Origin of the sequence: Cryobacterium sp. TMS1-20-1, from assembly GCF_004402355.1 — a bacterium.
GTDB lineage: Bacteria > Actinomycetota > Actinomycetes > Actinomycetales > Microbacteriaceae > Cryobacterium > Cryobacterium levicorallinum.
Genome location: NZ_SOGF01000055.1, coordinates 113,682 through 156,797 on the forward strand (window position 1 = coordinate 113,682; position 43,116 = coordinate 156,797).

Annotated in this window: 35 protein-coding genes (1 of these 35 cut by a window edge); 18 read left to right on the forward strand and 17 right to left on the reverse strand. The window is 64.0% G+C overall.

The genetic code is table 11. The features are described from left to right. Nucleotides 1-1,169, forward strand: the 3' portion of a protein-coding gene (locus E3O45_RS14085; RefSeq protein ID WP_166789504.1) for a protein kinase. 730 nt of this gene lie to the left of the window's left edge; the window shows 1,169 of its 1,899 coding nt (coding positions 731-1,899); its start codon lies off the left edge, out of view; the stop codon is at nt 1,167-1,169. Nucleotides 1,170-1,197: 28 nt separating this feature from the next. Here E3O45_RS14085 and E3O45_RS14090 read toward each other — a convergent pair whose 3' ends face one another. The 3 genes from E3O45_RS14090 to E3O45_RS14100 all read right to left on the reverse strand — a co-directional run bounded on the left by E3O45_RS14090 (nt 1,198) and on the right by E3O45_RS14100 (nt 5,657). Continuing rightward, nucleotides 1,198-2,634, reverse strand: coding sequence for a 2-oxo acid dehydrogenase subunit E2 (locus E3O45_RS14090; protein ID WP_134443938.1), 1,437 nt, complete (start codon nt 2,632-2,634; stop codon nt 1,198-1,200). 60 nt (nt 2,635-2,694) lie between these two features. Further along, complete coding sequence (gene lpdA, locus E3O45_RS14095; protein ID WP_134443939.1) at nt 2,695-4,068, reverse strand: dihydrolipoyl dehydrogenase; 1,374 nt, start codon at nt 4,066-4,068, stop codon at nt 2,695-2,697. Nucleotides 4,069-4,169: 101 nt separating this feature from the next. After that, on the reverse strand, nt 4,170-5,657 hold the full coding sequence (locus E3O45_RS14100) for a leucyl aminopeptidase (protein ID WP_134443940.1): 1,488 nt from the start codon (nt 5,655-5,657) through the stop codon (nt 4,170-4,172). Nucleotides 5,658-5,779: 122 nt separating this feature from the next. Between E3O45_RS14100 and E3O45_RS14105 the strand changes: the two genes are divergently transcribed. The 5 genes from E3O45_RS14105 (at nt 5,780) to E3O45_RS14125 (ending at nt 11,659) form a co-directional block, all read left to right on the forward strand. After that, nucleotides 5,780-6,703 carry a proteasome assembly chaperone family protein gene (locus E3O45_RS14105; RefSeq protein WP_134443941.1) on the forward strand — a complete coding sequence of 308 codons (924 nt, stop codon included), beginning with the start codon at nt 5,780-5,782 and terminating at the stop codon, nt 6,701-6,703. Between the two features lie 62 nt (nt 6,704-6,765). Further along, the gene (locus E3O45_RS14110; RefSeq protein WP_134443942.1) at nt 6,766-8,100 is read left to right on the forward strand and encodes a nitrate/nitrite transporter; all 1,335 of its coding nucleotides are present in this window, start codon (nt 6,766-6,768) and stop codon (nt 8,098-8,100) included. 194 nt (nt 8,101-8,294) lie between these two features. After that, the gene (locus E3O45_RS14115) at nt 8,295-9,572 is read left to right on the forward strand and encodes an RNA polymerase sigma factor (RefSeq protein ID WP_134443943.1); all 1,278 of its coding nucleotides are present in this window, start codon (nt 8,295-8,297) and stop codon (nt 9,570-9,572) included. A gap of 44 nt (nt 9,573-9,616) precedes the next feature. Continuing rightward, the gene (locus E3O45_RS14120; protein WP_134443944.1) at nt 9,617-10,897 is read left to right on the forward strand and encodes a MurT ligase domain-containing protein; all 1,281 of its coding nucleotides are present in this window, start codon (nt 9,617-9,619) and stop codon (nt 10,895-10,897) included. After that, nucleotides 10,898-11,659 carry a type 1 glutamine amidotransferase gene (locus E3O45_RS14125; RefSeq protein WP_134443945.1) on the forward strand — a complete coding sequence of 254 codons (762 nt, stop codon included), beginning with the start codon at nt 10,898-10,900 and terminating at the stop codon, nt 11,657-11,659. It abuts the gene before it with no gap. Nucleotides 11,660-11,768: 109 nt separating this feature from the next. Here E3O45_RS14125 and E3O45_RS14130 read toward each other — a convergent pair whose 3' ends face one another. Then, nucleotides 11,769-12,020: a hypothetical protein gene (locus E3O45_RS14130; protein ID WP_166787589.1), complete on the reverse strand. Its 252-nt coding sequence runs from the start codon at nt 12,018-12,020 to the stop codon at nt 11,769-11,771. A 193-nt stretch (nt 12,021-12,213) separates the two neighbouring features. On the opposite strand from E3O45_RS14130, the gene E3O45_RS14135 reads away from it, so the two are divergent. Next, nucleotides 12,214-14,292 carry a type IIA DNA topoisomerase subunit B gene (locus E3O45_RS14135; RefSeq protein ID WP_134443946.1) on the forward strand — a complete coding sequence of 693 codons (2,079 nt, stop codon included), beginning with the start codon at nt 12,214-12,216 and terminating at the stop codon, nt 14,290-14,292. Between the two features lie 78 nt (nt 14,293-14,370). Here the strand turns inward: E3O45_RS14135 and E3O45_RS14140 are convergent, their stop codons facing one another. Continuing rightward, complete coding sequence (locus E3O45_RS14140) at nt 14,371-16,860, reverse strand: DNA topoisomerase (ATP-hydrolyzing) subunit A (protein WP_134443947.1); 2,490 nt, start codon at nt 16,858-16,860, stop codon at nt 14,371-14,373. A 122-nt stretch (nt 16,861-16,982) separates the two neighbouring features. Between E3O45_RS14140 and E3O45_RS14145 the strand changes: the two genes are divergently transcribed. Then, nucleotides 16,983-18,128 carry an alkaline phosphatase family protein gene (locus E3O45_RS14145; protein ID WP_241985367.1) on the forward strand — a complete coding sequence of 382 codons (1,146 nt, stop codon included), beginning with the start codon at nt 16,983-16,985 and terminating at the stop codon, nt 18,126-18,128. A 39-nt stretch (nt 18,129-18,167) separates the two neighbouring features. On the opposite strand, the gene E3O45_RS14150 is transcribed toward E3O45_RS14145, so the two are convergent. Further along, nucleotides 18,168-18,761: a DUF3043 domain-containing protein gene (locus tag E3O45_RS14150; protein ID WP_134443948.1), complete on the reverse strand. Its 594-nt coding sequence runs from the start codon at nt 18,759-18,761 to the stop codon at nt 18,168-18,170. Nucleotides 18,762-18,799: 38 nt separating this feature from the next. Here E3O45_RS14150 and E3O45_RS14155 point away from each other — a divergent pair, with 38 nt between their 5' ends. The 5 genes from E3O45_RS14155 to E3O45_RS14175 all read left to right on the forward strand — a co-directional run bounded on the left by E3O45_RS14155 (nt 18,800) and on the right by E3O45_RS14175 (nt 24,067). Further along, nucleotides 18,800-20,248, forward strand: a complete 1,449-nt coding sequence (locus E3O45_RS14155; protein WP_134443949.1) for a dipeptidase — start codon at nt 18,800-18,802, stop codon at nt 20,246-20,248. A gap of 130 nt (nt 20,249-20,378) precedes the next feature. Further along, complete coding sequence (erpA, locus tag E3O45_RS14160; protein ID WP_134443950.1) at nt 20,379-20,762, forward strand: iron-sulfur cluster insertion protein ErpA; 384 nt, start codon at nt 20,379-20,381, stop codon at nt 20,760-20,762. A 257-nt stretch (nt 20,763-21,019) separates the two neighbouring features. Further along, nucleotides 21,020-21,910, forward strand: a complete 891-nt coding sequence (gene coxB / locus E3O45_RS14165; RefSeq protein ID WP_134443951.1) for a cytochrome c oxidase subunit II — start codon at nt 21,020-21,022, stop codon at nt 21,908-21,910. 3 nt (nt 21,911-21,913) lie between these two features. Further along, nucleotides 21,914-23,644: a cytochrome c oxidase subunit I gene (gene ctaD, locus E3O45_RS14170; RefSeq protein WP_092448624.1), complete on the forward strand. Its 1,731-nt coding sequence runs from the start codon at nt 21,914-21,916 to the stop codon at nt 23,642-23,644. After that, on the forward strand, nt 23,645-24,067 hold the full coding sequence (locus E3O45_RS14175) for a cytochrome c oxidase subunit 4 (RefSeq protein WP_134443952.1): 423 nt from the start codon (nt 23,645-23,647) through the stop codon (nt 24,065-24,067). A gap of 174 nt (nt 24,068-24,241) precedes the next feature. Here the strand turns inward: E3O45_RS14175 and E3O45_RS14180 are convergent, their stop codons facing one another. The 5 genes from E3O45_RS14180 to E3O45_RS14200 form a co-directional block, all read right to left on the reverse strand. Further along, entirely contained in the window at nt 24,242-25,081 is an 840-nt protein-coding gene (locus tag E3O45_RS14180) for a methyltransferase domain-containing protein (RefSeq protein WP_134443953.1), read from the reverse strand. 33 nt (nt 25,082-25,114) lie between these two features. After that, the gene (locus E3O45_RS14185; RefSeq protein WP_134443954.1) at nt 25,115-26,764 is read right to left on the reverse strand and encodes a ubiquinol-cytochrome c reductase cytochrome b subunit; all 1,650 of its coding nucleotides are present in this window, start codon (nt 26,762-26,764) and stop codon (nt 25,115-25,117) included. After that, nucleotides 26,761-27,834 carry a ubiquinol-cytochrome c reductase iron-sulfur subunit gene (locus E3O45_RS14190; protein ID WP_134443955.1) on the reverse strand — a complete coding sequence of 358 codons (1,074 nt, stop codon included), beginning with the start codon at nt 27,832-27,834 and terminating at the stop codon, nt 26,761-26,763. The genes E3O45_RS14185 and E3O45_RS14190 overlap by 4 nt, the downstream gene beginning before the upstream one ends. A 95-nt stretch (nt 27,835-27,929) precedes the next feature. Further along, nucleotides 27,930-28,745, reverse strand: coding sequence for a cytochrome c (locus tag E3O45_RS14195; protein ID WP_134443956.1), 816 nt, complete (start codon nt 28,743-28,745; stop codon nt 27,930-27,932). A 37-nt stretch (nt 28,746-28,782) separates the two neighbouring features. Then, a complete protein-coding gene (locus E3O45_RS14200) occupies nt 28,783-29,412 on the reverse strand; it encodes a heme-copper oxidase subunit III (protein WP_241978832.1) in 630 nt (209 codons plus the stop codon). A 143-nt stretch (nt 29,413-29,555) separates the two neighbouring features. Here E3O45_RS14200 and trpD point away from each other — a divergent pair, with 143 nt between their 5' ends. Then, nucleotides 29,556-30,608 carry an anthranilate phosphoribosyltransferase gene (gene trpD / locus E3O45_RS14205; protein ID WP_134443957.1) on the forward strand — a complete coding sequence of 351 codons (1,053 nt, stop codon included), beginning with the start codon at nt 29,556-29,558 and terminating at the stop codon, nt 30,606-30,608. A 28-nt stretch (nt 30,609-30,636) separates the two neighbouring features. Here the strand turns inward: trpD and glpK are convergent, their stop codons facing one another. Together glpK and E3O45_RS14215 are read right to left on the reverse strand one after the other, a co-directional pair. After that, complete coding sequence (glpK, locus tag E3O45_RS14210) at nt 30,637-32,151, reverse strand: glycerol kinase GlpK (RefSeq protein WP_134443958.1); 1,515 nt, start codon at nt 32,149-32,151, stop codon at nt 30,637-30,639. A gap of 93 nt (nt 32,152-32,244) precedes the next feature. Beyond that, nucleotides 32,245-32,991 (reverse strand): MIP/aquaporin family protein, encoded by a 747-nt coding sequence (locus E3O45_RS14215; protein WP_092448616.1) that lies wholly within the window; start codon nt 32,989-32,991, stop codon nt 32,245-32,247. Nucleotides 32,992-33,229: 238 nt separating this feature from the next. Here E3O45_RS14215 and dhaK point away from each other — a divergent pair, with 238 nt between their 5' ends. From dhaK to E3O45_RS17585, 4 genes are all read left to right on the forward strand, one after another. After that, complete coding sequence (gene dhaK, locus E3O45_RS14220; RefSeq protein ID WP_134443975.1) at nt 33,230-34,231, forward strand: dihydroxyacetone kinase subunit DhaK; 1,002 nt, start codon at nt 33,230-33,232, stop codon at nt 34,229-34,231. Between the two features lie 12 nt (nt 34,232-34,243). Then, entirely contained in the window at nt 34,244-34,909 is a 666-nt protein-coding gene (dhaL, locus tag E3O45_RS14225) for a dihydroxyacetone kinase subunit DhaL (RefSeq protein WP_134443959.1), read from the forward strand. Between the two features lie 2 nt (nt 34,910-34,911). After that, the gene (dhaM, locus tag E3O45_RS14230) at nt 34,912-35,637 is read left to right on the forward strand and encodes a dihydroxyacetone kinase phosphoryl donor subunit DhaM (protein WP_241985368.1); all 726 of its coding nucleotides are present in this window, start codon (nt 34,912-34,914) and stop codon (nt 35,635-35,637) included. Nucleotides 35,638-35,702: 65 nt separating this feature from the next. Further along, nucleotides 35,703-35,924, forward strand: coding sequence for a hypothetical protein (locus tag E3O45_RS17585; protein WP_134495584.1), 222 nt, complete (start codon nt 35,703-35,705; stop codon nt 35,922-35,924). Nucleotides 35,925-35,964: 40 nt separating this feature from the next. Here the strand turns inward: E3O45_RS17585 and E3O45_RS14235 are convergent, their stop codons facing one another. The 4 genes from E3O45_RS14235 to E3O45_RS14250 form a co-directional block, all read right to left on the reverse strand. Further along, complete coding sequence (locus E3O45_RS14235; protein ID WP_134443961.1) at nt 35,965-36,306, reverse strand: hypothetical protein; 342 nt, start codon at nt 36,304-36,306, stop codon at nt 35,965-35,967. A 462-nt stretch (nt 36,307-36,768) separates the two neighbouring features. After that, nucleotides 36,769-39,243, reverse strand: a complete 2,475-nt coding sequence (locus E3O45_RS14240) for an AMP-binding protein (protein ID WP_241985373.1) — start codon at nt 39,241-39,243, stop codon at nt 36,769-36,771. A gap of 497 nt (nt 39,244-39,740) precedes the next feature. Further along, nucleotides 39,741-42,125, reverse strand: a complete 2,385-nt coding sequence (locus E3O45_RS14245; RefSeq protein ID WP_134443963.1) for an excinuclease ABC subunit UvrA — start codon at nt 42,123-42,125, stop codon at nt 39,741-39,743. A gap of 1 nt (nt 42,126) precedes the next feature. After that, the gene (locus E3O45_RS14250) at nt 42,127-42,891 is read right to left on the reverse strand and encodes an SDR family oxidoreductase (protein WP_134443964.1); all 765 of its coding nucleotides are present in this window, start codon (nt 42,889-42,891) and stop codon (nt 42,127-42,129) included. Nucleotides 42,892-43,116: the final 225 nt, after the last annotated feature.

Genomic DNA, 43,116 nt, shown 5'->3' on the forward strand with positions numbered 1-43,116 from the left:
TCCGGCGGTTCCACGAGGCGGTGGATCCGAGCGACGGTGCGGGTCGGTACGGTGCTGGTCAATCCAGTGTTGGGCCGTACGATGTTGGCCGGTACGGCGCAGAACCTGGAGCGTTCCTCGCAGTGGAACCGACGGAATCGATCCTGGCGGATCTGGAACGCGCCCTGTTCGACTGGGCCGACGCGGAACCACTGCGGGGCTTTCGACTCGTCACCGAACCGGATCCCGGCAGCGCCGGGTCGGCTGACCCGTCGATCGGTGGCCAGGAGGTTGCGGAGCCCGCTCGGCGAATCGGAAACCTGCAGATCCGAGGCACGTTCAGCGAACGCGGCCACGCCACCGAACGGACTGCGCCGGGCCCGTACGCCCCGGAACACGACAACCCCGTTCTGCACGACCCCGACCCGTGTCCTTCTGCTCCGAATCCTTCTGCTGTCAATGCGGGCCTGAGACCGCCCTCCCGGGCCCTCGGTAACCTGGTGGCGAGGGTCGCCGGGTTACGGCAACTCCTCAGCAGGCCGCTCAACAGACTGCTCAATAGCCTGGTTGATGCACGTCCGGTCGAGGCACTCGGACATGGCCTGCGTAAACGACTGCACGGTCGTCGAAGGCCTATCCTGGTGGCGGGTCTGGTCGGTGTCAGCGTGCTCGTGCTGGCACTGACGTTGTTTCCGCTCTCCGGTCATTCCGGGCGCTCCGGTCCGGCGGCCGACGCTGTGACGGCCGGACCGCCCGCAACGTCCGCGACACCGGATAATGGCGGCCATTCTTCAGACCACAGCCAGGCCGGTGGTGCCGTCTCCGACCTTGAAACGCCGGATGCGGCTGCGATTGCGGGGGATGATCCGATTGCGGCCGTGGTGGCGCTGCTCGCCGGCCGGGCCGCCTGCCTCGCTGCGGCGTCCCTAGTCTGTCTGGTAGGCGTCGACCAGACCGGGTCGGCCGTGCTGGCTCTGGACAGCTACGACGCGCGTCAGCGGCAACAGGGCGGGTCAGGGCCGCAACTGCCGGACTACGTTGGCTACCTGCCGACCCTCGCGGAGCGAACCGGCAACCTGGCCGTTGTCGCGCTCGCCCCGGGCGCCGGGAACGAAAAAGGCCAGCCGGCCTCGGTCCTTGTGGTCAAGGGCGAGGGCGGCTGGCGTCTTCGTGAGATTTTCGACTACTGATTTGCTCAGCGTCCGCAGATCCTGGAGCTTAGATGCCGAGGTTGCCCTCGAACGCTCCAGCTTCCAGACGTGCCTTCATCGTGATGAGGAAGCGGGCAGCATCCGCTCCGTCGATGATGCGGTGATCGTAGGACAGCGCGAGGTACACGCTCGAACGAATCGCGATCGCGTCGAGGCCGTCGGTCGTGACGACGAGCGGCTTCTTGTACACGATGCCGGTGCCCAGGATGGCGCTCTGCGGCAGGAACACCACGGGAGTGTCGAACAGGGCCCCGCGCGAACCGGTGTTGGTCAGCGTGAACGTTCCGCCGCTGAGCTCGTCGGGCTTGAGCTTGTTGTCCCGGGTGCGGGCAGCGAGGTCCGCGATCTGGGCGGCAAAGCCGGCCAGATCGAGTTCGCCGGCGTTGCGCACGACCGGAGTCAGCAAGCCACGTTCTGTATCGACCGCGATGCTGATGTTTTCCTGGGCCGGGTAGACAATCGTGTCGCCCTCGATCGTGGCGTTCACGATCGGGATGGCACGAAGCGCCTCGGCTGCGGCCAGGGCGAAGAACGGCAGGAACGAGAGCTTGTTGCCGGTCTTCTCGGCGAACGCACCCTTGACCCGGTCGCGCAGCATGGCCACCCGGGTGACATCCACCTCGACCACGGTCGTGAGCTGAGCGGATGACTGCATCGAGATGACAGCACGCTCGGCGACGACCTTGCGCAGGCGCGACATCGGCTGGGTAGTTCCGCGCAGCGGTGAGACCTCCACGACCGGGGCGGCCGCGGCCGGCCGCGCTGACGAAGCCTGCACGATGTCTTCCTTGCGGATTCGTCCGCCCACCCCGGTGCCGCTGATGGTCGACAGGTCGACACCGGCCTCGTTGGCGAGCTTGCGCACGATCGGGGTGACGTACCCGCTGGTCCCGGCGTGCGAACCGCGAGCGACCGGGGCGTCCACAACCGCAGCGGGTGCTGCGGCAACGGGGGCGGGTGCTGCAACCGGTGCCGCAGCGGCAACCGGTGCGGGCGCTGCAACCGGTGCGGCTGCGACAACCGGTGCCGGAGCGGCAACCGGTGCGGGCGCTGCAACCGGTGCGGCTGCGACAACCGGTGCGGCTGCGGCAACCGGTGCGGGCGCTGCGACCGGCTCGGGGGCGGCAACAGGAGCTGCAACCGGCTCTGCCACGGGGGCTGCGGTTGCCTCGACCGGTGCCTCGGCTGCCGGAGCGGCAGCACCGGACCCGTCGCCGATCGTCACGAGGGGTGTTCCGACCTCGACGGTCTCGTCTTCCTGCACCAGGATGGCTTCAATAATGCCGGCGACCGGGGACGGAATTTCCGTGTCCACCTTGTCGGTCGATACCTCGAGCAGCGGCTCGTCGACCTCCACGCGGTCGCCCACGTTCTTGAGCCAGCGGGTGACCGTGCCCTCTGTAACACTCTCTCCGAGTGCCGGGAGGCTGACGGATTCGCTCATGCGCATGTCTCCTTCAAAACCGTTTGATTGTCTAAAAATGGGATAAGAATAGGATTCCGACTACATCGCGTGAAGCGGTTTGCCGGCGAGAGCCAGGAAGGCCTCACCCATGGCTTCATTCTGCGTCGGGTGGGCGTGCAGGAACGGAGCAATGTCCTCCGGGTACGCTTCCCAGTTCACAACGAGCTGGCCTTCGCCGATGAGTTCGCCGACGCGGGCACCGATCATGTGGATGCCCACGATGGGGCCGTCCTTGACTCGAACGAGCTTGACCGACCCAGCGGTACCGAGAATCGAGCTCTTGCCGTTTCCGCCGAGGTTGTACTCGTAGGTCGAAATCTGGTCGGCACCGAACTTGTCGGCAGCCTTCGCTTCGCTGTAGCCGACGGATGCAACCTCGGGGTCGCAGTAGGTGACCTTGGGAATGTTGATGTCTTCGACGATGATCGGATTCAGTCCGGCGATTTCTTCGGCGACGAAGATGCCCTGCTGGAAACCGCGGTGGGCCAGCTGCAGGCCGGGAACGATGTCGCCGACGGCGTAGACGCCGGGAATGTTCGTGGCGAGACGCTCATCGGTGATAACGAAGCCACGATCCATGGTGACGCCGACCTCGTCGAAGCCGAGTCCAGCCGTGACCGGGCCGCGGCCGACAGCGACGAGCAGAAGGTCGGCCTCAACCGTTGCCCCGTTTTCCAGGGTGACGACGACGCCAGAGTCGCTCTGCGTGACACTCTGAAAGCGGATGCCGAGGGAGTACTCGATGCCGCGCTTGCGGAATGCACGTTCCAGCTGCTTGGAGATGGACTCTTCCTCGTTCGGAACGAGGTGCGGGAGCGCTTCGATGATCGTGACGTCGGCGCCGAAGGACCTCCAGACGCTCGCGAACTCGGCACCGATGACGCCGCCGCCGAGCACGGCGACCTTCTTGGGCACGTAGTCCAGGGCGAGCGCGGTCTCGCTCGTGATGACGCGGCCGCCGATCTCGAGGCCGGGCAGCGAACGGGCGTAGGAGCCGGTCGCGAGAATGACGTTCTTGCCGACGATCGTGTCCTCACCGACCTGAACGGTTGTGGGGGAGACCAGGTGGCCTTCACCCTCGATCACGGTGATGCCGCGAGCCTTGACCAAGCCTTGGAGGCCCTTGTACTTGCTCGCGACGATGCCCTCGCGGAACGCGGTGACCGCTGCCATGTCAATGCCCTCAAACGCGGTCTTGACACCGTATTTGGCCGCTTCGCGGCTTACATCGGCGACCTCAGCCGAGTGCAGGAGAGCCTTGGTCGGAATGCAGCCGACGTGCAAGCAGGTGCCGCCGAGTTTGCCCTTCTCGATCAGACCAACGGTGAATCCCAGCTGCACGGCGCGCAGCGCTGCTGCGTATCCACCGCTTCCGCCACCGAGAACGACAATGTCAAAATTCTGTTCCGACACTCAGCTACTCCCTCGCGCTTAACGCTTTGTCACGACGGCCGATGAAATTGTGCTGATCGGCCACGTGGTTTGACAAGCTTTTTCTTGCCCCTACGACTGTACTACGGGCGTGAAAAGTCCTCGGCCAGTCGGAGCAGGGCCCGGACGGATACTCCGGTCGGTCCGGCCGCGGTGAATCCCCACCCCGCTCCCGAGTTCTGCGCAGGCCCGGCGATGTCGAGGTGAGCCCAGGGGATCGTCGTACCGCTCACATCCGTTCCGATGAATTCCCGCAGAAACACGCCGGCCAGCAGCATGCCGCCGGCGGTGCTGCCGATCTTGGCGTTGGCGATGTCAGCCACATCGGAGTTGAGGGTGGCGCGCAGCTCCTCGGGAAACGGCATCGGCCAGGCTGCCTCACCGACGGCAGCGCTGGCAGCGAGAACCCGCTGCACCAGGGCATCATCACCCATTGTTCCGAAATACCGGGTGCCGAGAGCGACGACGGCGGCTCCGGTGAGGGTGGCGACGTCGATGATCGCGTCTGGCTGTTCTTCGGCAGCGGCGACCAGCCCGTCGGCAAGTACGAGGCGACCCTCGGCATCGGTGTTGAGCACCTCGACGGTGCGTCCGCCGCGCATGCGCAGCACATCGTTGGGTCGGATGGCCGAACCAGAGGGCATGTTCTCGGCGATGCACATCCAAGCCGTAATGCGGACCGGTAGTTCCAGCCGCGCCGCGGCCAGCACAACGGCAAGCACGGTGGCCGCACCGGTCATGTCGTATTTCATGCCGACCATGGATGCCGGCGGCTTGAGCGAGAGTCCGCCGGTGTCAAAGGTGATGCCCTTGCCCACGAGGGCGAGGTGTTTGTCGGCTCCGGCCGGTGTGTAGCTGAGCTTGACCAGGCGCGGCGGGCGAGTGGACCCAGCACCGACGCCGGCGATACCGCCGAAGCCGTCGGCCGCGAGCTGCTGCTCGTCCCAGACCGTCACATCGATCGGCAGACCGGTGGCGGCCTCAACCGCTGCGTCGGCGAGCGAGGCGGGGTAGAGGTCGAGGGGGGGCATGTTCACGAGGTCCTTCACCAGGCGGATCGCCTCGGCGCTCGCGCTGGCCCGCGCAATGGCGTTGGGTGCCGCGACCCCGGTGTGCACGACCACACTCGACGCCGGCAGCTTGGCCGCGGCGAGCGAGCTGTGTCGGTACGCGGTGTAGGAGTAGCCGCCGAGAGCTGCGCCCTCGAGCACGGCCTCGACCTGATCGGCATCGGTCAACGAAATGGCGAAGGCGACGGCACCGACGCCGGTCAGCTGACGAACCGCGGAACCGGCAGCGTGCCGTAACGCATCGGTATCGACGGTACGTCCGAGGCCGACGATCGCGATCGCGCGCGGCGAACCGTCATCAGTGACCAGCCGCACGACCTCATCGCGGGCGCCGGTCACGCCGAGCCACGGAAGCTGGGCCGTGATCGCGGCCGTCAGCGTGTCGCTTCCGGTTTCGATGAGGCGCGCACCGTCATCCGTTTGTTGGGCAGCGACGATGAGAATCGCGGCGGGAGAGTCGACGGCGGACTTGGTGGACAGGGACAGGGTGGGAACGGTCATACTTCGATGGTAGCCACCGGGTGCAGGATCGCCGGTGGCCGGCAGCGCCAGCGCGCGAGGTGTTCGCTCTCGGCACTCCGTCAGAAGCCCCCAAAAACGGCAGTGCGGATTAGAGTTAAGGAATGTTAGACCCTGCTGAGCTGTACGAACTGACCTCTGACGCCGATGGCGTTCCAGAGGGATTACACCTGGTCGCGGGGCTGACCGGCTTCGCGGATGCCGGTGGTGCGGTCGCGCAATTCACTGACTATCTCCTCACCACCCTCGAGCACACCGTTGTCGCGTCGTTCGACACCGACGCTCTGCTGGATTACCGAGCGCGACGCCCGATCATCTATTTCGATCAAGACCACCTGACCAACTATCAGCCGCCGTCACTGCGCCTGTATCTGGCTCGTGACGAAATCGGGCAGCCATTCCTGTTCCTGGCCGGGTTCGAGCCCGACTTTCGCTGGGAACAATTCACGGCCGCCGTGATGCAGCTGGTGGACCGGTTCACCGTTACTTCGACCACCTGGGTACACGCCATCCCGATGCCGGTTCCGCACACCCGTCCGATCGGCGTCACGGTGAGCGGCAATCGCTCCGACCTCATCGAGAATCGGTCGGTGTGGCGGCCGCACACGCAGGTCGCGGCCAACGTGCTGCACCTGCTTGAATTTCGGCTGCAGGAGCGCGGTGCCGGGGCGGTCGGCTATGTTTTGCTGGTGCCGCACTACCTGGGCGACGCCGAGTTTCCCGCCGCAGCACTGAGCGCGTTGGAGAGCACGAGCGCGTCGACCGGGTTGATCTTCCCCACCGATCGTCTGCGCGAAGCCAACCGTGAATTCGTCGCCCGCATCGACGACCAGGTTCGGGATAACCCCGAACTGGCCAAGCTCGTTGGCACCCTGGAGCAACGCTATGACGCCTACATGGAGGGCAGCACATTACGGTCGCCGCTGACCGATGAAGACGGCGAACTGCCCTCGGCCGACGAAATCGCCGCCGAACTGGAGAATTTCCTGGCTCTGCGTCGCAGCCGCGACGACGGCCCGTCGGCTTAACGACAAGTACCGGCGGGGCGTTCCGAAACCGGGGCAGGCGCAAGCGCGGTAAGTTGGGACAAGTGAACTCCCGTCGATCCACCCTGATCTTTGTCATCGGATCGTTCGCGTATCTGTCCGCCGTGTTGCAGCGCACCTCGATGGGCATTGCGGGGGTGGCAGCGACTGAGCGTTTCGGCGGCTCAGCTGCCGTGCTCTCGAGCCTCGCCGTTGTGCAACTCCTGGTCTATGCCGCGGCGCAGATCCCGGTCGGCGTTCTGATTGATCGTTTTGGGCCGCGGGTGCTCATGATCACCGGTACGGCACTCATGGTGATCGGGCAGATCACCCTCGCGCTCGCACCGGACATCACCCTTGCCGTCGTGGGGCGTATTCTCGTGGGCGCGGGCGATGCGACCATCTTCATCTCCATGATTCGCCTGATCAGCTCGTGGTTCAGCGGACGCATCGTTCCGCTGCTGTCCCAATGGATGGGCAATATCGGCCAGCTCGGCCAGGTTCTATCCGCGGTCCCCTTGGCCTGGCTGCTGCACACGAGCGGATGGGTGCCGGCTTTTCTCTCGGCCGCCTCCGTCGCCGTCATCGCCCTGATCGTGGTCGTCATCTTTGTGCGGGACCGCCCCAGCGACCTGACCGAGCAGGTCAGGACGAACAGCCTGGCCATCGCGCTGACCCAGCTGCGGCACAGTTTCAAACGTCCAGGCACCCAGCTCGGCTTCTGGTCGCACTATGTGACGCAGTCCGCCGGCACCGTGTTCAGCCTGCTTTGGGGCTATCCGTTCATGGTTTTCGGCCTCGGCTACGAACCGGCCTTCGCTGCCGCCATGCTGACAGTGCTGGTCGGCGCCGGGCTCGTGTTCGGGCCGATTCTCGGCTTGCTGACGGCACGTCATCCCCTGCGCCGCAGCAATATCGTGCTGGGAATAGTTGCGGGCATAGCCGCCGCCTGGGCGCTCGTTCTACTCTGGCCGGGTGTTCCGCCACTCTGGACTATTGTGCTTTTGCTCGTGGTGCTCGGCATCGGCGGGCCAGGTTCGCTTATCGGCTTTGATTTTGCCCGCACCTTCAACCCGCAACGCAGTCTCGGTTCGGCAAACGGTGTGGTCAACGTCGGCGGGTTTACCGCGAGTTTCGTCACGATGTATCTGGTGGGGCTCCTGCTCGACCTGCAAAACGGATGGAAGGTCGCCGGGGGAGCGGCCAGCGACCTGTACGCCCTCGATGCCTTCCGGGTGGCGTTCTCGGTGCAATACCTCGTGGTTGGCATCGGAGTCGTATTTCTGCTGCACGCCCGCCGCCGCACCCGTCGCCAGCTCTCCCTCGATGAGGGAATAGAGGTGGCGCCCATCTGGGTTGCACTATCACGCGCCTGGAAACGACGTAACGAAACATCGTAGTGCGTGGCGTGGCTTGTCGTCCAGACAAACCGTGCAATAATTGTTTTAGGACCCGTTCTGGTCCGGGGCATCTCTACACCGTGTGGTACTTACAGTGTTGGTTTGGGCATCCCTGGGCTTGACATGGGTCCAAGTTCTGCCCAAAAACGCATCTGGCGCCGTCACCGGTCGCACAGAAGCAGGTAAGACTCCGCATGAGAGGTGCTCCAATGGCAACCACCGTAAAGACCGAGGCGACCGACGAGGCGCCCACGACGACGGTCAAGAAGACCGTCACCAAGGCTCCAGCAGCCAAGGCCGCCGCGACGAAGAAGTCCGCGGCCACCGCAGCTGGCGTCGACAAGCCTGCTCCCAAGAAGCGCGTCACCAAGGCCAAGGTCGTCAAGAAAGACGATGAAGCCGACGTCGACACCGCGCCGGACGGCGAGGAAGACGACTCAGACGACGAAGGTACCAAGCGCCCGGCCTCGACCGAGCCACTGCCGAGCGGCGCCCTCGTGCTGTCACTGGTTGACGACGACGATGAGGTTCCGGTCTACTCGAGCGCCATCACCGGCGCGACGGCCGACCCGGTCAAGGACTACCTCAAGCAAATCGGTAAGGTCGCCCTGCTGAACGCTGCCGAGGAGGTCGAACTGGCCATGCGCATCGAGGCCGGCCTGTTCGCTGAGGACAAGCTGTCGGTCATGACCGATGTCGAGAAGAAAAACGCGCTCGGCCGCGAGTTGCAGTGGGTTGCCAAGGACGGTGCCCGCGCCAAGAGCCACCTGCTCGGTGCCAACCTCCGCCTCGTCGTCTCGCTGGCTAAGCGCTACACCGGTCGCGGCATGCAGTTTCTCGACCTGATCCAGGAGGGCAACCTCGGGCTCATCCGCGCCGTCGAGAAGTTCGACTACACCAAGGGCTTCAAGTTCAGCACCTACGCCACCTGGTGGATTCGTCAGGCGATCACCCGCGCCATGGCCGACCAGGCCCGCACCATCCGTATTCCGGTGCACATGGTCGAGGTCATCAACAAGCTCGCCCGGGTGCAGCGGCAGATGCTGCAAGACCTCGGCCGCGAACCCACGCCCGAAGAACTCAGCCGCGAACTCGACATGACGCCGGAAAAGGTCGTCGAGGTACAGAAATACGGGCGCGAGCCGATCTCCCTGCACACCCCGCTCGGTGAAGATGGCGACAGCGAGTTCGGCGACCTCATCGAAGACACCGAGGCCGTTGTACCAGCGGATGCCGTTGGTTTCACGATGCTGCAGAAGCAGCTCGAGAGCCTGCTCGATTCGCTCTCCGAGCGCGAAGCCGGCGTCATTCGAATGCGCTTCGGCCTCGGCGACGGCATGCCCAAGACACTGGACCAGATCGGTGACACCTTCGGTGTCACGCGTGAACGCATCCGTCAGATCGAGTCCAAGACGATGGCCAAGCTGCGCCACCCGTCCCGGTCGCAGTCCCTACGCGACTACCTCGAGTAAAGAGTGGCGTTGACACGGCGGTCCCGGATCGTGACTCTGCTCTCGTGAAGTCTGTGAGGTACGCTCCGGCGATTCTGATAGGTCGAGCGGTGCGGGTTCTAGCCCGCTGGCGCAAACCGGGTGGTGGCTCGGCCATCCCCGGCGTCGTCGTCAACCGCATCGCGCCTCGTTTTTTGGCCGACACCCTCAACGGCTTTCCGCTCGGTTTGGTCATCGTGACCGGTTCGAGCGGCAAGTCGACGTCGACCAAGATGCTCGTGGCCATTCTGCGGGCGCACGGCCTGACCGTGTTCACCAACCAGTCGACGGCCAATATCAGCCAGGGTTTGACCAGCGCACTGCTTGAACGGGTCACTCTGACCGGGCACATCGCCGGTGACGTTGCCGTTCTCGAAATGGACGAAGGGCACGGTGCCTTGATCGCCGGGTCGCTGAGCCCGCGCGTTGTCGCCCTCACCAATGTCATGGTCGACCAGATCGACCGGTTCCACGACTCAGAGATGGTCGCGGCCCTGCTCGGCAAGATCGCTGCCCGCGCCACTGAAACCGTGGTTCTCAATGCCGACGACCGCTACCTCGCCGACGTCGGCTCCAGGCTCGAACCGAGCATACGGGTGTCCAGCTATGGCGTCACCGCCGACGTTCTCACGCGGCACCCCCGGGGCCTGGGCTACGCCGACACCGCCGAATCGCGTCTGCCCGCTGGAATGGGACTCCAACTGACCGGAATGGTGGGGCGAACTGCCGAAGTGGAATTCCCTTCCAATGGCGGCAGCCACAGCATTGCACTGCCGGCCCGCGGCATCCACTACGCCGTTGATGCTCTGACCGCGCTCGGCGCCGCCGAGGCCACGCTGGGGGAGACTTTCAACCCGGCTACCGCCTGTGCCGCACTCTCGGCGATGCCGGCCGTCTTCGGTCGCGGCGAAGTCGTTACCGTCGGCGGTAAAGCGATCGAATTCGTGCTCGTGCAAAACCCGTCGAGCTTTCAGCTCAACGTGGACAGCCTCGAGGCCGGCACGGAGCAGATCATCGTGATCATCGGCTCCGATGTGCGGGATCCCTCCTATTTCTGGCCGGTCGATACCTCGGGGCTTGGCCACGTGCTGATCGCCTCCGGACTGAAGGCGCACGACATCGCCCTGCAGCTGGCCTACGACGGCGTGGCGGTCGATCGCATCGAACTCGACGTCCCGACCGCGCTGGATGCCTTCCTGGCACTGCCGGATCCCGTGTCCGGGGTGAAAACGATCATCTTCTCGGCTGACGGCATGCGGCGCACCCGTGCCCACCTCGGCCTCGTCTCCAACGTTGAGGAATCGTAAATGACCGCCACGTCGATTGAGCGCCCCTTCACGGTGGTCTCGCTGCTGCCTCGTCTCCTCGACACCAACGGCGATGCCGGCAACGCTCGCGTGTTCGCCCAACGCGCCCGGTGGAGCGGCCGCGAAGCGCGAGTCGTCGACGTGCATACCCGGGCCGACCTGCCCGAACACGTCGACGCGGTGTCGATCGGATCGGGAACGGATGCTGCGCTGCTGCCCGCGAGGGATGCCCTGCGCACCGTGCTGGAAGACCTGAGAGTCTGGTCGAATTCCGGCGTGCCCATTCTGGCCGTCGGCACCGGATGGGAGCTGATCAGCTGGGGGATAGACCTCGCTGGCGGAAGCGTAATCGAGGGACTCGGACTGGTCGCGGGCCACGCCGTTCCCCGCACGAAACGCGCCACCGACGACATCATCGTGTCGTCAAAGTTTGGGCGGCTGATCGGGTTCGAGAACCACGCCCGCGACTATGTCGGCGCTGAGGCGAGCCCGCTGGGCCGGGTGCTCCATGGCACAGGCAATGCGGATGCTCCGGCGAGCGGACCGCAGATCGAGGGCCTGACCATGGGCGAGGTGTTCTGCACCCACCTGCACGGACCCGTTCTGGCCAGAAACCCCGGGCTGGCCGATCACCTGCTCGAGGCGGCATTCCGTCGCCGCGGTCTCGTCTATACCCGCGGCGCTGTGGCCGAGTCCGTCGATGAGACTGCGCGCACCGCGCGCAACCAGGTTGCGCAGCGGCTCGGGCAGCCCACCGAATAGCAGCCGGCCGGGCGTTAACGAGGAAACCGCACCCGAGACTGGCCTGAGCCAGCCGCGCGTGCGGCATCCGTTCTTTCGTCAGCTCGAGCCGAACGAGATTATTGACCAGCTAGGAACGCTGGTCTTCGAGCAGACGACTTGACTCGTCGTGCCAGCTCTCGGCAATGCTAGCGAGCTTCTCCTGGTGCTTGCGGCCGTGGTGAGCACAGAACAGCAACTCGCTGTTCTTCACGACGACGCGAATGTAGGCCTGGGCACCACAGGCATCGCAGCGGTCGGCTGCGGTGAGCTGGTGGGGGGCGCCCTGCTTGTTCTCAGCACCGTTGTCTACAGCACCATTTTCGGTGGCGATCTGGGACATATTCTCCTCCTCCAGACTTTATTGCTTGAACCCTTTGACTAATGTAAACACGGCCTGGCTGGGTTTACGTGGTGATTGGGTGGTATTTCGCTCACCGCGTAGCCGTGTTGCTCAGTTGTGACCCGCGCGAGACGCGAGGGGCGGCAGGCGATGCGCGAAGGCACCCCGGTTGGCCCCGGTATTCTTGGTTGTTGTGAGTTCTGACTATTCTGCGCGCCACCTATCCGTCCTCGAAGGACTGGAGGCAGTACGCAAACGCCCCGGCATGTACATCGGCTCGACCGACTCTCGCGGTCTGATGCACTGCCTGTGGGAGATCATCGACAACTCGGTTGACGAGGCCCTCGGTGGCCACGGCGCGAGCATCAATATCGAGCTGCACCCCGATCAGAGCGTCGAGGTGCGCGACACGGCCCGCGGTATCCCGGTCGATATCGAACCCAAGACCGGCCTGACCGGCGTCGAGGTCGTCTTCACCAAACTGCATGCCGGCGGCAAGTTCGGCAGCGGATCCTATGCCGCGTCCGGCGGATTGCACGGGGTCGGAGCATCCGTCGTCAACGCCCTGTCCGAACGTCTCGATGTCGAGGTCGACCGGGACGGCAAGACCTGGGCCATGTCCTTCCACCGCGGAGAGCCCGGCCTGTTCGCCGACACAGGGGAGAAAAGTCCGGACGCCCCGTTCACTCCGTTTGAGAACCAGAGCGAGCTGCGGGTGATTGGCAAGGTCAAGCGCGGCGTCACGGGAACCCGCATCCGCTATTGGGCCGACCGGCAGATTTTCACCAAAGGTGCAGCCTTTCAGACCGACGAGGTACTGAACCGGGCCCGGCAGACGGCGTTCCTGGTTCCGGGCCTGGCAATCGAGGTCGCAGACCGGCGCACCGACGAGCAGGTGGTCAGCCTGTTCCAGTTCGATGGCGGGATCAGCGAATTCGTCGAGCATCTTGCGACGGATGCCCCGATCACCGACACCTGGCGGCTGACCGGCAGCGGCACCTTCAGCGAAACCGTACCGGTGCTCACCGACAAGGGCGCCATGGTACCCACCGAACTCGTGCGCGACTGCGAGGTGGATATCGCCCTGCGCTGGGGGACCGGTTACGACACGCTCGTGCAGAGTTTCGTGAACATCATCGCCACGCCGAAGGGAGGCACGCACCAGGCTGGCTTCGACGCCGGGCTGCTTAAATTTCTGCGCGGTCAGCTGGAGCTGAATGCCCGCCGGCTCAAGGTCGGCAGCGACAAGCTCGACAAGGACGACGTGATGGCCGGCCTCACCGCCGTGCTCACCGTGCGCCTGCCCGAACCGCAGTTCGAGGGCCAGACGAAAGAGGTGCTCGGCACGCCGGCGGTGCGGGCGATCGTTGCCAACGTTGTCGCCAACGCCATGGCCGAGCGGTACGCGTCGCCGAAACGCGATGACAAGACCCAGTCAGCCCTGTTGCTCGACAAGATCGTCGCCGAGATGAAGTCACGCATCTCAGCCCGTGCCCATAAAGAAACCCAGCGGCGCAAGAACGCCCTGGAAAGCTCCTCCCTGCCGGCCAAGCTCGTCGACTGTCGCAGCAACGACGTGTCCACGAGTGAGCTGTTCATCGTCGAGGGCGACTCGGCGCTCGGCACCGCCAAGCTCGCGCGCGACAGCGAGCATCAGGCGCTGCTACCGATCCGCGGCAAGATTCTGAACGTGCAGAAGGCATCCGTGTCGGACATGCTCTCCAACACCGAGTGTGCCTCGATCATCCAGGTGATCGGTGCCGGCTCCGGGCGCAGCTTCGACCTGTCGGCGGCGCGCTACGGCAAAGTCATCATCATGAGCGACGCCGATGTCGACGGCGCCCATATTCGCACCCTGCTGCTCACCCTGTTTTTTCGCTACATGCGCCCGATGATCACCGAGGGCCGCGTGTTCGCTGCGGTGCCGCCACTGCACCGGGTGATCGTGATGAACCCGGGCTCGAAGCCCAACGAGACCATCTATACCTATTCCGAAACCGAGTTGCACGCGGTGTTGACGGCGCTCGAGAAGAAGAATCGCCGCTACCAAGACCCGATCCAGCGCTACAAGGGCCTCGGCGAAATGGATGCCGACCAGCTCGCGACAACGACCATGGAACGCGCCCACCGCACCCTGCGCCGGGTGCGCGTCGACGATGCCGAGGCGGCCGGCAAGGTGTTCGAACTGCTCATGGGTAACGATGTGGCCCCGCGCAAGGAGTTCATCATCGACAGCTCCGACAAGCTCTCCCGCGATCGCATCGACGTCTAACCCTCCCGCGAGAGCGCAAAAAGTGCCCGATTGGATAGTTCAATCGGGCACTTTTTGCGCTCTCGCGGGGAGGGGAGCCTATATTTCGGAGCCAATAGCTCCGATGATGGCGTCAAGCATGACCCCGGATGCGTCTCGGCGGGATCCGGACTCGGGGAGAGCACGGGGAGTACCGTCCGGACCGACGGCCCGCGCCGGCGCTGGCCCGACCCAGGCGACGGCGAGCGTATCTTCGCCCTTCAGGAAACGCTGGGCACGCACACCTCCGGTGGCTCGCCCCTTGGCCGGGTACTCAGAGAAGTCGCTCAGCTTGGCGCTGCCGGGGTCAGTCCCCGGCAGGGTCTGACTGCTCGCCGCGACCGTCGCGACGATCGCCGTGGCGACGTCCTCGGTCGAAAGGCTCGTGAAGAAGACGACCGTCTCACCCGGCGTCAGCTTGATGCCGGCCATGCCGCCGGCTGCCCGGCCCTGTGGACGCACACCGGAGGCGGTGAAGCGCAAAAGTTGGGCGTCAGAGGTGATGAAGACGAGGTCGTCGTCCTCGCCGCCCTGGACCGCGCCGACCACTTCGTCCTTCGGTTTAAGCGCGACGATCTCGAAGTCGGGCTTGTTGGCCCAGTCCCCGGGAGTGACGCGCTTCACGACACCCTGACGGGTGGCGAGTGCAATCGCCCGATCGGAGTCGAGGGAGACGATGCCGAGTACGTGTTCCTTCTTATCGGACAGCACCAGGTACTCGCTGATTCGCACCCCGGCGGCGAGTTGAATCGACGTCGGCGGCATCACGGGCAGATCAACGGGGGAGAAGCGGATGAGGCGACCCCGGTTGGTCACCGCGCCCACCTCGGTGCGGCTCGTCGTGTCCAGCGTGGAGAGCACGGCGTCGTGCTTGCTACGTCGCTGGGGCGGCTGGATTCGCTGCGGAAGTGAATCGTCCACCGCGACCAGGTCGACCCGGGCGATGCGACCGGTCGCGCTCAGGAAAATGCGGGTAGCGATGTCCTGCACCTCGAGCACGGCCGCCTGGCGTTTGGCGGCGGCGACCGAGAGGCCAGCGATGCTCGGCTTGGCCTCGGTCAATACCGTGCGGCGCGGGGTGCCGAATTTTTCGGCGACGGCACCGAGCTCTTCGGAGACCAGGGTGCGGATGGCGGCCTTGGAGGACAGCAGCTTTTCCAGCTTGGCGATCTCGGCAAGCAACTGGTCGCGTTCGGCTTCGAGTTCGATGCGGGAGAATTTGGTGAGGCGGCGCAGCCGAAGTTCCAGAATGTACTCGGCCTGGATCTGGCTCAGGTCGAACACATCGATGAGTTTGGCGCGCGCCTGCTCGGTGTCGTCGCTCGCGCGAATCACCTGGATGACCTCGTCAATGTCGAGAATGGCCACGAGCAGGCCGAGCACGAGGTGCAGGCGTTCCTTGCGGCGGGCCAGCCGGTAGGCGGAGCGGCGGGTGACGACCTCGATGCGGTGATTGACGTAGACGTGCAGCAATTCGAGCAGGCCGAGGGTCTGCGGGGCTCCGTTGACGAGGGCGACTGCGTTGATATTGAACGAGTCTTCGAGCGGGGTGTAGCGGTAGAGCTGCTCGAGCACGGCGTCGGGGCTGAACCCGGTCTTGATGCCGATGACGAGACGAAGCCCCTTGGTGCGGTCGGTCAGGTCGGTGACGTCGGAGATGCCGCTGAGCTTCTTCGAGTTGACGCCGTCCTTGATCTTCTCGATCACCTTTTCCGGGCCGACCAGATAGGGGAGTTCGGTCACGATGAGCCCGGTCTTGCGGGCGCTGATCGACTCGACTGAGACGCGCGCCCGGGTCTTGAAGCTGCCACGGCCGGTGCTGTAGGCATCCTTGATGCCAGCCAAACCGACTATCGTGCCACCGGTGGGCAGGTCGGGCCCCGGCACGAACTCCATCACGTCGTCCAGGGTCGCGTTCGGGTGCGCGAGCAAATGCCGAGCCGCTCCGACGACCTCGATCAGATTGTGCGGTGCCATATTGGTCGCCATGCCGACGGCGATGCCGCTCGTGCCGTTGACCAGGAGGTTGGGGTAAGCAGCCGGCAACACATCGGGCTGGGTCAGCTGGTTGTCGTAGTTGGGCACGAAGTCGACGACGTCTTCGTCGAGGTTCTCGGTCATCGCGAGGGCCGGGGCCGCCAGACGGGCTTCGGTGTAGCGGGGAGCAGCCGGCCCGTCGTCGAGAGAACCGAAGTTGCCGTGTCCGTCGATCAGCGGCACCCGAAGCGAGAATGACTGGGCCATGCGCACGAGGGCGTCATAGATGGCGGTGTCGCCGTGCGGGTGCAGCTTGCCCATCACCTCACCGACAACACGGGCGCTCTTCACGTGCCCCTTGTCGGGGCGCAATCCCATTTCGTTCATCTGGTACAGGATGCGTCGCTGCACCGGCTTGAGACCGTCCCTGGCGTCGGGCAGGGCGCGCGAGTAGATCACCGAATAGGCGTATTCGAGGAAAGACCCCTGCATCTCGACCGAGACATCGACGTCCTCGATGCGTTCGGTGCTGACTGTGCTGGTGTCGGGTGTGGTGCTGTCTGAGCGGCTCATTCGCGAATTCTGCTTCAAGCGTGCGGCGGCGACCGAGCGATTCGGTCGTGCTGCACTACGTCTGGGGCGCTCTCGGGAGCGCTGGAGGGCGCGGGTTCGTCCCTGTGAAAGAATAGAACCCGATGCCCACCATGCTACCGGCCCGCCAATTCAGTGCCCTGCGCCTGGCCGATGTTCTCACCAGTTCTCTCGATGCCGTCTGTGCCAGACCGAATTCGCTCGGGTTGCCCGCGGTGCGCAAAGCGGTCGTGATTCTGGCGGACGGCCTCGGCGTCAGCTCGATCCGGGCTCGGGCCGGGCACGCCCGTTTTCTGGCTTCCCGCCTCAATAAATCCAGCATTATCGACGGGGTCTTCCCGGCAACGACCGTGGCGGGGATAGCGAGCCTGACCACCGGGGTGGAACCGGGCCAGCACGGTCTGGTCGGCTACCAGGTGCTCGATGCGGCACGCGACCGGGTCGTCAATCAGTTGACCGGCTGGGACGCGGATATGCAGCCCGCGACCTGGCAGCGGGCCCGGACCGTTTTCGACCGGGCCGCCGACGACAACGTGCCCAGCTTCGCCGTCGGCCCGAAAAAGTTTTTGGACTCGGGCTTCACCCAGGCGGTATTGCGCGGGGCTCAGTACGTGCCCGCCGAGAAGGTGGCCGATCGTTTTACCGCTGCGCGCAGCATCCTGAATGAGAACCCCACCGCCCTGATCTACCTGTACGTCGCTGAACTTGACGTTGTCGCCCACGCGCACGGCTGGGAATCGGACCGCTGGCTGGCCGTGCTCGAGAACCTCGACTCGGAGGTGACCCGGTTCGCGGCGACTCTGCGCTCCGATGAGGGGCTGCTTCTCACCGCAGACCACGGCGTGATCGACGTGCCGAGCACCAAACACGTTCTGTTCGACACCGAGCCGGCACTCGTCGCCGGGGTTCGCCACGTGGCGGGGGACCCGCGCTGCGTGCAGCTCTACCTCGAACCGGAGCAATCCGCGGTCGACGCTGACTCACTGGCGGATACCTGGCGGCAGTCGCAGGGGGATCGCGCCTGGGTCTACACTCGCGCTGAGGCGGTGGCGGCCGGCCTCTACGGGCGCGTCGCCGACGAAGTGCTGCCGCGCATCGGCGATGTGCTCATTGCCGCCCGCAAGGGCATCGCCTACTACGATTCCCGGCCGGCGAACCAGAAAGCGCGCAACATGATCGGGCAGCACGGTTCCCTCACCGATGAGGAAGTGCGCGTACCGCTGATTCGTGCTGGTGCCTTCGAACGATAGCGAAGACACTCCGGCGCCCCGCGTGGGGCGCCGGAGTGGTTAGACCGGGTACTGACGGCGCTTGACCTGCGGCTTGGGCAAACGCATCGGCCGCAGCTGCAGCGCGCGCATGGCTGCATACCAGCGGATGCGCTCGGCCTTGTCCTCGCCGAATTTGGCCTCGATCTTCTTGGTGAGAATGAAGCCGAGTGCGACGCAATCGATAACGGCGAGGATGAAGAATGCCCAGAGCGCGAAGATCGCGTAGACGTCAATGCTTGGAATCGTCGTGAGCAGGATCACCAGGAACATGATCGGGATCATCAGTTCGCCGACGTTGAACCGCGCGTCGACGTAGTCGCGGGCGTAGCGCTTCTGCGGACCGCGTTCGCGCAGCGGCAGATACTTGTCGACTCCGGCAGCCATGCCGGCCCGAGCGACATCCCGAGCTGCTGTGGATTTGGCGCGCGCCTGCTTGGCGGCGAGCTTGCGGTCGTCCGGCACCAGCGGGCGCTTGTTGGCCGCTTCCTGCTTCTTGCGGGTGGGGGTCGCCTGACCCTTGCCGGCAGTGGACGCGAGACCGAGGCGCGCTGCGGTCTCGTCTGCGCTTTCAATCGACGGCTGGGCGTCGGGGTTTACGGGAGTCTTAGCCACATCAAATCCTTGCAATTGGGTGCTTTAAGATTACCCGTATGACTGGTAACCCACAGACAAATTCCCCAACCACGGGCTCCGCCGCACACTCGGAAGCGGATTCGGGGGCGCAAAACGCCCTCCGCACCGCCGTCGAACAGGGGCTCCCCACCACGATCGCCGACCTGTGCGCGTTGGTGCGCATCCCGTCGGTATCCTGGGCCGCTTTCGACCGTGCCCACGTCGCCGCCAGCGCCGACGCCGTAGTCGCTCTCGTGCGCCACCTCGACGTGTTCGAGTCCGTCGACATCGTGCAGGCCGGTATACCGGGCGGTACCGAAGTTGGCCAGCCGGCCATTCTCGCCTCTCGTCCGGCGCGCAACGGCCGACCGACCGTGCTCCTCTACGCTCACCACGACGTTCAGCCTCCCGGCAAGGACGAAGACTGGGAGTCCGACCCGTTCACCCCGACCGTCCGCGGCGACCGCCTCTACGGGCGCGGTGCCGCCGACGACAAGGCTGGGGTGATGGCGCACATCGCCTCCATTCGAGCTCTCGTCGCCGCTGTCGGCCGCGACTTCGATCTGGGGCTCGCGCTGTTCATCGAGGGAGAAGAAGAGTTCGGCAGCCGCTCGTTCGCAACGTTCCTGGACGAGAACCGCGAGGCCCTGCGCGGCGATGTGATCATCGTGGCCGATTCCAACAACTGGGACGTGAACACGCCCGCCATCACGACTGCACTACGCGGAAACGTCACCCTGCGGTTGACCGTGCGCACGCTCGAGCATGCTTCGCACTCCGGCATGTTCGGCGGAGCAATCCCGGACGCCATGCTGGCCATGATCAAACTGCTCGCGACGCTGTACGGCGATGACGGTTCGGTCGCCGTCGCCGGACTGACCAGCATCGACGTGCCCACCCCCGACTACTCCGAGGAGCAGCTGCGCGCCGAGACCGGGCTCCTGCCCGGCGTCAGCCCAATCGGACACGGTTCCATTCTCAGTCGAATCTGGTCGCAGCCGGCTCTCACCGTCACCGGCATCGACGCCCCGAGCGTCGACAACGCGTCGAACACGCTCACACCGAGCGTCAGCGTTCGAATCAGCACGCGCATCGCCCCCGGGCAGTCCGCGGTCGAGGCCGCGGTCGCCATCGAAACGCACCTGCGTGAGCACGCCCCCTTCGGCGCGTCAGTCGAGATCGACGATATCGACACCGGCGAACCCTTCCTGGTCGACACCAGCGGCTGGGCCGTGACCGAAGCGCGAACGGCCATGACGGATGCCTGGGGCACGCCGCCAGTGGACATTGGCGTCGGCGGTTCGATACCGTTCATTGCCGACTTGGTGCGCGTTTTCCCGACCGCCCAGATTCTCGTGACTGGGGTGGAAGACCCTGACTCCCGCGCCCACAGCCCGAATGAATCCCTACACCTGGGAGTTTTCAAACGGGCCGTACTGAGTGAAGCGTTCCTGCTCGGTCGCCTGAATGAGCGCACTGGGCATTGACCTCGAGAACCCCGCTCAGGGAAGTATGAGAGCGTGGGAATGCCCAGGTCGACTTTCTGGTTGTCCCCGATAGCATTGTCAAGACCAAAACCTGCGTGCGAAGCAGTCACTGCGCGAACCAAGGAGAAGCATGACCGACACCATGACCCCGACTATCAGCTCCGCTGACATTGCGACGCCTAGCGCCGCGCACGGCATCGCCCTCACCGAGGTCGCGGCACTCAAGGTGCGCAGCCTGCTGACCCAGGAAGGCCAAGAAGACCTCCGTCTGCGCGTCGCCGTGCAGCCCGGCGGATGCTCCGGCCTGATCTACCAGCTGTACTTCGACGAGCGGGTTCTCGAAGGCGATGCCGTCGTCGACTTCGACGGTGTCGAGGTCGTCGTAGACAAGATGAGCGTCCCGTACCTCGATGGCGCCTCGATCAACTTTGAAGACACGATCGAGAAGCAGGGGTTCACCATTGACAACCCAAACGCCGGCGGCAGCTGCGCCTGCGGCGATTCCTTCAGCTAAGCATCCGCTTCAGAAAACCTGCAGGGCAGGAACATTATTACCCAATGATGTTCCTGCCCTTTTTGCTTCCAGCCCGTCATTTCCCCCGCCGTTTTCCCGTGGTCTCGCCTGATTTAGCCAGCCATCAGCGGTGGCGCTGCAGAAAACCCCGCCGCCACGACCCGAGGGTGCACGTCGGAACCGTTCTCGCGGAGTAGGCTGGGATGGATCAAAACACTTCCTGAGAAGTGTCCTCGAATCTCCCGAAAGGTCCCCCGGTGCGCAATAACCACCGCCTTCGTTGGGCTGCTATTCCGCTCGCAGCGACGTTAGCCGTTGTACTGGCCGGATGCACGCAGGCCCAGCTCCACGGCTTCCTGCCCGGCTTTATTGAAGAGGGTGAAGCGCCGGTCAGCAATCAGACCGATCGCATCGCCGGACTGTGGACCACGGGGTGGATCGTTCTCCTCGTCGTCGGCCTCATCACCTGGGGGCTGATCATCTGGACGATCGTGGTCTACCGCCGCCGGAAGGGCCAGACCGGACTCCCGGTTCAGCTGCGCTACAACATGCCGATCGAGATTTTCTACACGGTCGTGCCGCTCATCCTGGTCGTCGGATTCTTCGCATTCACGGTTCGCGACCAGATCGCCATTGAAACCCGATTCGAGACCCCCGACGTCAAGATCGAGGTGCAGGCCAAGCAGTGGGCCTGGGACTTCAACTATGTCGACGAAGACGTCTATTCACCGGGCATTCAGGGCCAGCCGGATCCCGAGGGTGAACGCGGTTCACTCATCGAGTCCGAACTTCCCGTCCTGGTTCTGCCAGTCGACCAGAAGGTTGAAATCGCTCTCGAATCTCGCGATGTCATCCACTCATTCTGGGTCATTGATTTCCTGTACAAGAAGGACGTCGTTCCCGGTAAGACCAACTACATGTCGGTCATCCCCGAACGCATCGGTACTTTCAAGGGCAAGTGCGCCGAGCTGTGCGGCGAGTACCACTCGCTCATGCTCTTCAACGTCGAGGTCGTCTCTCAGGAGGACTACGACACCTACATCCAGACTCTGCGTTCCGCGGGCAACGTCGGCCAGCTCGACAACAATTACGACCGCAATCAGAATCAGCCGGGCACGAGTGCCCCGACGGCTCCGGAGGACAACTAAACCATGAGCACGACCATCGCACCAGTCGAGTCACGTCCGGCACTGCCGGTCTCTCCGTCTGCGGAGCCTAAGGGAAATATCCTCGTTCGGTGGATCACCTCCACCGACCACAAAGTCATCGGGTACATGTACCTGATCACGTCGTTCATCTACTTCTGCCTCGGCGGCGTCATGGCACTCATCATTCGCGCCCAGCTGTTCGCCCCCGGACTCGACGTCGTGCAGACGAAGGAGCAGTACAACCAGCTGTTCACGATGCACGGCACAATCATGTTGCTGATGTTCGCGACACCGCTGTTCTTCGGATTCGCCAACTTCCTGGTTCCGCTGCAGATCGGTGCTCCCGACGTTGCGTTCCCTCGCCTCAACGCGCTCGCGTACTGGTTCTTCAACTTCGGCAGCCTCATCGCCGTTGCCGGGTTCCTGACCCCGCAGGGTGCTGCGTCGTTCGGTTGGTTCGCCTACCAGCCGCTCGCCAGCACGACATTCTCACCGGGAATCGGCGGCAACCTGTGGATGGTCGGGCTGGGCCTGTCGGGCTTCGGTACCATTCTCGGCTCGGTCAACTTCATCACCACAATTATCACCATGCGCGCCCCTGGAATGACGATGTGGCGGATGCCGGTCTTCACCTGGAACACGCTCATCACGGCTCTGCTCGCCTTGATGGTGTTCCCCGTGCTTGCCGCAGCCATGCTCGCCGCCGCATCCGACCGGATCTTCGGCTCGCACATCTACGACTCGGCCAACGGTGGTGCCATACTCTGGCAACACTTGTTCTGGTTCTTTGGACACCCCGAGGTGTACATCATCGCCCTGCCGTTCTTCGGCATCGTGTCCGAAGTCTTCCCGGTGTTCAGCCGCAAGCCGATGTTCGGGTACAAGACGCTGATCTACGCGACCATCTCCATCGCCGCGCTGTCCATCTCGGTCTGGGCGCACCACATGTACGTCACCGGCTCGGTGTTGCTGCCGTTCTTCTCGCTCATGACCATGCTCATCGCGGTCCCCACCGGGGTGAAGATCTTCAACTGGATCGGCACCATGTGGCGAGGGTCGCTGACCTTCGAGACGCCCATGATCTGGGCCATCGGCTTTCTCGTCACGTTCACTTTCGGTGGTCTCACCGGCGTGATCCTGGCCTCGCCGCCGCTCGACTTCCACGTGTCCGACACCTACTTCGTCGTCGCCCACTTCCACTACGTGGTCTTCGGTACCGTCGTGTTCGCCATGTTCAGCGGGTTCTACTTCTGGTGGCCCAAGTGGACCGGCAAGATGCTCAACGAGAGTCTCGGCAAGTGGCACTTCTGGTTGTTGTTCATCGGCTTCCACACCACATTCCTGATCCAGCACTGGCTGGGGGTCATGGGAATGCCGCGCCGGTACGCCACCTACTCGCCGGAGGATGGTTTCACCTGGATGAACCAGGTATCAACCATTGGCGCCATGATCCTCGCCGTGTCCATGATCCCGTTCTTCCTGAACGTGTACATCACGGCCCGCAAGGCGCCCCTGGTCACGGTCAACGACCCGTGGGGCTACGGCTCCTCACTCGAGTGGGCCACGTCCTGCCCGCCGCCGCGACACAACTTCACCTCCATTCCCCGCATTCGGTCTGAACGTCCGGCCTTCGACCTCAACCACCCCGAGGCTGGCATCCCCGTCGGAATCGGACCCGGCAAGGATGCGCCCGATGCGCCCGTCTACGACATCGACTCGAATCAGGTGAAATAAGTGAAGACCAACGTCAACCTGCTCTGGGTGCTCACCGTCTTCTTCGGAATCGTCACGGTTGTGTACGTCGGCTGGAGCCTGCTCGATCCCTTCCACGGCCAGATTGAGTGGGCGGGCACGTTCATGCTCGCCCTGTCCACGCTGCTCGTGGCCTTCGTCGCGTTCTACCTGGACAAGGTGCACGCCGCTCAGGGGGGGGAGCTTCCCGAGGACCGTCTCGATGGCAACGTCGACGACGGGGACCCCGAGATGGGCTTCTTCAGCCCGTGGAGCTGGTGGCCGATCTTCCTAGCCGCCGCCACGGCGCTCGTCTTCCTCGGTCTCGCCGTGGGTTTCTGGGTCTCTTTCATTGGACTCGGCCTGGGTCTGATCTCCCTAACCGGATGGGTGTACGAGTACTACCGCGGCCTATTCGCCCGCTAAGCACACAACACCAACCGATACCGATCTGCCGCTGCTGGCAGGTCGGTATCGTCGTTTAACGTTCGGCCAGGCTGTGTCACAGGGCAGGTGAGTGTTGGAGTCAGGCTGTGACAGCGCGGGGCAGTGTCCGGGCCGGGGTGCGCCAGCGCAGGACTGTGTCCCGGTTGCGCTTTTTCAGCGCGGGTCTGTGTCGCGGCGCCGAAACCCAAAGATGTCGAATGCGATCGTCACGTCCTGCAACGAACCTGGGGCCGGCTCAGGACCCGTCGGTACAGCGTGGTGCGACGACGGCCCCATGCCGATGAGCGAGGCCACCTCGGCCACTGAGAGCGCTACGGTTTGTTCGAGGCCATGCGCGCTCTCCAGAGCGAACCAGGCCGCGAGGCTGGCTTCGAGGTGTGCGGCCTTATCTGCCTGCATCTCCACGGCCAGGCCGGCCCGCCGGAGCTCTCGCAAATGCGTCGGTCGAGGGACCACCACGAGCAGCAGCCCGCTAGGTCGGAGAACGCGATGGAATTCCGCAGCATTGCGGGGCGCGAAGACGTTGAGGATGACGTCGACCGCAGCGCCCTGCACGGGCAGCGGGGACCAGACATCTGCTACCAGCCCGTCAATGCGGTCATGCGAGCGCATGGTTCGGCTCACCGCAGTGGGGGAGAGGTCCATGCCGAGCGCCCGGACGTCCTCGCCTAGGGGCAATGCCTCACGCAAGTAGTAGCCGGTACCGCAGCCTACGTCCAGAATACGTCGGGGATGCTCGGGGGAAATGATGGCGCGAATGGCGGCCTGGAGTGGCTCGTACCAGCCGGCTGCGAGAAAACTGTCGCGGGCATCGAGCATGGCTGCGCTGTCGCCGATGAACTTGGGCGGGCCGGTGAGGAGGTTGATGAAACCGCGCTTGTTGACGTCAAAGGAATGCCCCGTGCTGCATCCCAATCGGAGAGCGCCCGTCGGAGCGAGGGGCAGAAAGCAGTTCGGGCACCGAAGCCACTCCGATAACGTCTGGAGTGACATCGATGCCCGATCTGTGGTGGTGCCTGAAGAGCGCTACTTGTCGGTGATCGCTGCGGGGTGGTCGCCATGAGCGCGATTCAGCTCGGTCTGCGTGACTGGAGTGATCCGGTCTTCGAAGAACCAGCGGGACAGCCCGGCGCGAACCTTCTCGGCGGGGCCGATCTTGCCCTGGGCGTTGGGTCGAAGCATGAGCGGCTTGAAGTCGCTGTAACTCACCAGTTTCCAGCGCTCGTACTCATCGACCGGCTGGTGCACTTCGACGAACTCGCCGCCGGGCAGTCGAACGATGCGGCCTGACTCGTAGCCGTGCAGTACGATCTCGCGGTCCTTCTTCTGCAACGCGAGGCAGACGCGCTTGGCGATGAAGAAAGCCAGAATCGGTCCCAGCAACGTTGTGGCCTGGAGGGTGTGGATAACACCTTCCATGGTGAGGTGGAAATGCGTGGCCATGATGTCCGACGAGGCTGCAGCCCAGAGTGAGGCGTAGAACGTGACGCCGGCAGCACCGATAGCGGTGCGGGTCGGGGCGTTGCGCGGACGATCCAGCACGTGGTGCTCGCGCTTGTCCCCGGTGATCCAGGCTTCGATGAAGGGGTAGACCATGACGGTAACGATGAACAGTCCAACCACGGCCAGTACGACCACGATGTTGAGCGAGTAGGTGTGGTTCAGCCACACGACCTCCCACCCCGGCGGAATCAGGCGCATGGCGCCGTCAGCGAAACCGATATACCAGTCGGGCTGAGTACCGGCGGACACCGGTGACGGGTCATACGGACCATAATTCCAGATCGGGTTGATCGTGAATAGGGACGCGATCAGCATGACGACGCCGAAGACGATGAAGAAGAACCCACCGGCCTTGGCAGCGTACACGGGGAGCACCGGATATCCGACCACATTCTGGTTGGTGTGTCCGGCGGCCGGGTACTGGGTGTGCTTGTGCACGACGACGAAGAGGAGGTGCATCGCGATCAACGCGACGATGATTGCCGGCAGCAACAGGATGTGCAGCGAGTACAGCCGTCCGACTATGTCGGTGCCGGGGAATTCGCCGCCGAAGAGCAAGAAGGAGGTCCAGGTTCCGATAACCGGGATGCCCTTGACCAGACCGTCGATGATGCGCAGGCCGTTACCGGAGAGCAGGTCGTCCGGGAGGGAGTAGCCGGTGAATCCTTCGGCCATTGCGAGGATGAATAGGATGAACCCGATGACCCAGTTGAGCTCGCGCGGCTTGCGAAACGCACCGGTGAAGTAGATCCGCAGCATGTGCAGCCCGATGGCGGCGACAAACAGAAGAGCTGCCCAGTGGTGTACCTGGCGCATGAGCAGGCCGCCGCGAATGTCAAACGAAATGTCCATGGTCGACGACATCGCTACCGACATCGGGATGCCCTTGAGCGGCGCGTAGGAACCTTCGTAGACAACCTCCGCCATGGAAGCCTGGAAGAAGAAGGTCAGGAAAGACCCGGACAGCAGGATGATAACGAAGCTGTAGAGCGCAACTTCGCCGAGGAGGAAGGACCAGTGGTCAGGGAAGATCTTGCGACCAAGTTCTTTGACCGCGCCAGAGATGCTTGTGCGCTCGTCGATGTAGTTGGCGGCCGTGGCGGTGAAGCCACCGGCCTTCTTCGCCCCGACGGTTTGATCCCCAGCAGATTCGCGGGTGTTTACGGTTGTCATGCTCGCTCCCAGAAACTCGGGCCGACTGGTTCAGTGAAATCGCTTTGCGCGATCAGGTAGCCCTCAGCGTCCACGGCAATCGGGAGCTGGGGTAGTGCCCGCTTCGCCGGTCCGAAGATGACCTTGCAGTGGTTCTCAACGTCGAACTGCGACTGGTGACACGGGCAGAGCAGGTGATGGGTGTGCTGTTCATACAGTGCCACCGGGCATCCGACGTGGGTGCAAATCTTTGAGTACGCCACGATGCCCTGGTAGGACCAGGTCTTGCGTTCCTCTGATTCTACTAGGTCCGCTGGATCCATACGAATTAGGAGGACGGCTGCCTTGGCCTTTTCTTCCAGGCGACCATGCTCCATCTCGGACAGCCCTTCCGGTATGACGTGGAAGGACGATCCCAACGTGACATCCGAGGCCTTGATCGGTGTGCCGCTCGGGTCCATGGTCAGGCGGACGCCCTTTTTCCACATGGTTTCGTTTAGAAGGTCGACGGGGTTCTGGTCCATCGGACCGAGCCCGCGGAACAAGACAACGGCAGGCAGCGGGAAGACGACGAGCGCGCCGATCAGGCTGTTACGAATCAGCGTGCGACGACCGAAGCCGGATTCTTCATTTGCCTGCTGAAATATCTCCACGGCGCGGGCCCGAACGGGTTCGGTTCCGCGAACCGGGTGACGTTCGTCAACGCCTTCATGATCACTCATGAGGGCCTTGCCCCAGTGCACAGCACCGATACCGATGGCGAGTAACGCGAGGCTGAGCCCAAGACCGATGAACAGGTTGTTCAGGCGTACGGATCCCGGATCTTCCGGGACGATGGGAAAGGCCATGTAGGCGGCGATCGCGAAAACACTACCCACGATGGATACGTAGAACAACGTGTAGACAGCGCGCTCCGCTTTGCGCTCTTCCTTGTGGTCAAGGTCGGTGATGCGCGGACGATGCGGTGGGAACCCCGGGTTGACCAGGGAGTCCCGTGTGACGACGGCGGTGCTTGCGACGATTGGAGCAAGCGAGTCGCCAGGCGAGTCGGCGGCGGTTACGTCCTCCGCGCCGTTATCGTCCTTGACCATTGTTCTCCTTTGTGGGCTGTGAAAATACTCTGCGCGCTCGTGCTGCGCGGCGTTCGGGTGAGACGGGGGAACTGGTCAAGACCGATTCCCGGTCATCAGTTGGATTTTGCGGTGATCCACACGGTCAGGGCCACGATTGCGCCCAGCCCGAAGATCCAGATGAAGAGGCCCTCAGCCACCGGCCCCAGGGAACCGAGTGCTAAGCCGCCCGGAGACGGGTTGTCCTCGACGTACTTGAGGTAGGTGATAATGTCGCGCTTATCTTCCGGCGTGATGTTCATGTCGTTGAAGACGGGCATGTTCTGCGGGCCGGTGATCATGGCCTCGTAGATGTGCTGCGCCGACACGTTCTCGATCGCCGGGGCGAACTTACCCTCGGTCAGGGCGCCGCCGGCGCCAGCCACGTTGTGGCACATCGCGCAGTTGATGCGGAACAGCTCTGCGCCGTTTGCCGCATCGCCAGCAGCAGCGTCGAGCAATTCAGCCGCCGGAATTGCGGGGCCGGGAGCCAGCGAGGCAACGTAGGCCGCGAGAGCTGCAATTTGCTCAGACGTGAACTGCACCGGCTTCTTCTGTGCCTGCGGGCCCTGCATCTGCATGGGCATCCGTCCGGTGCCGACCTGGAAGTCGACCGACGCTGCGCCGACTCCGATCAGGCTGGGGCCTTCTGTGGAACCCTGGGCGCTCAGTCCATGGCAGGTGGCACAGTTTGCGGCGAAGAGCTTTTCGCCCTCAGCGATGGTCTGCTGGGAGGAAGCATCCGTTGTCGCAACGGCGGTGCTGGTACTGAGGGCGGCATAGGCACCTCCGGTGAACAGCAGTCCGATGGCGATGAGGGCAACGCTGGCGAGCGGGTGGCGACGTCCGGTTTTACTTGGACGGCGTGCTCGAGTCTTTTTGATCGTGGTCATGCTGAAGTAGTCCGCTCCCGTTTCTCAGTAAGAATTTCTATTTAAGAACGTAGATGACCAGGAAGAGCCCGATCCAGACGACGTCGACGAAGTGCCAGTAGTACGAAACCACGATGGCGCTGGTGGCTTCCTTGTGTCCGAAGTTCTTGACCGCGAAACCGCGCCCAATAATCAGAAGGAAGGCGATCAGGCCCGCCGTCACGTGAATTCCGTGGAAGCCGGTCGTGATGTAGAAGGCTGACCCATAGGCGTTGGAGGAGAGTGAGATTCCCTCGGACACCAGCGTGGCGTATTCAAACACCTGGCCGGTGACGAAGATCGCGCCGAGGGCATAGGTGAGGAAGAACCACTCGACCATGCCCCACTCGCTCGGCTTCCAGCCGGTCGATCGGGCCTGCAGCCGCTCGGCGGCAAACACCCCGAACTGGCAGGTCACCGACGAAGACACCAACACGAGCGTGTTGATCAACGCAAAGGTGAAATTGTGCTTGTCCGCCTCGAAGAGCCAGAGCTCGGAAGAGGTCGAACGAAGTGTGAAGTAGATGGCGAAGAGCCCCGCGAAGAACATCACTTCGCTGCCCAACCACACAATGGTGCCCACAGCCACGCTGTTAGGCCGGTTCACAACGGGCGCACTCGCCGTCTGAGTAATTGAGGTGCTGGTCACCCCTCTATTATGGCTGATATTCCCCCAAGTTTTTCTCAATCTGCCATGCAAGTGTCCTTTTATGCCCGATGGAGTGGTTCTTTTCCCGGCTGGTTTCGTTGTGAATTCGGGCGAGTCGGGCCCGTTCTCCTAAGATCGAAAACATGCTCGAATCCCAGACTTGGCCAAAGATTTTAGATTCCCTCCTGTCCGGTCGGGACTTGAGCGTGGCAGACGCCGCATGGAGCATGGAACGGATCATGCTCGGCGAGGCCAGCCCCTCCCAACTCGGAGCCTTCCTGGTCGCTTTGCGAGCCAAGGGAGAGACCGTCGATGAGATCGTCGGTTTTCGGGATGCCGTGCTGGAGCATGCCATTGAACTCCCCGTCAATCCGATGGCGCTCGACATCGTCGGAACCGGCGGCGACCAGTTCGGCACGGTCAACATTTCGACCATGGCATCGATCGTCTGTGCGGCGGCCGGCGTGCCGGTCGTCAAACACGGAAACCGGGCAGCCAGCTCAGCTTCCGGGTCGTCAGACGTACTCGGTGAACTCGGCATTGACCTGTCGCGAGACGCCGCTCGGGTAGCGCAGGTCTTTGAGGAGACCGGAATTACCTTCGCCTTTGCGGCGGCCTTTCACCCGGGCTTTAGGCACGCAGCCCTGACCCGGAGCGAATTGGGCATCCCCACCGTGTTCAACTACCTCGGCCCCCTGTGCAATCCGGCCAGGCCGGAGGCATCCGCTGTCGGAGTGGCGACCCTGGATCGGGTCCCCCTCTTCGTCGGCGTGTTTCAGACCCGCGGTGCCACGGCCCTTGTCTTTCGCGGTGACGACGGGCTCGACGAGCTGACCACGACCGGGCACAGCCACATTTGGGAGGTCTCCCGCGGCCTCGTGACCGAACATGACATTGACCCGCGTGACCTCGGCATTAACCGGGCGCAGATCGGCGACCTGGTTGGTGGCTCCCCACGGCACAACGCCGATGTCGTGCATTCCGTGCTGGCCGGCAATCAGGGACCGATTCGGGACATCGTGCTGCTCAACGCCGCAGCCGGACTCGTCGCCTTCGATCTCGCCAACGATCCCGCTCAGGTGCAGGTTGCGATTTTGGATCGTTTTCGCAGCAAGCTGGTTGTGGCCGCCGAAGCGATTGACTCCGGTGCGGCCACGGCCAAATTGTCCGCCTGGGTGGCGGCGACCCGGATCTGACCCCGGCCGCCGTACACCCGGTCGCCCGCTACAACACGTCCTCGTCGACCCAACCGAACGTCTTGGTGACGGCCTTCTTCCAGTTGCGCAGCTGACGGTTGCGTTCCTCGTCGTTCATCTGGGGAGTCCAGCGACTGTCCTCCTGCCAGTTGGTGCGCAGCTCGTCGAGTCCGCTCCAGAACCCGACGGCGAGGCCGGCCGCGTACGCAGCGCCCAGGGCGGTCGTCTCGGCGACGACGGGGCGCACCACGGGAACACCGAGAATATCGGCCTGGAACTGCATGAGCGTGTTGTTGGCAATCATGCCGCCGTCGACCTTGATCTCGGTCAGAGGGACACCGGAGTCGGCATTGACCGCGTCGATGACTTCCCGGGTCTGGAACGCAGTCGCCTCGAGCGCTGCCCGGGCGATGTGACCTTTATTGACGAACCGGGTCAGGCCGACCAGCGCGCCGCGGGCATCGGCTCGCCAGTAAGGCGCGAACAGGCCGGAGAACGCCGGCACGAAGTACGCACCGCCGTTGTCCTCGACCGTTTTGGCGAGATCCTCGATCTCGGCGGCGGAACTGATCATGCCGAGGTTGTCCCGCATCCACTGCACCAGGGAGCCCGTGACCGCGATTGAGCCTTCCAGGGCATAGTGCGGTGCTGCATCGCCGAGCTTGTAGCCGAGCGTCGTGAGCAGCCCGTTCTTCGAGTGCACGATCTCGGTACCGGTATTGAAGATCAGAAAGTTGCCGGTGCCGTAGGTGTTCTTCGCCTCGCCCTGGTCGAAGGCCGCCTGACCAAAGGTTGCGGCTTGCTGGTCGCCGAGGATGCCGGCAACGGGAACTTCCCGCAGCAGGCTCGAGGTGTGGGCTGTTCCGTAAACCTCCGATGAGGAACGAATCGACGGGAGCATCGACCGGGGCACGTCGAAGATGGCGAGGATCTCGTCGTCCCACTGCAGCGTTTCGAGGTCCATGAACAGGGTGCGACTCGCGTTGGTGACGTCGGTCGCGTGCACTCCGCCGTCGACACCGCCGGTGAGATTCCACAGTACCCAGGAGTCGGTGGTGCCGAACAGGAGGTCGCCGGCATCCGCTTTCGCGCGCGCGCCCTCGACGTTTTCGAGGATCCAGACGATCTTGGTGCCGGAAAAATAGGTGGCCAGCGGCAGGCCGACCTTCTGCTTGAAGCGCTCGACACCGCCGTCCGCGGCGAGGCGGTCGACAATGGGCTGGGTGCGGGTGTCCTGCCAGACGATGGCGTTGTACACCGGAATACCGGTGGTCTTGTCCCAGACGACGGCTGTTTCGCGCTGGTTGGTTATGCCGATGGCCTTGATATCGTGGCGGGTCAGATTGGCCTTGGACAGCGCCTGGCCAATAACCTCGCGGGTGTTGTCCCAGATTTCCTTCGGGTCGTGCTCGACCCACCCGGCCTGCGGAAAAATCTGCTCGTGCTCCAGCTGCCCGGTCGAGACAATCGATCCGGCCTTGTCGAAGATGATGGCGCGGGAACTGGTGGTTCCCTGGTCGATCGCAAGAATGTAGTCAGTCATGGGTCAGTGTCCTCCTTGAAAATGGTGCGAGACGTGCGGGTGGCGGCACAAACGGGCCGATTCTCACGAAGGCAACCGACCCGTCTGGGCTGGTCAAGAGACGAGAAGGGGAAGAAGTGCCGTTGCGGTCCAGCCGGCGAGCAGGCCGCCGATGACCGGTCCAACTACCGGAACCCAGGAGTAGGACCAATCAGAGCTGCCCTTGCCCTTGATAGGCAGGATGAAGTGGGCGATGCGCGGTCCGAGGTCACGAGCCGGGTTGATGGCGTAGCCGGTGGGCCCGCCGAGTGAGGTGCCGATCACGATGACGAGAATGGCCACGGGAAGGGCTCCGAGCGCTGCGAGGCCGCCGGACTCACCCTGACGACCGCCGCCGAAGGCGATGACGACGAAGACCAGCACGAAAGTACCGATGATTTCGGTGACGAGGTTCCAACCGTACGAGCGGATGGCCGGCCCGGTGGAGAAGACACCAAGCTTGTTGGCCGGTTCGGGCTCGGCGTCGAAGTGCTGTTTGTAGGCCAGCCAGCACGCGACAGCGCCCAGGATGGCGCCGAGCATTTGGGCTCCGATGTAGGCGAGCACGGAGACGACGTTGACGGGAACACCCATGCCGAATTCCGTGGCGCCGTTGGCGACCAGTCCGAGGGTGACGGCGGGGTTCAGGTGCGCCCCTGAACGGTAGGCGACGGTGACGCCGGCGAAGACCGCGAAGCCCCAACCGATGGTGACCATGAGAAACCCCCCGCCGAGGCCCTTGTTTTTGGCCAAGGCGACGTTGGCGACGACGCCCGTTCCGAGCAGAACCAGCATTGCGGTGCCCACGACCTCCGAGATCATTACAGCTCCGATATTGTCCACGAGAACCTTTCTGGTCAGGCCGGGGATGCCGAAGCTGCCCCTCTACGGTGAGCGGATGGCATCAACATAGCGCGCGGTGTCATCGAGGGGAATAGGCTGTTCGAGTTGGCCTCGACCCTTTCCGTGCGTAATCGTTGCGTGTAGGTTGATCGTGGGAAAATGCGCTTGGGGCGAAGCGTCCGATCAATCCGTGGCACCACCGAGTGAATGGCTGGTCATGAAGAAGCTCATCAACGATCCGAAGAACGTCGTCAACGAGGCCGTCGCCGGGTTCGAGGCGGCGCACGCCGATATTGTGCGGGTCTCACCCGATCCGCTCTTCATTGTGAGAGCGGATGCCCCCGTGCGCGGCAAGGTGGGACTCGTCAGCGGCGGCGGCAGTGGACACGAACCTCTGCACGGCGGATTCGTCGGTGTCGGGATGCTCGATGCCGCCGTTCCCGGGCCGGTCTTCACTTCCCCGACGCCGGATCCCATCCTCGCCGCGACCCAGGCCGTGGATGGCGGAGTGGGGGTGCTGCACATCGTGAAGAACTACACCGGGGACGTGCTGAATTTCGAGACCGCAGCCGATCTCGCATCCGCTGAAGGAATTGAGGTTCGCACGGTCATCATCAATGATGACGTCGCGGTGAAGGACTCGCTCTATACCGCGGGACGCCGCGGTGTGGCCGGAACGGTGCTGGTCGAGAAGATCACCGGGGCCGCGGCTGAACGCGGCGATGACCTGGCTGCTGTCGTTGCCGTGGCCGAAAAGGTCAATTCTCGGGTACGCACGATGGGGGTGGCGTTGACGCCGTGCGTGGTGCCGCACGCCGGCGAGCCGAGCTTCGTGCTCGCTGACGACGAGATCGAGATCGGCATCGGAATCCACGGTGAGCCCGGCCGGGAACGCATCAAGCTCGAGCCGGCCGATGCCATCGTCGACCGCCTGCTCATGCCCATTTTGGAGGAACTGCCGTTGGCCAGCGGCGACCAGGTGCTGGTGTTGGTCAACGGCATGGGCGGCACGCCGCTGGTGGAGCTATACATCGTGTTCCGGCGCGCGGTCGAAGTACTGCGCGAGCGGGGCATCGCGGTGTCGCGTAGCCTCGTGGGCAACTACACGACGAGCCTCGAAATGGCGGGGGCGTCGATTTCCGTGCTGCAGCTGGATGCAGAGCTGACCGCCCTCTGGGATGCACCGGTGCAGACGGCCGCGCTACGGTGGGGACGATAGAAGGAGGCGCCGATGAGCCCGGACGCACGAACAAACTCGGACCTGGATACCGCCTGGACCGTGCGGTGGATTCGGCGCAGCGCAGAGGTGTTGGCCGCCGAGCGCGCCGCGTTGAACACGCTCGATCGTGACATCGGCGACGGCGATCACGGCGAAAACATGGATCGCGGTTTTCAGGCAGTCCTGCCCAAACTCGACGGTCTGGCTGACGATGCGAACCCGAGTACCGTACTCAAGTTACTCGCCACCACGCTCATCTCCACCGTCGGCGGAGCCGCCGGGCCACTGTACGGCACCGCGTTTCTGAAGGCCGCCGGCGTAACTGCTGCCGCTGGCACTCTCGACGGTATGGCACTCGTCGCCCTCCTGACGGCGGCCAGGGACGGCATCGTCCTGCGCGGCAAGGCCGGGGCGGGGGACAAAACCATGATCGACGCCTGGAGCCCGGCCGTCGATGCGGCCCAGGCCGCGCAGTCGGCGGGCGGGAGCGCACCGGCCGTGCTGACAGCGGCAGCGGATGCCGCAGCGCGGGGTGCCCAGGACACCGAACCGCTCGTGGCGCGGAAGGGCCGAGCGAGCTACCTGGGTGAGCGGGCGATCGGTCACCGGGATCCGGGCGCACAGTCGACGGCGCTCCTGCTACGCGCCGCGGTCGACGCGACCCGGGTGACGGAGTGAGCGTGCCGGCATCCGCTGACCGGGTTGGCCTGGTTTTCGTCTCGCACAGCGCGAAGATCGCGGCGGGGCTGGTTGAACTAGCCCGTCAGATGGCACCGACCGTGCGCCTCGTCGCTGCCGGTGGCACCGACGAGGGCACAATCGGAACGAGCTTCGATTTGATCACGACGGCACTGGCCGAGGCGGAGGGTGGCGCCGGTGTGGTCATTTTGTGCGACCTTGGCTCGGCCATTCTGACCGCGGAAACGGCCCGCGATTTTCTCGACCAGGCGAAGCAGGATCAGGTACGGATTGTGGATGCTCCGCTGGTCGAAGGTGGGGTTGCGGCGGCGGTCGCCGCGGAAATCGGGGGAGACCTCGACGCCGTCGAGGCAGCCGCGCGCACGGCACTTCAGCCGGCCCACGCGGGCGAGCCTAGTGCCGATGCCGATGCCGATGCCGATGGCGGGACCGCAGATCCAGCCGAGGCTGGGGAAATCTCCCGCACCGTGATCCTGGTGAACAGGGACGGTCTGCACGCTCGTCCGGCGGCGGAATTCGTGAGCCTCGCGAGCACCTTCGCGGTGCCCCTCACGGTGAACGGCACGGACGCGACGAGCCTGCTCAGCATTATGTCGCTCGGACTGGCCCGGGGGAGTAGCGTGCACCTGGCCTCGACCGACCCCGCGGCCGGGCCCGCAATCAGCGCCCTCGCGGCCCTGCTGGAATCCGGATTCGGCGAGGCCTAGCTCGGCCTGCACGTTCCTCTTATCAGTTGCGTACCTTTTTGTCCAATCGGGCGTATCGTAATGGCATGATTCAGGACAGGAAAACCCCACGCGGTCCGGAACAGTGGGGTGCAACCGATTTCCGGTCGTGCCCGATCTGCGGTCATGCGATGCGTGAACACACCATCGACCACTCGTCGCGAAACACGGTGGTCAATTGTCCGGTGCCCCACCCCGGGGCCTGGGACCGTGACGCGTTCGAACCGGTCAATGAATTCGGCATGGTCATGCACCACGCGCACGCCTGATCCGCAATTCTGATTGCGCGGCCAGCTCGCTGTCACTGGCTCAGCGCCAGCGAACGGATGCGGAAACTTCCGTTCCATCCGCCGTCAACGGTGAGGCAGATGGTGCGACCCATCCGGTCACCACCGGGACCACTCCGGCCCAGACCGCGTGGTTTTCGCCATCGTCGACGGCCTCGCTCGGTGCACCACTGCGCATCTTCATGCTCACCCCGGTGAGGGGTATGCGCAGCACAATGGTCGCTGCCAGTTCGCGGCGCGTCATCGGGCGCACCTCTTCGCTTCGGCCGGGCATGAGCCGTTCGGAGAGAACGAGCAGCTCAACGGCGAGGGATATTTGGTCAGCAGCCAGGGAGCGCCGACGCGCGTGGCCGTTCTGCTGCACGGGGGAAACCCTCCCGGCGCCAGCGCGACCGATGGTGGAAGCGGGTCAGCAGCATCCGCTTGATGTGCTGGATTTGACACCGGGATACCCGTCGACCGGAAGCTTGTCGGGGCACGCCTGGACGGCCGCGTGGCGCCTGGCCGCCGCGAGACCCATTCCATAGACCGAACCACCCCTACAGGGCACCCTGGCGCTGCACACGGAAATCGCCGACCACCTGGGGCATGCCAGGGGAGTGCGGTTTGAGGCCGAGGACATCGCCGTCACGGCTGGCACGAGTGAAGCACTCGCTCTTGTGGTCCTGGCGCTGCGGGAACACCTGGAGTCCGGTGCAGGAAAGGATTCCGCTCGAGCACCGCCTCTGGCTCGCGGCAACTCATGTCTTGGGAGCGAAATTTCCCGTTCCCCTCCGCTGCCCATCGATTCGTGCTCGGTTGGCTCGATCCGTTTTTGTCAAGCGGTTCAACTTCGGATTGCAAAGTGGTTTCGGCTCCACAAGCCTGTGGTGGCAACGTGATTGAATGCTCGGCCGACCAGGCGATACAGGTACCACGCCGCGACGCCGATGGCTAGTGACGAGATCGTTCCGAACCAGGGGGCACTGGCCTCCCAAGTCGGGTAGACGACCCAGTGGGTGAGGTAGATGAATAGGGATGCGCTGGCCAGTAGTCGAACGGCCGGAACGAGGGTGCGCGGCATCCGCAGTCGTTCCACCCAGATCAGCAACAGTATTCCGGCCACCACAACTGCTTCGCGTGCTGGATCCCCGAAAAATCCGATCGTGGCGACGATCGCCGCTGACGATGCCGCCACACGCTTCCAGTTATTGTCGGCCCGGGCGATGACCCAGCCGAGCACGAGAGACCAGAGCACGGTGAACGGGGTGTATCGTTCAATTCCTTCTGCCTCGATGCCGACGAGTGCGAATCGGGTCGTGACGGCTGCCGCTAACAGGGTGATCGGGAACGTCCACGGGTGCCGTCGTTCGAGGCGGTCGATCGGGCGAATTAGGAACATTGCGGCAAAGCCGAGCATGGTCCAGACGGCGGCCTCGAGAAACCAGAATTGCCATTGCTCGTTCCACTTGCCGTCGCCGGGGACGAGGTGGTTGACCAGCAGCGCTGTGGTCCAGGTGTACTTGCCGGTGAGCACGGCGACGGCCCCTATCCACAGCGTGGCCGGAATCGCGATCTGGGCTGCGCTTCTGAGCAGGCGGCGAACGCGCGTGGCCCCCGCAACGTCGGCGAGCTGAAATCTGGCCAGGTTGTATCCGGCGACGGCGAGCAGCAGGTGTGCGCCGCCCTGCACAGTGATCAGGTCGGCATGGGTGCCGACGATCAGCACGATTGCGAGTGCGCGGAGAACGGCGGGAGTCTCGACCCGGGGAAAGCGGACCTTCCGCGCTCCGACTGTCGCCGCTCCACGCTTCGCCGTTTCGCCCACGGCCGTGCTGTCAGCCTGTGGGGGAGGGCCGTCGGCCGAGGACACGAGGTTCCGGGCCGATTGTGCTGGCCAATCCCGCGGCAACGCGCCGAGGAGATCCTCCAGCCGCAGGGCCACCTCGACGTAGCTCAACGAATCCCCGCCGAGCCCGGCGAAAGTGTCGTCGATGGTCGCGTCTGGGCGCCCAAGGAGAATGATGAACAGGTTACGGATCATGTCGGAGGTTGCGACTTGCCCGGGGTTCGCTGCTGTCGACGCCTTCTGGGCGTCGATCATCTGGGCATAACGGACGAGCGAGGCAAGGTCGGGCTTGCCACTGGCTGTGCGAGGAAACTCGCTAACCGTGTAGACGTGTATAGCGTGCGTGGGGATTCCGAGTAGCACAGCGGTGCGGGTTCGTGCCCTGTCGACGTACCGGGCCGCACGGATGAATACGAGCAAGCGTTCTCCGGTGCTTGCCGTACGGGCTTCGATTCCTTCCTCGGCGAGGAGGCGTTGGACGGAATCGAGGTCGACCCGGAGCCCATACACCTTCACGAATCGGTTTAGCCGTCCGACGACCTCGAACATGCCGTCCTCGCGGTGCCGGGCGAGATCGCCGGTGCGAAGCTCGTGGACCGTGCGCCCCAATGCGAAGTCGGCCGGTGTCTCGGCGTAGCCGAGCATGACGTTGGGGCCCTCGTAGACGAGTTCGCCGACGTCCGCTCCCGCCTCGGCATCGATGCGCAGGTGACCTCCAGGAATGGGGCGGCCGATGCTGCCGGCGGCATGGTCGGCGAGCTCCGCAGGGACGTACGCCATCCGCGCAGTGGCCTCTGTCTGCCCGTACATCACGAAAAATTCGAACCCGCGACGCTCACCGAGGCGTGCAAAACGGCGCACCGTTTCTGGGGCGAGGCGGCCGCCGGCCTGGGTGAGGTAGCGGATGCTCGCTGGCAACCGATCCGTGAAATTGCCCGCCTCAAGAAGCTCGAAGGTGTAGGGCACGCCGGCGAAAGAAGTGATCCGATGCATCCCGGCCTCGTCCCAGAACGCCGCGTCGGCCACCGATCGCTCGGTGAGGACGACGCTCGCTCCCGACACGAGGTGGCTGTTCAGGACCGAGAGGCCGTAGCAGTAATGCATCGGCAGCGTGGTTACTGCCCGGTCTGCAGGCGTGAGACGCAGGTACGCCGCAATGGCTTGTGCGTTGCTCAGCAGGTTTTGCCGGGACAACCGAACGAGCTTCGGCGACCCGGTGGACCCGGAGGTGCTCACCAGCATGGCTAGGTCGTCGGAGAAGCTGTGCGTGGATCCAGGCCGCATCTCCCGCAGGGCCGGGCCGTCCCCGTCGCGGACGGCAATGACGTCAGGGTCGAACCGTTCAGCCAGTGACGCGCGATGAGTCCGTGATGCTTCATCGTCACCCGGTGCGACCAGAAGCACCGGGTGGCCACCTTCCAGAGCTGCAAGGTAGGTAACGATCGGCTCGACGGCATTTGCTGCCTCCAGCATCACGAGTCGGCGGACACTACCAAGCTCGAGACGGCGTATGGCGACCATCCTGGCTAGCTGGACGTAGCTAAGGTCTCCACTACCGGTGACGAATGCGACGTCGTCGTCTGAGCCATTAAGGAGGGTCAGTCGTGGTGCGGGCATGGTGAGGAGCACGAGAATACTTTCGAACGGTGCGCAGGGGTGGGTTAGGTAAGGATATCCTACATAGTAGGAAACCGCACGGACTGCGGAAGTTCAACTCGCCACTGAACCCGTGTCCACAAACGGGGGGCAGAATAAAATAGTTGATCTCCAGCTGATGCGAACTTGGATCGTGCTGAGGACTCGTCTCCGTAATTGCGGACGGTATGCGGCGATGGTGGTTGCTTGGGACAATGACTCCTATCAAGCAGTACTTGACATAATATGCATTATCAGTCACATGCCCGAGAGTGGTCGAGAGGGTTGTCCGGCCCGCCGAACTGCGGGCCGAACATCACTGCGGTAACGCCGGATCAGGCGCCGACGTAGGCTGCCAGGTGCTCGCCGGTCAACGTCGAACGCCCGGCCACGAGATCGGCGGGCGTTCCCTCAAAGACGATTCGGCCGCCGTCGCGCCCGGCGCCGGGGCCCAGGTCGATGATCCAGTCGGCATGCGCCATGACCGCCTGGTGGTGCTCAATCACGATGACGGACTTACCGGAGTCAACCAGCCGATCCAGCAGTCCGAGCAGATTCTCAACGTCGGCAAGGTGCAGGCCAGCGGTTGGCTCGTCCAGAACGTAGACATCGCCCTTGTCGGCCATTTGCGTGGCGAGCTTGAGCCGCTGCCGCTCACCGCCGGAGAGTGTCGGCAGCGGCTGGCCGAGGCTGAGGTAGCCGAGGCCAACGTCGGCGATCCGGCAGAGAATTGCGTGCGCCGCCGGAATGCGTGACTCCCCCGCACCGAAAAACTGCTCGGCCTCGGTCACCGACATCGCCAGCACCTCACTGATGTCGCGCCCATTGAGGTGGTAGTCCAGGACGGATGCCTGAAACCGCCTGCCCTCGCAGACCTCACAGGGAATGGCGACACCCGCCATGATTCCCAGGTCGGTGTAGATGACGCCGGCGCCGTTGCAGTTGGGGCAGGCGCCTTCGGAATTGGAGCTGAACAACGACGGCTTCACGCCATTGGCCTTCGCGAATGCCTTGCGGATCGGCTCGAGCATGCCGGTGTACGTCGCCGGGTTGCTGCGCCGCGACCCCTTGATCGCGCCCTGGTCGACGGTCACCACACCGTCCCGACCCGAGACCGATCCGGTGATCAGCGAACTCTTACCGGACCCGGCCACACCGGTGAGCACGGTCAACACACCGAGCGGAATGTCGACATCGACGTTCTGCAGGTTATGGGCGCTGGCGCCGCGAACCGGCAGGACACCCGACGGTGCACGCACGGTCGACTTGACGGCGGCCCGGTCGTCCAGATGCCGACCGGTCAATGTGCCGCTGCTGCGAAGCCCGGCGAGAGAGCCCTCGAAGACCACCTCGCCGCCGTCCGAACCAGCACCCGGCCCGAGGTCGATGACGTGGTCGGCGATCGCGATCATCTCCGGCTTGTGCTCCACCACCAACACCGTGTTGCCCTTGTCGCGCAGCTGGACGAGAAGGGTGTTCATGCGCTGGATGTCGTGCGGGTGCAGTCCGATGGTCGGTTCGTCGAAGACATAGGTCACGTCGGTGAGTGAAGATCCGAGATGACGGATCATCTTGGTACGCTGCGACTCGCCGCCGGAGAGCGTGCCAGACGCCCGGTCCAGGGACAGGTAACCCAGCCCGATCTGCACGAAGGAGTTCAGCAGGAGCTCCAACGCGGTAAGCAGCGGCGCGACGGACGAGTCGTTCAGGCCACGAACCCACTCGGCGAGGTCGCTGATCTGCATCGCACAGGCATCCGCGATACTGATTTCGTTGATCGTCGACGATCGCGCGCCCTCGTTCAGTCGGGTGCCGTTGCAGTCGGAGCAAACGGTGAAGGTCACCGCACGCTCCACGAACGCTCGAATGTGCGGCTGCAGCGAGTCAACATCCTTGGTGAGCATCGACTTTTGGATCTTGGGAATCAGGCCTTCGTAGGTGAGGTTGATGCCCTCGATCTTGATCTTGGTCGGCTCCTTGTGGAGGAGGTCGGCGAGTTCCTTCGTGGTGAAGTCCTTGATCGCTTTGTTGGGGTCGAAGAAGCCGCAGCCATTGAAGATACGTCCAAACCAGCCGTCCATGCTGTAGCCAGGGATGGTCAGTGCGCCCTCGTTCAGGGATTTGGTGTCGTCGTAGAGCGCGCGGAGGTCCATATCGGTGACCGATCCCCGACCCTCGCAGCGGGAACACATGCCCCCGGTGATACTGAAGCTGCGGCGTTCCTTGACGGTCTGTCCCCCGCGTTCGATCGAAACGGCGCCCGCTCCAGTGATCGAGGCGACGTTGAACGAATACGCCTGGGGTGAGCCGAGGTACGGGTCGCCCAGTCGGCTGAACAGGATGCGCAGCAGGGCGTTGGCGTCGGTGGCGGTGCCGACGGTGGAGCGTGCGTTGGCCCCCATCCGCTCCTGGTCGACGATAATGGCCGTCGTCAGCCCGTCGAGCACATCGACGTCGGGCCTGGCCAGGGTCGGCATGAAGCCCTGCACGAAGGTGCTGTACGTTTCGTTGATCATGCGTTGCGACTCGGCAGCAATGGTGCCGAACACTAGTGAGCTCTTGCCCGAGCCGGACACGCCCGTGAACACGGTCAGCCGGCGCTTGGGAATCTCCACGCTGACGTTCTTGAGATTGTTTTCCCGAGCGCCCTGCACACGGATCAGGTCGTGGCTGTCTGCAACCTGCATCTCCGATTCCGGGTTCGCCGTGTTCGTGGTCATGCTATTCGCCCGTAAACCCGATCGTGTCGCCCACGTAGCGGGTGTTGCCGACCGGAACCGGCTCAACCGCAGCGGCTACGACCTCGGCCGCGAACTCGCTGACGTTGTACAAGCGACCGGCCGCTTCCTTACGGGCGCTGAGAGCACCGGGGTTGGACCGCTCGAGCAGTGTCGCCGTGATGGTGCCCTCGATCATGTCGCCGGAGACCACGACAAAGCCGATTCCGGATTCCTCAAGCTGCGGGATCACCGCGCGCAGGGCATCCTCACCGGCACGCTTGCTGCGAGCCACCCGCTCATACTCCGGCATGGTCGGCGTGGTCTTGATGAAGTGCGCCTGGTGGCTGGTGACGTACACGACGCGGGAGTCATCACCGAGCAGCGGGACCGCTTCGTTGAGCAGGTTCACCTGGGCATCGTGGTTCAACGTCATGGCGTAGTCGGCGGCCATGCCACTCTCCATGCCGCCCGAGGCGTTCATCACCAGAATATCGAGGCCGCCGAATTCGGTGCGAATGGTCTCGAACATCGCGGCGACCGAGGCCGGGTCGGTCAGGTCGGCACCGACCGTGATGGCCGTACCGCCGGCAGCGCGAATGGCGTCGGCGAGTTTGTTCGCGCGGGCCTCCTTATTGCGGTAATTAATGACGACCCTGGCGCCGGCTTCGGCGAAGTACCCGACAGTATCGGCACCGATACCGCGGGACGAGCCGGTGACGAGTACACGCTTGCCCTCGAGTGATCCTGCTGCAAGTGGATTGGTCACGTGGGCTCCTTTTAGTTTCATGCACGCCGGTAGTCATGCACGTTAGTCATTCACGTCGAATTTAGATGAGGCGGGCATCGACTGCCACACACTCGCCTGTCGACCATATCAACAAGCTGGCCCTGCCCCCGTTGACTGGACACCTCACAAGAGAGAATGTTCACATGGGAAACACACGTCGGGAGTTCACTCCTGAGTACAAAGACGAAGCCGTGAAGCTGGTGA

Bases quoted from the DNA above. Each gene is read 5' to 3' on its own strand.
- E3O45_RS14090 (WP_134443938.1), bottom strand. From the start codon at position 2,634: ATGAGCGAATCCGTCAGCCTCCCGGCACTCGGAGAGAGTGTTACAGAG.
- E3O45_RS14100 (WP_134443940.1), bottom strand. From the start codon at position 5,657: ATGACCGTTCCCACCCTGTCCCTGTCCACCAAGTCCGCCGTCGACTCT.
- E3O45_RS14105 (WP_134443941.1), top strand. From the start codon at position 5,780: ATGTTAGACCCTGCTGAGCTGTACGAACTGACCTCTGACGCCGATGGC.
- E3O45_RS14115 (WP_134443943.1), top strand. From the start codon at position 8,295: ATGAGAGGTGCTCCAATGGCAACCACCGTAAAGACCGAGGCGACCGAC.
- E3O45_RS14125 (WP_134443945.1), top strand. From the start codon at position 10,898: ATGACCGCCACGTCGATTGAGCGCCCCTTCACGGTGGTCTCGCTGCTG.
- E3O45_RS14130 (WP_166787589.1), bottom strand. From the start codon at position 12,020: ATGTCCCAGATCGCCACCGAAAATGGTGCTGTAGACAACGGTGCTGAG.
- E3O45_RS14140 (WP_134443947.1), bottom strand. From the start codon at position 16,860: ATGAGCCGCTCAGACAGCACCACACCCGACACCAGCACAGTCAGCACC.
- E3O45_RS14145 (WP_241985367.1), top strand. From the start codon at position 16,983: ATGCCCACCATGCTACCGGCCCGCCAATTCAGTGCCCTGCGCCTGGCC.
- E3O45_RS14155 (WP_134443949.1), top strand. From the start codon at position 18,800: ATGACTGGTAACCCACAGACAAATTCCCCAACCACGGGCTCCGCCGCA.
- erpA (WP_134443950.1), top strand. From the start codon at position 20,379: ATGACCGACACCATGACCCCGACTATCAGCTCCGCTGACATTGCGACG.
- ctaD (WP_092448624.1), top strand. From the start codon at position 21,914: ATGAGCACGACCATCGCACCAGTCGAGTCACGTCCGGCACTGCCGGTC.
- E3O45_RS14180 (WP_134443953.1), bottom strand. From the start codon at position 25,081: ATGTCACTCCAGACGTTATCGGAGTGGCTTCGGTGCCCGAACTGCTTT.
- E3O45_RS14185 (WP_134443954.1), bottom strand. From the start codon at position 26,764: ATGACAACCGTAAACACCCGCGAATCTGCTGGGGATCAAACCGTCGGG.
- E3O45_RS14190 (WP_134443955.1), bottom strand. From the start codon at position 27,834: ATGGTCAAGGACGATAACGGCGCGGAGGACGTAACCGCCGCCGACTCG.
- E3O45_RS14195 (WP_134443956.1), bottom strand. From the start codon at position 28,745: ATGACCACGATCAAAAAGACTCGAGCACGCCGTCCAAGTAAAACCGGA.
- trpD (WP_134443957.1), top strand. From the start codon at position 29,556: ATGCTCGAATCCCAGACTTGGCCAAAGATTTTAGATTCCCTCCTGTCC.
- glpK (WP_134443958.1), bottom strand. From the start codon at position 32,151: ATGACTGACTACATTCTTGCGATCGACCAGGGAACCACCAGTTCCCGC.
- E3O45_RS14215 (WP_092448616.1), bottom strand. From the start codon at position 32,991: ATGATCTCGGAGGTCGTGGGCACCGCAATGCTGGTTCTGCTCGGAACG.
- dhaK (WP_134443975.1), top strand. From the start codon at position 33,230: ATGAAGAAGCTCATCAACGATCCGAAGAACGTCGTCAACGAGGCCGTC.
- dhaL (WP_134443959.1), top strand. From the start codon at position 34,244: ATGAGCCCGGACGCACGAACAAACTCGGACCTGGATACCGCCTGGACC.
- E3O45_RS17585 (WP_134495584.1), top strand. From the start codon at position 35,703: ATGATTCAGGACAGGAAAACCCCACGCGGTCCGGAACAGTGGGGTGCA.
- E3O45_RS14240 (WP_241985373.1), bottom strand. From the start codon at position 39,243: ATGCTGGAGGCAGCAAATGCCGTCGAGCCGATCGTTACCTACCTTGCA.
- E3O45_RS14245 (WP_134443963.1), bottom strand. From the start codon at position 42,125: ATGACCACGAACACGGCGAACCCGGAATCGGAGATGCAGGTTGCAGAC.